Annotated in this window: 49 protein-coding genes (2 of these 49 cut by a window edge); 34 read left to right on the forward strand and 15 right to left on the reverse strand. The window is 45.0% G+C overall.

Annotated features, from left to right (window positions below):
- From metF to ACFI6G_RS15750, 3 genes are all read right to left on the reverse strand, one after another.
- On the reverse strand, positions 1 to 694 hold the 5' portion of the coding sequence (metF, locus tag ACFI6G_RS15740; RefSeq protein ID WP_010435323.1) for a methylenetetrahydrofolate reductase. The gene continues 191 nt to the left of window position 1, outside the view; only the first 694 of its 885 coding nucleotides appear in the window; its start codon is at positions 692 to 694; its stop codon lies beyond the left edge, outside the window.
- Positions 695 to 948: 254 nt separating this feature from the next.
- Positions 949 to 3,360: a bifunctional aspartate kinase/homoserine dehydrogenase II gene (locus ACFI6G_RS15745; RefSeq protein ID WP_010435325.1), complete on the reverse strand. Its 2,412-nt coding sequence runs from the start codon at positions 3,358 to 3,360 to the stop codon at positions 949 to 951.
- Positions 3,361 to 3,362: 2 nt separating this feature from the next.
- The gene (locus ACFI6G_RS15750) at positions 3,363 to 4,544 is read right to left on the reverse strand and encodes an O-succinylhomoserine (thiol)-lyase (protein ID WP_010435327.1); all 1,182 of its coding nucleotides are present in this window, start codon (positions 4,542 to 4,544) and stop codon (positions 3,363 to 3,365) included.
- 208 nt (positions 4,545 to 4,752) lie between these two features.
- Between ACFI6G_RS15750 and metJ the strand changes: the two genes are divergently transcribed.
- Positions 4,753 to 5,073 (forward strand): met regulon transcriptional regulator MetJ, encoded by a 321-nt coding sequence (gene metJ, locus ACFI6G_RS15755; protein WP_010435330.1) that lies wholly within the window; start codon positions 4,753 to 4,755, stop codon positions 5,071 to 5,073.
- Positions 5,074 to 5,282: 209 nt separating this feature from the next.
- Here metJ and ACFI6G_RS15760 read toward each other — a convergent pair whose 3' ends face one another.
- Positions 5,283 to 6,572 (reverse strand): malic enzyme-like NAD(P)-binding protein, encoded by a 1,290-nt coding sequence (locus tag ACFI6G_RS15760; RefSeq protein ID WP_016783694.1) that lies wholly within the window; start codon positions 6,570 to 6,572, stop codon positions 5,283 to 5,285.
- Positions 6,573 to 6,903: 331 nt separating this feature from the next.
- Positions 6,904 to 7,122: a 50S ribosomal protein L31 gene (gene rpmE / locus ACFI6G_RS15765; protein ID WP_004737142.1), complete on the reverse strand. Its 219-nt coding sequence runs from the start codon at positions 7,120 to 7,122 to the stop codon at positions 6,904 to 6,906.
- 331 nt (positions 7,123 to 7,453) lie between these two features.
- Here rpmE and priA point away from each other — a divergent pair, with 331 nt between their 5' ends.
- The 7 genes from priA (at position 7,454) to rraA (ending at position 15,381) form a co-directional block, all read left to right on the forward strand.
- A complete protein-coding gene (gene priA / locus ACFI6G_RS15770; RefSeq protein WP_016767977.1) occupies positions 7,454 to 9,655 on the forward strand; it encodes a primosomal protein N' in 2,202 nt (733 codons plus the stop codon).
- A gap of 240 nt (positions 9,656 to 9,895) precedes the next feature.
- A complete protein-coding gene (cytR, locus tag ACFI6G_RS15775) occupies positions 9,896 to 10,900 on the forward strand; it encodes a DNA-binding transcriptional regulator CytR (RefSeq protein WP_010435348.1) in 1,005 nt (334 codons plus the stop codon).
- Positions 10,901 to 11,022: 122 nt separating this feature from the next.
- On the forward strand, positions 11,023 to 11,562 hold the full coding sequence (locus ACFI6G_RS15780; RefSeq protein WP_010435351.1) for an SPOR domain-containing protein: 540 nt from the start codon (positions 11,023 to 11,025) through the stop codon (positions 11,560 to 11,562).
- Positions 11,563 to 11,768: 206 nt separating this feature from the next.
- Positions 11,769 to 12,317 carry an ATP-dependent protease subunit HslV gene (gene hslV, locus ACFI6G_RS15785; RefSeq protein ID WP_004729692.1) on the forward strand — a complete coding sequence of 183 codons (549 nt, stop codon included), beginning with the start codon at positions 11,769 to 11,771 and terminating at the stop codon, positions 12,315 to 12,317.
- Positions 12,318 to 12,375: 58 nt separating this feature from the next.
- A complete protein-coding gene (gene hslU, locus ACFI6G_RS15790; RefSeq protein WP_016767976.1) occupies positions 12,376 to 13,716 on the forward strand; it encodes an HslU--HslV peptidase ATPase subunit in 1,341 nt (446 codons plus the stop codon).
- 155 nt (positions 13,717 to 13,871) lie between these two features.
- Entirely contained in the window at positions 13,872 to 14,789 is a 918-nt protein-coding gene (locus ACFI6G_RS15795) for a 1,4-dihydroxy-2-naphthoate polyprenyltransferase (RefSeq protein ID WP_010435357.1), read from the forward strand.
- A gap of 73 nt (positions 14,790 to 14,862) precedes the next feature.
- Positions 14,863 to 15,381, forward strand: coding sequence for a ribonuclease E activity regulator RraA (gene rraA / locus ACFI6G_RS15800; RefSeq protein ID WP_010435359.1), 519 nt, complete (start codon positions 14,863 to 14,865; stop codon positions 15,379 to 15,381).
- A gap of 106 nt (positions 15,382 to 15,487) precedes the next feature.
- Here rraA and zapB read toward each other — a convergent pair whose 3' ends face one another.
- Positions 15,488 to 15,730 (reverse strand): cell division protein ZapB, encoded by a 243-nt coding sequence (zapB, locus tag ACFI6G_RS15805; protein WP_010435362.1) that lies wholly within the window; start codon positions 15,728 to 15,730, stop codon positions 15,488 to 15,490.
- A 324-nt stretch (positions 15,731 to 16,054) separates the two neighbouring features.
- Between zapB and glpX the strand changes: the two genes are divergently transcribed.
- The 3 genes from glpX (at position 16,055) to ACFI6G_RS15820 (ending at position 18,382) form a co-directional block, all read left to right on the forward strand.
- Positions 16,055 to 17,062 carry a class II fructose-bisphosphatase gene (glpX, locus tag ACFI6G_RS15810; protein ID WP_010435365.1) on the forward strand — a complete coding sequence of 336 codons (1,008 nt, stop codon included), beginning with the start codon at positions 16,055 to 16,057 and terminating at the stop codon, positions 17,060 to 17,062.
- A 179-nt stretch (positions 17,063 to 17,241) separates the two neighbouring features.
- The gene (locus ACFI6G_RS15815) at positions 17,242 to 17,868 is read left to right on the forward strand and encodes a helix-turn-helix transcriptional regulator (RefSeq protein WP_010435367.1); all 627 of its coding nucleotides are present in this window, start codon (positions 17,242 to 17,244) and stop codon (positions 17,866 to 17,868) included.
- 166 nt (positions 17,869 to 18,034) lie between these two features.
- Positions 18,035 to 18,382 (forward strand): DUF3135 domain-containing protein, encoded by a 348-nt coding sequence (locus tag ACFI6G_RS15820; RefSeq protein ID WP_010435369.1) that lies wholly within the window; start codon positions 18,035 to 18,037, stop codon positions 18,380 to 18,382.
- A gap of 104 nt (positions 18,383 to 18,486) precedes the next feature.
- Here the strand turns inward: ACFI6G_RS15820 and ACFI6G_RS15825 are convergent, their stop codons facing one another.
- Positions 18,487 to 18,909, reverse strand: coding sequence for a DUF805 domain-containing protein (locus ACFI6G_RS15825; protein ID WP_010435371.1), 423 nt, complete (start codon positions 18,907 to 18,909; stop codon positions 18,487 to 18,489).
- Positions 18,910 to 18,994: 85 nt separating this feature from the next.
- Complete coding sequence (locus ACFI6G_RS15830; RefSeq protein ID WP_016793866.1) at positions 18,995 to 19,342, reverse strand: 5-carboxymethyl-2-hydroxymuconate Delta-isomerase; 348 nt, start codon at positions 19,340 to 19,342, stop codon at positions 18,995 to 18,997.
- Between the two features lie 250 nt (positions 19,343 to 19,592).
- Here ACFI6G_RS15830 and tpiA point away from each other — a divergent pair, with 250 nt between their 5' ends.
- Complete coding sequence (gene tpiA, locus ACFI6G_RS15835) at positions 19,593 to 20,363, forward strand: triose-phosphate isomerase (RefSeq protein WP_010435373.1); 771 nt, start codon at positions 19,593 to 19,595, stop codon at positions 20,361 to 20,363.
- A 150-nt stretch (positions 20,364 to 20,513) separates the two neighbouring features.
- Here tpiA and pfkA read toward each other — a convergent pair whose 3' ends face one another.
- The 3 genes from pfkA to ACFI6G_RS15850 all read right to left on the reverse strand — a co-directional run bounded on the left by pfkA (position 20,514) and on the right by ACFI6G_RS15850 (position 23,373).
- Positions 20,514 to 21,476: a 6-phosphofructokinase gene (pfkA, locus tag ACFI6G_RS15840; RefSeq protein ID WP_004729705.1), complete on the reverse strand. Its 963-nt coding sequence runs from the start codon at positions 21,474 to 21,476 to the stop codon at positions 20,514 to 20,516.
- A gap of 315 nt (positions 21,477 to 21,791) precedes the next feature.
- Positions 21,792 to 22,700: a CDF family cation-efflux transporter FieF gene (gene fieF / locus ACFI6G_RS15845; protein ID WP_016767974.1), complete on the reverse strand. Its 909-nt coding sequence runs from the start codon at positions 22,698 to 22,700 to the stop codon at positions 21,792 to 21,794.
- Between the two features lie 163 nt (positions 22,701 to 22,863).
- Positions 22,864 to 23,373, reverse strand: coding sequence for a CpxP family protein (locus tag ACFI6G_RS15850; protein ID WP_010435378.1), 510 nt, complete (start codon positions 23,371 to 23,373; stop codon positions 22,864 to 22,866).
- Between the two features lie 178 nt (positions 23,374 to 23,551).
- On the opposite strand from ACFI6G_RS15850, the gene ACFI6G_RS15855 reads away from it, so the two are divergent.
- From ACFI6G_RS15855 to ACFI6G_RS15870, 4 genes are all read left to right on the forward strand, one after another.
- The gene (locus ACFI6G_RS15855; protein ID WP_010435380.1) at positions 23,552 to 24,241 is read left to right on the forward strand and encodes a response regulator; all 690 of its coding nucleotides are present in this window, start codon (positions 23,552 to 23,554) and stop codon (positions 24,239 to 24,241) included.
- The gene (cpxA, locus tag ACFI6G_RS15860; protein ID WP_010435382.1) at positions 24,241 to 25,623 is read left to right on the forward strand and encodes an envelope stress sensor histidine kinase CpxA; all 1,383 of its coding nucleotides are present in this window, start codon (positions 24,241 to 24,243) and stop codon (positions 25,621 to 25,623) included. The genes ACFI6G_RS15855 and cpxA overlap by 1 nt, the downstream gene beginning before the upstream one ends.
- A 76-nt stretch (positions 25,624 to 25,699) precedes the next feature.
- A complete protein-coding gene (locus tag ACFI6G_RS15865) occupies positions 25,700 to 26,317 on the forward strand; it encodes a superoxide dismutase (RefSeq protein WP_016767973.1) in 618 nt (205 codons plus the stop codon).
- Positions 26,318 to 26,400: 83 nt separating this feature from the next.
- Entirely contained in the window at positions 26,401 to 26,880 is a 480-nt protein-coding gene (locus ACFI6G_RS15870; RefSeq protein WP_010435387.1) for a tRNA (cytidine(34)-2'-O)-methyltransferase, read from the forward strand.
- Between the two features lie 198 nt (positions 26,881 to 27,078).
- Here ACFI6G_RS15870 and ACFI6G_RS15875 read toward each other — a convergent pair whose 3' ends face one another.
- A complete protein-coding gene (locus ACFI6G_RS15875; protein ID WP_010435390.1) occupies positions 27,079 to 27,603 on the reverse strand; it encodes an FxsA family protein in 525 nt (174 codons plus the stop codon).
- A 284-nt stretch (positions 27,604 to 27,887) separates the two neighbouring features.
- On the opposite strand from ACFI6G_RS15875, the gene aspA reads away from it, so the two are divergent.
- From aspA to ACFI6G_RS15930, 11 genes are all read left to right on the forward strand, one after another.
- Complete coding sequence (gene aspA / locus ACFI6G_RS15880; RefSeq protein ID WP_010435392.1) at positions 27,888 to 29,339, forward strand: aspartate ammonia-lyase; 1,452 nt, start codon at positions 27,888 to 27,890, stop codon at positions 29,337 to 29,339.
- A 180-nt stretch (positions 29,340 to 29,519) separates the two neighbouring features.
- Positions 29,520 to 30,827 carry an anaerobic C4-dicarboxylate transporter gene (locus ACFI6G_RS15885; protein ID WP_016767972.1) on the forward strand — a complete coding sequence of 436 codons (1,308 nt, stop codon included), beginning with the start codon at positions 29,520 to 29,522 and terminating at the stop codon, positions 30,825 to 30,827.
- A 544-nt stretch (positions 30,828 to 31,371) separates the two neighbouring features.
- Positions 31,372 to 32,820, forward strand: coding sequence for a YfcC family protein (locus ACFI6G_RS15890; protein ID WP_016767971.1), 1,449 nt, complete (start codon positions 31,372 to 31,374; stop codon positions 32,818 to 32,820).
- A gap of 807 nt (positions 32,821 to 33,627) precedes the next feature.
- Positions 33,628 to 34,851 (forward strand): arginine deiminase, encoded by a 1,224-nt coding sequence (arcA, locus tag ACFI6G_RS15895; protein ID WP_010435401.1) that lies wholly within the window; start codon positions 33,628 to 33,630, stop codon positions 34,849 to 34,851.
- Positions 34,852 to 34,924: 73 nt separating this feature from the next.
- Complete coding sequence (gene arcC, locus ACFI6G_RS15900) at positions 34,925 to 35,836, forward strand: carbamate kinase (RefSeq protein ID WP_017108588.1); 912 nt, start codon at positions 34,925 to 34,927, stop codon at positions 35,834 to 35,836.
- 194 nt (positions 35,837 to 36,030) lie between these two features.
- Entirely contained in the window at positions 36,031 to 37,041 is a 1,011-nt protein-coding gene (locus ACFI6G_RS15905) for an ornithine carbamoyltransferase (RefSeq protein ID WP_462710353.1), read from the forward strand.
- A gap of 497 nt (positions 37,042 to 37,538) precedes the next feature.
- Positions 37,539 to 38,468: an aspartate carbamoyltransferase gene (gene pyrB / locus ACFI6G_RS15910; RefSeq protein ID WP_010435407.1), complete on the forward strand. Its 930-nt coding sequence runs from the start codon at positions 37,539 to 37,541 to the stop codon at positions 38,466 to 38,468.
- Positions 38,469 to 38,483: 15 nt separating this feature from the next.
- Positions 38,484 to 38,948, forward strand: coding sequence for an aspartate carbamoyltransferase regulatory subunit (pyrI, locus tag ACFI6G_RS15915; RefSeq protein ID WP_004729721.1), 465 nt, complete (start codon positions 38,484 to 38,486; stop codon positions 38,946 to 38,948).
- Positions 38,949 to 39,275: 327 nt separating this feature from the next.
- On the forward strand, positions 39,276 to 39,764 hold the full coding sequence (locus tag ACFI6G_RS15920) for an arginine repressor (RefSeq protein WP_010435410.1): 489 nt from the start codon (positions 39,276 to 39,278) through the stop codon (positions 39,762 to 39,764).
- Positions 39,765 to 39,938: 174 nt separating this feature from the next.
- Positions 39,939 to 41,789, forward strand: a complete 1,851-nt coding sequence (locus tag ACFI6G_RS15925; protein WP_016787683.1) for a protein-disulfide reductase DsbD — start codon at positions 39,939 to 39,941, stop codon at positions 41,787 to 41,789.
- Between the two features lie 252 nt (positions 41,790 to 42,041).
- Entirely contained in the window at positions 42,042 to 42,671 is a 630-nt protein-coding gene (locus ACFI6G_RS15930; protein WP_016767965.1) for a response regulator, read from the forward strand.
- On the opposite strand, the gene ACFI6G_RS15935 is transcribed toward ACFI6G_RS15930, so the two are convergent.
- A complete protein-coding gene (locus ACFI6G_RS15935; RefSeq protein WP_016787682.1) occupies positions 42,668 to 44,419 on the reverse strand; it encodes a potassium/proton antiporter in 1,752 nt (583 codons plus the stop codon). The genes ACFI6G_RS15930 and ACFI6G_RS15935 overlap by 4 nt on opposite strands.
- Before the next feature lie 413 nt (positions 44,420 to 44,832).
- Between ACFI6G_RS15935 and ACFI6G_RS15940 the strand changes: the two genes are divergently transcribed.
- The 4 genes from ACFI6G_RS15940 (at position 44,833) to ACFI6G_RS15955 (ending at position 48,803) form a co-directional block, all read left to right on the forward strand.
- Entirely contained in the window at positions 44,833 to 45,099 is a 267-nt protein-coding gene (locus ACFI6G_RS15940) for a DUF4212 domain-containing protein (protein ID WP_010435433.1), read from the forward strand.
- 10 nt (positions 45,100 to 45,109) lie between these two features.
- A complete protein-coding gene (locus ACFI6G_RS15945; protein ID WP_016783690.1) occupies positions 45,110 to 46,813 on the forward strand; it encodes a sodium:solute symporter family protein in 1,704 nt (567 codons plus the stop codon).
- Positions 46,814 to 47,021: 208 nt separating this feature from the next.
- Positions 47,022 to 47,405, forward strand: coding sequence for a hypothetical protein (locus ACFI6G_RS15950; protein WP_016787680.1), 384 nt, complete (start codon positions 47,022 to 47,024; stop codon positions 47,403 to 47,405).
- A 12-nt stretch (positions 47,406 to 47,417) separates the two neighbouring features.
- Positions 47,418 to 48,803 (forward strand): class II fumarate hydratase, encoded by a 1,386-nt coding sequence (locus ACFI6G_RS15955; RefSeq protein ID WP_010435457.1) that lies wholly within the window; start codon positions 47,418 to 47,420, stop codon positions 48,801 to 48,803.
- A gap of 127 nt (positions 48,804 to 48,930) precedes the next feature.
- Here ACFI6G_RS15955 and ACFI6G_RS15960 read toward each other — a convergent pair whose 3' ends face one another.
- Both ACFI6G_RS15960 and ACFI6G_RS15965 read right to left on the reverse strand, forming a co-directional pair.
- Positions 48,931 to 52,362 carry a hybrid sensor histidine kinase/response regulator gene (locus tag ACFI6G_RS15960; RefSeq protein WP_167493229.1) on the reverse strand — a complete coding sequence of 1,144 codons (3,432 nt, stop codon included), beginning with the start codon at positions 52,360 to 52,362 and terminating at the stop codon, positions 48,931 to 48,933.
- A gap of 117 nt (positions 52,363 to 52,479) precedes the next feature.
- A complete protein-coding gene (locus tag ACFI6G_RS15965; protein WP_010435462.1) occupies positions 52,480 to 53,676 on the reverse strand; it encodes a 3-phenylpropionate MFS transporter in 1,197 nt (398 codons plus the stop codon).
- Positions 53,677 to 53,906: 230 nt separating this feature from the next.
- Here ACFI6G_RS15965 and ACFI6G_RS15970 point away from each other — a divergent pair, with 230 nt between their 5' ends.
- The 3 genes from ACFI6G_RS15970 to acs all read left to right on the forward strand — a co-directional run.
- Positions 53,907 to 55,739, forward strand: coding sequence for a DUF294 nucleotidyltransferase-like domain-containing protein (locus ACFI6G_RS15970; protein ID WP_016787678.1), 1,833 nt, complete (start codon positions 53,907 to 53,909; stop codon positions 55,737 to 55,739).
- Between the two features lie 12 nt (positions 55,740 to 55,751).
- On the forward strand, positions 55,752 to 56,384 hold the full coding sequence (locus tag ACFI6G_RS15975; protein ID WP_016787677.1) for a 3'-5' exonuclease: 633 nt from the start codon (positions 55,752 to 55,754) through the stop codon (positions 56,382 to 56,384).
- 218 nt (positions 56,385 to 56,602) lie between these two features.
- On the forward strand, positions 56,603 to 57,671 hold the 5' portion of the coding sequence (gene acs, locus ACFI6G_RS15980) for an acetate--CoA ligase (RefSeq protein ID WP_010435471.1). Its footprint extends 881 nt past the window's final position; 1,069 of the gene's 1,950 nt are visible here — the first part of the coding sequence; the start codon lies at positions 56,603 to 56,605; the stop codon falls past the right edge of the window.

Genomic DNA, 57,671 nt, shown 5'->3' on the forward strand with positions numbered 1-57,671 from the left:
GAACTTTCACGTTATTCATCGCAGCAAAGCGAGACGCCTGCTTGAAGTTAGAAACAGGTAAGATGCCCGGTACGATTTCAACATCGATACCTGCCGCCACACAGCGATCACGGAAACGTAAGTAACTTTCTACATCAAAAAAGAATTGCGTGATGGCACGGTTAGCGCCAGCATCCACTTTACGCTTCAGGTTAATAAGGTCTGATTGAGCACTTTTTGCTTCAGGGTGAACCTCAGGGAAAGCTGCAACAGAGATATCAAAGTCGTGGCGAGATTTAAGCAGCTCAACCAAGTCAGATGCATACATATCTGGAGCGCCACCGCCTGCTGGGATATCACCACGCAACGCAACAATGCTCTCAATGCCATTTGCCCAGTAATCATCAGCAATTTGAATCAGCTCTTCACGGCTAGCATCAATACACGTTAAGTGTGGTGCAGCAATTAGGCCTGTTTGGTTCTTAATTTCTTTAATAATTGAGTGGGTACGATCACGCTCACCCGAGTTTGCACCGTAGGTTACTGATACAAATTTTGGTTGGAGTGTTTTAAGACGGTGAACAGAATTCCACAAGGTCTCTTCCATCTTCTCACTGCTTGGTGGAAAAAACTCAAATGACACATTGATGTTGTCAGAAAGCTCAGCGATATTCTGATTTAAAGCGTCGATATGGCCTGCGTGTGTGTATCCCATCTTACTCTCCCTGTGGCAAAAACAACCACTAAAACTCAAATCCTTAAATGACGTTTAGACGTCTATATGTCTGTAGAATGTATTGAATACGATTTAATGTCAACAGATCCATTATGAATTTTTCTCAAGTAGATAGTGAGAAAAACTCAAGTCGATAGGTGAGTTGCCAAGAAGAAATAATGTAAAAAAAAGGCTGAAAAACACATCGTGCTTCCAGCCTTATTTATCTTAGTGAATAGTATGCTATTTAGAATTTAAAACAGGCTAGACATTCTGTTTAGATCAGATTGAATTGCACCTGCCGTCACTTCACGCCCCGCTCCTGGGCCACGAATAACCAATGGATTATCTTTGTACCATTTGCTCTCAATCGCAAAGATGTTATCGCAAGGCAGTAAGTTAGCCAGCGCATGCTCTTTCGACAACGCCTCCACACCGACCGTTGCCTTGCCGTTCTTCTCTAAACGCGCTACGTAACGTAAAACCTTCTGCTGAGAGTGCGCTTTTTCTAAACGCTCGGCCAGTTCTTCACTCAACACAGAAGCCTTATCAAAGAAATCATCCACTGATAAATCTTGCAGCGCTTCAGGTACTAGCGATTCGACTTTTACGTTTTCAGGCTCGATCTCTAAACCAGATTCACGCGCTAGAATCACCAACTTACGCATTACGTCTGAACCATCTAAGTCAGCACGTGGGTCTGGTTCAGTAAGGCCTTGTTGCCATGCTAAGTCGACCAACTCACTGAACGGTACTGTGCCATCAAACTGTTGGAACAACCAAGACAACGTGCCTGAGAAAATGCCAGACAACGCAATGATGTCATCGCCACTCTCACGCAGGTCGCGTACCGTGTGGTTAATCGGCAAACCTGCACCAACGGTCGCGTTGTATAACCAGTGACGGCTGATCTTAGCAAACGCATCTTGCACCTGATGGTAATACTCACTTGATGCAGAGCCTGCAACCTTGTTGGCCGAGATCAAATGAATGCCTTGTTGTGCGATTTGCAGATATTTTGCTGCAAGCACTGGGCTCGCTGTAACATCAAGAACCACCGCTTCATCGTAACCCTGAATCGAACCTAAGCGCTCTAACCAATCGTTACCATTATTAGCAATCGCTTCATCATCAAAACGCTTACTAACAGACGTCGCATCAATGCCTTGATCGTCAAACCAATAGGTTTGGCTATCAACCACCGCAACCAACTCAAAGTTCATTCCACGACGCTTTTCAAGTTCAGCCTTTTGCTCAGCAAACAGGCTTAACCAACTTGAACCAATGTTGCCCTTACCACATAAGGCAATCGCCACACGCTTCTGTGCTTGAAACAATTGAGAATGAATGCCTTTCACTAAGCTTGAGGTTTCACTCTTACGAATCACTGCGACCAAGCTTAAGCCTGAATTCGCTTCTGAGATAAATTCAACCGGTGAGCTCTTTAGTTGCTGGTAGAAGCCGTAGCAATGGTTCGGGTTTTTAGTCACACCCGCACCCACTGCAGCAATCAGAGAGAAACCTTCCTTTAGTTTGATTTCAGCTTCAATCGCATGGTCTTGTAGGTATTCCAGAGCACCACCAGCGATCTCTTCTGTGTAAGCAAGACGCAAGCAATGTTGATCCGGTTCAAGTTCATAAGCAAGTGGCTCTAGTTGAGCACGCTTAAGACCTTCCAACACTTCACTTTCTAGACGGTCGAAATCATGTCCGTGACCAAACGTCAGTTGCACGATAAGAACTTCATCTAAAGAGGTAATAATTTTTGCACCGCGACCTGAAGCCAGTACTCGCTCTATCTGTGTAGAGCCCGCCTCTGGCTGGTAACTGCAGCGTAAGCTCAGATCCATAGCACTTTGAGCCACAGGTTGTAGCGTTCGGCTATGAAGCACAGGAGCCGCTAGACGAGCCAGTTCACTCGCTTCATCAAGGCGAAGTAAAGGTAACAAACACGCATCTGAAACTAAACGAGGATCAGCACTGTATACACCAGCCACGTCACTCCAAATCGTTACGCGTTCAACTTCTGCCAAAGCACCAATCACTGTCGCCGAGTAATCCGAACCGTTGCGGCCGAGCAGCACTGTTTCGCCCTCGCAGTTCTGAGCCATAAAGCCAGTAATCACTACACGGCAATGCGTATGCTGAGCCAAAACTTCTTTAATCAGAGGGTAAGAACGTGCGCGATCAACTTCAGGTTGAGCGCCCACTTCTGCTCGTAAAAAAGCACGCGCATCTTGAGCGACGGCTTGTAAATCATTTTGGCACAACAAAGCCGCCAACAAGCGTGAAGACCAAACTTCGCCATGACCAAGCACTTGCGCTTTTTGCACTTCACTTAGAGGAGCAGTTAACTCTCCTAAAGCGGTGAATTCTTGTTGGATGGTTGCCGTTAGTTGCACTGCGAGCTCACCTTCAAGAAGCACTTCAATCAGCTCTAGTTGGAACTGACGAAGAGTTTGTAGGCACTCATGGGCAATACGACCATCTTTATCGAGAGCTTCAACAAACTCTATCAAGCGGTTGGTTGTTTTACCTGCGGCAGATACCACAACCAAATCGGTTGCTGATGAATATTCTCTAAGAATGTTCACAACGCGTTGGTAACATTCAGGGTTCGCTAAGCTGCTACCACCAAATTTATGTAGCTGGCGAAAGGTTGTCATTATTAACCCTCCCCTTCAGCGATAAAGCGTTTTGTCTTTTCAAAGGCTTGCTTGAGATCGTCAATCAAATCTTCAGCGTCTTCTAAACCAACCGAAAGGCGTAATAGTTGCTGAGAGATCCCCGCTTCTGCCAAGGCTTCTTCACCCATTGCACGGTGAGTCATCGACGCAGGGTGACAAATCAAGCTTTCAACACCGCCCAAAGACTCAGCTAAAGAGAACAGCGCTAACTCGCCAACAAAGTATTTAAGCGCCTCAAATGAGCCTGAAAATTCAAAGCTCAGCATTGAACCAAAGCCAGACTGCTGTTTCTTCGCAATATCATGACCTGGGTGGTCAGATAAACTTGGGTGATAAATAGTGCCAACAAGATCTTGCTGCTGTAGCGAAGTTAAGATTTCACGCGAGCTCTCTTCATGAACACGCATACGAGCCCCAAGCGTACGAATACCACGTAGCGTCATGTAGCTATCAAACGGTGTGCCGGTCGCACCGATGCAGTTGCCCCACCAAGCTAACTCTTCAGCGTGCTCTTCCGTCTTGGTAACGACCACACCACCAATCACGTCTGAGTGACCATTAATGAATTTCGTTGTTGAGTGGATAACAAAATCGGCACCTAGCTCTAACGGCTTTTGGAACACAGGCGTCAAAAACGTATTATCAACAGCAACCAATGCACCCACTTCTTTTGCTTTACGGCAAGTTTCAGCAATATCAACCACGCGAACCAGTGGGTTCGATGGAGTCTCTAATAAGATCAGCTTAGGCTTAAGTGCGATCGCCGCATCTAGCGCAGCTTGATCCGATTGATCAACAAACAGCACTTTAAAATCGCCTTTAAGCGAACGCGTGTTAAATAGACGGTAAGTACCACCATAACAATCGTGTGGTGCGACAATAAGATCATCACCACCTAAGAAAGTAGACACCCATAAGTTAAGCGCCGACGTGCCACAGTTAGTCACAACGGCACCTTTACCAGACTCCAGTTCAAACAGAGCAGTTTCTAATAAACCACGGTTTGGGTTACCAGAACGGGTGTAATCGTACTTTGGCACTTCACCAAAAGCGGGAAAACCGTAGTTAGTCGACAGATAAATAGGTGGAACTACGGCATGATGTTGAGTGTCTGACTCGATGCCAGTACGTACGGCGATGGTTGCTGGCTTCCGGCTGCTCATAGGTGCTTCCTTACAAGTTTGGCGTCTGGGTATCACAGCAGCTTGTGGGGTTTTTGCGGCTGTGTTAGATATATGTTATTCACTTTACTTTCATAAACGCGAGACGTCAACACTTCTAGACGTCTATATGTCTTTGCTTATGGCAGTAAATCCCGCTAAAATCACCACTATTAATTTATTCTAACAACTAAAGTGATGAAGGTACGCAATGGCCGACTGGAATGGTGAATACATAAGCCCATATGCTGAGCATGGAAAGAAAAGCGAACAAGTAAAGAAAATTACAGTTTCTATCCCTCTAAAAGTGTTAAAGGTTCTCACTGACGAGCGTACTCGCCGCCAGATTAACAACCTACGCCATGCAACAAACAGTGAGCTACTGTGCGAAGCCTTTCTACATGCGTACACAGGCCAGCCACTGCCAACGGATGAAGACCTTCGTAAAGATCGCCCAGATGATATTCCTGCTGAAGTGAAAGAACTGATGACAGCAATGGGTATCGAGTTCGAAGCATTTGACGAAGAATAACAATAACTCAGTCGCTGCCTTCAGTATTGATCCGCTATAGCTGAACCCTATTTGTCACATCAGCCACTATCTTATCTAGGCGTGTGCTGTAAATGATAGACATAAAAAAACCGACTCCTGATGAGTCGGTTTTTTATTATTCTTTTTTGCTCAATCGAGCAACCGCTATAACAAGCGATTACGCCATCCAGTATCTATGCCATATGCTTTTATGCCATATAGTTAGCAGGCATCTCAATACGAGCTACGCCAGATTCAACGGCCGCTTCTGCTACCGCTTTTGCTACACGAGGAAGTAGACGTGGGTCCATTGGCTTAGGAATGATGTAACCCTTACCGAACTCCAGTGCAGTTTCACCTGCAGCTGCTAGTACTTCAGCTGGAACTTCTTCTTTCGCTAGTTCACGAATAGCTTTAACCGCCGCTAGCTTCATTTCGTCATTGATTTCGCTCGCACGTACGTCTAGTGCACCACGGAAAATGAATGGGAAACAAAGTACGTTGTTTACCTGGTTAGGGTAATCACTGCGGCCTGTACCCATAATTAGATCAGAACGAACTTCGTGAGCAAGCTGTGGCTTGATCTCTGGATCAGGGTTTGAACATGCAAACACAACTGGCTTATCAGCCATTAGCGTTAGTGCTTCTGCTGGTAGCAAATTAGGGCCAGATACGCCCAAGAAAAGATCAGCACCTTCAATAACATCTTCAAGCGTACGCTTGTCGGTGTTGTTTGCGAACAGTGCTTTGTACTCATTCAGGTCATCACGACGAGTGTGGATCACACCTTTACGATCAAGCATGTAGATCTTCTCACGCTGAGCGCCACACTTAATCAGTAGTTCCATACAAGCAACTGCGGCTGCTCCGGCGCCTAAGCAAACGATCTTACACTCTTCGAGTTTTTTACCTTGAAGCTCGATTGCATTCAGCATACCCGCGGCAGTTACAATCGCAGTACCATGTTGGTCATCGTGGAATACAGGTACATCACAACGCTCAATCAGGCGACGTTCAATTTCAAAACAGTCTGGTGCTTTGATGTCTTCTAGGTTAATACCGCCGAATGTATCTGCGATATTCGCAACCGTATCAACGAACTCATCGATTGTGCGGTGTTTTACTTCAATATCGATAGAATCTAAACCAGCAAAACGCTTAAACAGTAACGCTTTACCTTCCATAACAGGTTTAGAAGCAATAGGGCCAAGGTTACCTAAGCCAAGAATCGCGGTACCGTTAGAGATAACTGCAACCATGTTGCCTTTACCTGTGTACTTGTAAACGTTATCGACGTTCTGTGCGATCTCTCGGACTGGCTCAGCCACACCAGGACTGTATGCAAGTGCTAGGTCTTCTGCAGAGTTTGCAGGCTTCGTCAGTTCTACGGCAATTTTGCCAGGAATTGGGAACTCATGGTAATCAAGAGCTTGCTGACGGAATTGTTCTTGAGGCGATAATTCTTGAGAGGATTGAGCTTGGCTGCTGTCTTCAGACATAGGTGTAGGTTCCTAGGATATTATTATTTGGGGGATCTTGTTCATGTTAATGGATGTACTTCAAAGTTCCTAGATGGTTGAAGCCTCTGTCTCATTAAAAAACGAGATTTCACTACTAATAAGACCAGTGAGCAGTTGAACTTACTGTCGCTTGTTGCACTTTCGAGTAGATTTCAATCATGCATGATTCAGGCGGAACGATGAGAGTTAAGCTTAGTTGGCGAAAGAGTATAAGAATAGGTTAAGAACGGAATAATATTGATCTGTTTATCAAACGCCAGAAAACAAAAAAGGACACCGAAGTGTCCTTTTTGTTTCTAAATAGCGAGAATTACTTCTTGCTAGAAAGAGCACCGAAACGCTTGTTGAAGCGATCAACACGGCCGCCCGTATCTACGATACGTTGCTTACCAGTGTAGAATGGGTGACATTTGTCACATACGTCTAGGTGGATAGATTCTTTTGCAAGCGTTGAGTTGAACTCAAATGTGTTGCCGCAAGAACAAGTTGCAGTAACTGCTTTGTATTCTGGGTGGATTCCAGCTTTCATGGGATAACCTCAAGTAGGCCGTGTCGCTATACGATTCTAAGCCGCACACCACACGTAGTTAAAAAAATAAATAAAGACACCGCTGTATCACTAAATAGAGATAAAGCCATACCTTTAAGGCGCAGTATAGTAATGAATCTGTGAGATAGGATCAACTAATTTGATACATTTTTCACCAATCGTATCTTTATTTTCTACATCGAGTGGGATTTAGACGTGCTAGTTGGCTTCATACGCTAACTCAGCCTTCTCATCCAAACTGCTTCTCGAATTTAACTGGCTTATCCTTTAGACTGTTCGCTCTCGTCAACTCAGATAAAGCCGTCCCTTTATGCGTCCAATGATTGCCCGTGTGGCACTGCCTGTTCCACTCGACAAGCAGTTCGATTACAAGATTCCCAACCACCTATTTCCTATCATTGGCGGTCGAGTATCTGTGCCATTCGGACGACAAACCTTAACTGGCATCGTCACGGCTCTGGTTAACGAATCAGAATTCGAGCTAGACAAGCTCAAGCCAATCAAAGCTTTATTAGATAACCAACCCGTTTGGCCAGAATCAGTCTACTCACTCTTAATGTGGTGTAGCCAGTTTTATCAGTATCCATTGGGTGAAACTTTGGCTAACGCTCTGCCAAGCGCTTTACGAAAAGGAAAAGCGGCCGACTTCGCAACACTTGTCGAGTGGCAACTGACCCCATCAGGTAGAGATCAGCTGATGCAAGGCTTTGGTCGTGCGGTCAAGCAAGCCAAAGTGATGCACATGCTTGAGCACGGTCCCGTTCCTCATCAAGAGTTCATCGATGAAGAAGTCGGTAGTGCTGTACTCAAGACACTCGAAGAAAAAGGTTGGATTGAATCTGCTGAGAAAAAACCGAAACGCCAACCGTGGCCAACTGACCTCGAAAACGACCAAGACAAACCTAAGCTCAACGAAGAGCAAGCTATCGCGATAGCAACGGTAAATAGCCAAACCGACTTTGGTTGCTTCTTATTAGAAGGTGTCACGGGCTCAGGTAAAACTGAAGTCTACCTTAATATGATCAAGCCGATTCTAGACCAAGGTAAACAAGCGTTAGTCTTGGTTCCTGAAATAGGCCTGACACCTCAAACGATTAACCGCTTTAAACGACGCTTTAATGTACCCGTTGAGGTAATCCATTCAGGGTTAAACGATTCTGAGCGATTGAATGCTTGGTTATCGGCGCGTGATAAAATTGCGGGTATCGTGATTGGTACACGCTCGGCTCTATTCACGCCTTTTGCCGATCTGGGCATCATTATTGTCGATGAAGAACATGATGCTTCATATAAACAGCAAGACAGCCTCCGCTACCACGCTCGTGATGTGGCGATCATGCGTGCTCACAAAGCACAGATTCCGGTTGTTCTTGGTTCAGCTACTCCGGCCTTTGAGACACTGCACAATGCTCAGATCGGTAAATACAGCTACCTCACTCTCACCTCACGCGCGGGGGTCGCTCTGCCGACCACCAATAAAGTATTGGATGTTAAGGGGGAATACCTAGAAAGCGGCTTATCTGCGTCGTTGATTGCAGAAATGCAAAGGCATCTCAAGGCGGGTAACCAAGTGATGTTGTTCCTCAACCGCCGTGGGTTTTCTCCAGCACTGATGTGTCACGATTGTGGTTGGACTGCAGAATGTAAACGCTGTGACGCTTACTACACCTATCACCAATACAGTAATGAGATGCGCTGCCACCATTGTGGTTCACAACAGCATATCGTACATAATTGCCAAGGCTGTGGTTCAGCGAACTTAGTAACCGTGGGTGTCGGTACCGAGCAACTAGAAGCTCAACTTGGCCAACTATTCCCTGAATACAAAACCATTCGCATTGATCGCGATAGTACTCGCCGTAAAGGCAGCCTAGAAAATGCATTAGAGTCGATTCGCAAAGGTGAATACCAAATCCTGATTGGTACACAGATGCTTGCTAAAGGGCATCACTTCCCAGATGTCACACTTGTTGCGTTATTGGATGTTGATGGCTCTTTATATAGTAGTGACTTTAGAGCTTCAGAACGCCTTGCTCAGTTATTCATTCAAGTAGCGGGACGCGCCGGTCGTGCAAGTAAACCGGGTGAAGTCATCTTACAAACTCACCACCCTGAACACGGATTACTGCAAGCACTATTACATAAAGACTATAACCACTTCGCTCAGACTGCCTTAGCCGAACGCAAACAGGCGATGTTACCGCCATATACCTTTATGACGTTATTCCGAGCGGAAGCTAATGACACGCGCTTAGTGGAAGAGTTTCTACGTCAAGTGCGTCATACATTGGAATCGCACCCGCTGTTTGACCAATATTGTATGGTGTTAGGGCCAACCCCTGCCCCGTTAGCAAAACGAGCGGGCAAGTCACGCTGGCAGTTAATCTTACAAACTCAGACGCGTTCATTAATGCAGAAGCTATTAATGAGCGCGAAACCGGCAATCAATATGTTACCCGCTGCAAAAAAAGTCCGCTGGTCACTCGATATAGAGCCTCAAGATTTGAGCTAAATCCCATCGGGTTAAAACTAATGATAAGTTTGTTCACAAATCTTTCATATTTCTCGTGAGCAACTTCACACTAGTCATGTGATTTTTGTTAATCTAGCCGTAACTTTACACAGATTAAACGAATAAAATATTGCAATAAAAAAAGTGTTAGCAACACTTTCACAATATCTATTCGATTAAATTTATTATTCATGCCTTAGATACTTAGGCAGCAAAGGAACTTACAAGAGGGTTTAATTTATGGCGACAATGAAGGATGTTGCCCAGCTAGCAGGCGTCTCAACAGCAACGGTATCACGTGCATTGATGAACCCTGAAAAAGTCTCTGTTTCTACTCGTAAGCGAGTCGAAGCGGCAGTGCTAGAAGCTGGATACTCACCCAACACATTAGCTAGAAACTTACGTCGCAACGAATCAAAAACCATCATCACTATCGTTCCTGATATCTGTGACCCTTATTTTGCTGAAATCATTCGTGGTATCGAAGACGCCGCAGTAGAAAATGATTACCTTGTTCTACTGGGTGATAGCGGCCAGCAAAAGAAGCGCGAGTCTTCTTTTGTTAACTTGGTTTTCACCAAGCAAGCTGACGGTATGCTGCTGCTTGGCACTGACCATCCGTTTGATGTCAGCAAGCCTGAACAAAAGAATTTACCGCCGATGGTGATGGCATGTGAATTCGCCCCTGAGCTTGAATTACCGACAGTACACATCGATAACTTAACCTCTGCATTTGAAGCGGTTAACTACCTAGCCCAATTAGGTCATAAGCGTATCGCTCAAATATCTGGCCCAATATCAGCGACACTGTGTAAATTCCGCCAACAAGGCTACCAACAAGCATTGCGCCGTGCGGGTGTATCAATGAACCCAGCTTATAGCACGGTCGGTGACTTTACCTTTGAAGCTGGTGCTCAAGCGGTTCGTCAACTTCTAGCTCTGCCCGAGCAACCTACTGCTATTTTCTGTCATAACGATGCAATGGCGATTGGTGCGATTCAAGAAGCGAAGAAGCTAGGTTTACGCGTCCCTCAAGATTTATCAATTGTTGGCTTTGATGACATCCAATTCGCTCAATACTGCGATCCACCACTGACAACAATTTCTCAGCCTCGTTACGAGATTGGACGTCAAGCCATGCTAATGATGCTTGATCTCCTTAAAGGTAACGATGTTCAAGCTGGTTCACGTCTGCTTGAAGCTAAACTCGTGGTTCGAGGCAGTACTGCACCACCGCGAATTTAATAGCACAAAATACCTATACAAAGTGGCGGTACATTTTGACGTGCCGCTTCCATTTCTGCACTATTATCCTCGCGCAATCTGGATTACCATGAGAGCAGAATCATCAACTATTGAATTGTCTTGTGGCTAATAGAGATTATGTAAAGCGCGGTCGTGGCACAAAAAAAACGACTAAAAAACAAGCCCCTCGCCGTAAGCCTTGGCGCAGTGGTCTTTTGGCGATCCTCCTTGCCGGTGGTTTTGGTTATGGACTTTACTTACTGAGTAATGATCCTGAGCCGCCAACTCCCGCTCCTGTGGTAACCAAACCAAAACCTAAGCCAAAACCTGCGAAAATGATTCCACCACCTCCTGAAGAGAAATGGGATTATGTCGAAACGCTGCCAAGCCGCGAAATTGAAGTCAAAGCAAAAGAGCAACAGATCTCAAAAATCCCTTACGTGATGCAGTGTGGTGCTTACAAAACCTCGTCACAAGCTGAAGCTCGTAAGTTAGATATTGCCTTCCAAGGTATCTCAAGCGAAATCCGCAAGAAAGATGGCAGCAGTTGGTATCGTGTGGTTCTTGGACCATACAAGTTGAAGCGCGACGCTGAGCGAGATCGCCATAAGCTGCAACGAGCGAAAATAGAACCTTGTGCTATTTGGAAAGATACCGAGTAGTTACAGATTTAGCAGAAGCAGAAAAAACCAAACACTGAAGGCCTCCCATTGTGGAGGTTTTCTTTTATTCGCTCCCTTTCTCCAACTTTCCTTACAACTTCCGTCGATAAGTTGCACGACATCACTCGTGGTTCCTTGAATTATCCGAGTGCCATCCTCATATACTTTTTATACCCAAAGATAAGAAATATTAAGAGGCCCTACTCGTGACTACCATTGTATCTGTACGTCGTAATAATAAAGTCGTCATCGCGGGTGATGGACAAGTATCTCTAGGCAATACTGTAATGAAGGGCAATGCCCGTAAAGTACGTCGCCTATACAACAACAAAGTACTGGCAGGTTTTGCTGGCGGTACCGCTGATGCTTTCACGCTATTCGAAAAATTTGAAAGCAAGCTACAAATGCACCAAGGCCACCTGACCAAAGCTGCCGTTGAGCTAGCGAAGGATTGGCGTAGCGACCGTGCTCTACGTAAGTTAGAAGCATTGCTTGCAGTAGCGGATGAGACCGCTTCACTGATCATCACTGGTAACGGTGACGTAGTTCAACCTGAGAATGATCTGATTGCGATCGGTTCGGGCGGTAACTTCGCTCAAGCAGCAGCTACTGCACTATTAGAAAATACTGATTTAGATGCGCGTGAAATCGCAGAAAAGTCGCTGAACATTGCCGGCGATATCTGTGTCTTCACCAACCATCACCACACTATTGAAGAACTAGAAAGCACCGTTGAGCTGCCAAAGCCAGAGTAACGACCGCTTCCATCAATAACGTTGTATTCAACAGTGATTAAAGAATTAAGGAAAAACCATGTCTGAGATGACTCCTCGCGAAATTGTCCACGAACTCAATCGCCACATTATCGGCCAAGACAACGCTAAGCGTTCAGTTGCTATTGCCCTGCGTAACCGCTGGCGTCGTATGCAGCTTGAAGAAAGCCTGCGTGTTGAAGTATCACCAAAGAACATCCTAATGATTGGCCCAACGGGTGTAGGTAAAACTGAAATTGCTCGCCGCCTAGCGAAATTAGCAAACGCGCCTTTCATCAAGGTAGAAGCGACTAAGTTCACCGAAGTGGGTTACGTTGGTAAAGAAGTTGAAACCATCATCCGTGATCTAACGGACGTTGCGATCAAGATGACGCACCAACAAGCGATGGAAAAAGTACAATACCGCGCTGAAGAACAAGCTGAAGAACGCATTCTTGATGCCCTTCTACCACCAGCTCGTGATGCTTGGGGTCAGAACGAGCAATCAACTGAAGACACAACCTCTTCAAACACTCGTCAGATTTTCCGTAAAAAACTGCGCGAAGGTAAGCTAGACGACAAAGAGATCGAAGTTGATGTAGCGGCACCGCAAATGGGTGTTGAAATCATGTCACCTCCAGGTATGGAAGAGATGACTAACCAGCTACAAGGCATGTTCCAAAATCTCGCTGGCGACACCAAGAAAAAGCGTAAGATGAAAATCAAAGACGCATTCAAAGCACTGACAGAAGAAGAAGCTGCGAAGCTTGTGAACCAGGAAGAGCTAAAAGAGAACGCGATCTTCAACGCTGAAAACAACGGTATCGTGTTCATCGATGAGATCGACAAAATCTGTAAACGTGGTGACAGCTCAGGCCCAGACGTATCTCGCGAAGGTGTTCAACGTGACCTACTGCCTCTTATCGAAGGCAGCACAGTATCAACGAAACACGGCATGGTTAAAACTGATCACATCTTGTTTATCACATCAGGCGCATTCCAAGTGGCTAAGCCATCTGACCTGATCCCTGAGCTGCAAGGTCGTCTACCAATCCGTGTAGAACTTGAAGCGCTTTCTGCACATGACTTCAAACGAATTCTTACTGAGCCAAAAGCATCTTTAACAGAGCAATACATTGCCCTGATGAAAACAGAAGATGTGAGCATTGAGTTCACTGAAGATGGCATTAATCAGATTGCTGACGCGGCATGGCGTGTTAACGAAACCACGGAGAATATCGGTGCGCGTCGCCTACATACTGTTATGGAACGCCTAATGGATGAGATTTCATTCGACGCAACAGAAAAAGCCGGCAGCAAACTCGTCATTGATGAAGCTTACGTAACGTCGAAGCTCGGTGAATTCGTTGAAGACGAAGACCTAAGCCGCTTCATCCTGTAGCACACGAAACTCCAACTTATTGCTCTATCTCAAAGAAATAGCAGCTAATAAGCGAATTCAAGGCCCACTTTCGAGTGGGCTTTTTATTACTTGAAGAATGGGCGTATACTCAAATCACAGTTTGAAACGAAGACTTACAAAGAAATAGACCTACGATGAAACAATCTCTACTGATTTGGCTTGATGCCGCACGACCGAAAACTCTGCCTCTCGCACTCGTCTCTATTCTTACAGGAAGTAGTTTAGCGTTCTCCAGCGATCACTTTTCTTTATCGATAGCACTACTGGCTTTTTTAACCGCCACACTCTTACAAATTTTATCGAACCTAGCGAATGACTATGGCGATGCGGCTAAAGGCACCGACAACGAAAATCGTCTAGGACCAACACGCGCAATGCAATCTGGCGCGGTGACGGCAACAACCATGAAGCAAGCGATCATCCTCAATATCGTGTTTACCGTTATCGCAGGGCTCATTCTGATTTTCCATGCGCTGACATCAATTGAAAGCATTCTGTCTTTCATCGCACTCGGCGTATTAGCGATTGTCGCGGCTATCGCATATACCGTAGGCAACAAACCCTATGGATATATTGGCCTAGGGGACTTATCTGTCTTTATCTTCTTTGGTTTGTTAGGTGTTTCTGGTACTTACTTCTTACACACTGGTCATGTTGAACCAAGTCTATTTCTTCCAGCGTTAGGCTGCGGACTGATGGCGGTTGCGGTACTCAATATCAATAACATGCGTGATATCGAAAACGACAGTGAATGCGGGAAACGCACCATGGCCGTTCGTCTAGGACAACGCAAAGCTAAGCAATACCACTTTGCACTTCTTGGATTGGCTCTCGCGTCTTTCGCTCTGTACCTACTCATTCAAGAAAAACCAGTCTGGATCAGTCTACCGTTTTTACTCAGCATTATTATTGTCTATAAGCATGGCAAGGCCGTGTGGGAAACAGAGAAGCCAGCACAAATAGCGCCGATGATGCCTGTCATTGTGAAATGCTCACTGGTCACTAACCTATTGTTTGCAGGGGTTGTCGTAGCTCAAACTCTACTGAGTTAATTGAGACTAATCATTGCAAAGGGATCAAGCACCGATATACTCAAACTAAGCTCATTGTTCAAAAGGTACGCAAATGGAATACAACACTTCAGCACTGTGCGACATATATCTGGATCAAGTGGATGTCGTGGAACCAATGTTCAGCAACTTCGGTGGACGAGCATCCTTCGCCGGACAGATCACGACATTAAAGTGTTTTGAAGACAACGCTTTGATTCGCTCCGTATTAGAGCAAGATGGCTTGGGACGAGTGTTGTTAATCGATGGTGGCGGCTCACTACGTAAAGCGCTGATCGATGCGGAGATAGCCCTACTTGCCGAAGACAATGAGTGGGAAGGTATTGTGGTTTACGGCTGTGTGCGTGAAGTCGATGAGCTTGAAGATATGAACCTAGGTATTCAAGCCCTAGCCTCTATACCTGTCGGCGCAAGCCAAGGTGGAGTAGGTGAGATTGATGTACCGGTTAACTTTGGTAGCGTGACCTTCTTACCGGAAGATTACCTCTACGCAGACAACACCGGCATCATCCTTTCTGCAGAGCCTCTGGATGTAGAACTTGATCTGGATGTTGAAGAAGAAGAGGTCGAGTAACTCAGCTTTGAATAATAAAACAAAGCATAAGAGTACGAAGCATTAGAACACAAACAAAAACGCCCGCTAATCAGTAGCGGGCGTTTTTTTAAATCCGAAGAGTCAATTACTCTACGTCATCCATTTTACCAAGAAGGTTACGGATACGATCTTGCCATGCAGAATGCTCTTCCTGCATTTGCTGAGTTTTTTGCTCTAGCTCATGACGACTTGCTTTAAGCTCACTAGCTTCAGTTGCTAGTGCTTGTTTCTCTTCTTTAAGCTCTTCCACTTCCATTTGAAGAAGTGCAATTGTATCTACTGCTGTTTGAATTTTTGCTTCTAGCTGCTCTAGTACTTCAAAAGACATTCTGGCCTACCTTTAAGTTATTCGTTTGATGGTGAAGGTTCACTCCACTTATTTCCCCATTCTACTCAGCAGAGCAAGGATAAACACTCAATATATTCGATATTTTGCGTCATTCGATGAAAAAAACAGCGCTTTTTACCGAATATTGACGTGAACTATTACCAACGCAACAACAGACTGATTATTTTGATGAATATTACCGGTTTTCGACCGCAAATTGATCAAGAGCAATCCCCAAAAAACAAAAAGGCAAACGTTTCCTTTTGGATATGGTAAAATTCGCCGCGAAATTTCTATTCCCCCTTTGAAAATTTTGGAGTCCGCATGAAACGCGATTTAGCAATGTCATTCTCTCGTGTCACAGAAGGTGCAGCACTAGCTGGTTACAAGTGGCTTGGCCGTGGCGATAAAAACGCTGCAGATGGCGCTGCTGTAGAAGTAATGCGTAGCCTATTAAACAAAACCGAAATTAGCGGTGAGATTGTTATCGGCGAAGGTGAAATCGATGATGCACCCATGCTATACATCGGCGAAAACGTAGGTGTAGGCGGCGACGCTGTCGACATCGCAGTTGACCCAATTGAAGGGACACGCATGACAGCAATGGGTCAATCAAATGCATTGGCAGTACTTGCTGCAGGCGAAAAAGGCAGCTTCCTTAAAGCGCCTGATATGTACATGGAAAAATTGGTAGTAGGCCCTGGCGCTAAAGGCGTGATTGACCTAGAGCTTCCATTGACCGAGAACCTCGAAAACATCGCTAAAGCATTAGGTAAAACACTCGATACTCTAGTAGTAACCACGCTTGCTAAACCTCGTCACGATCAAATCATCGCTGACATGCAAGCAATGGGCGTCCGTGTATTTGCAGTGCCTGATGGTGATGTTGCTGCTTCAATCCTAACGTGTATGCCAGATAGCGAAGTAGACGTCATGTACTGCATCGGCGGTGCACCTGAAGGTGTGGTTTCTGCTGCGGTTATTCGCGCACTAGACGGCGACATGCACGGCCGTCTTCTCCCTCGTCATGAAGTCAAAGGCGACACAGAAGAAAACCGTAAACACGGCGAAATTGAACTAGAACGTTGTGCTGAAATGGGCGTAACAGCGGGCATCGTGTTAAAAATGGAAGACATGGCGCGCAGCGACAACGTTGTATTCTCAGCAACAGGTATCACTAAGGGTGACTTACTAGAAGGTATTTCTCGCAAAGGTAATATCGCAACCACAGAAACACTGCTTATCCGTGGTCGCTGCCGTACGATCCGTCGTATCAAGTCTATCCACTATCTAGAGCGTAAAGACCCAGAAGTAGTGGGTCATATCCTGTAAACCTAAGCTCGGTTAAACAAAACATTCGAAGGCTGATACCAAGTATCAGCCTTTTGTTTTATGTCCTACGAGAATGGCACCATTTACAATCAATATAGTAAATGGTTATCAATATAGTAAATGGTTTGCTTTATAAACACCTTGCCCCATAATAGTAAGGTTCATGAGGTAGGGATAGTATGAAAACGAGCGACAAAATCTTACAAACCATTAAGCGTCAAGGCGCGGTAACCGCGAAACAATTGTCAGAAGAATTTGGCATGACGACAATGGGTGCAAGACAGCACCTGCAAAGTTTGGAAGATGACGGTATTCTTGCGTTTCATGACGTAAAAGTAAAAGTGGGACGCCCTACCCGCCACTGGTCTCTGACTCAGCAAGGGCATAGTCAATTCTCAGACCGACACGGTGAACTCACCATTCAGGTGATTGACGCTGTCGAAAACCTATTTGGCAAAGAAGGCTTAGCTAAAGTTGCAGCTGAACGTGAACAGCACACTCTTAAGCAATATCAAGCCGCTCTATCCGACTGTAATAATCTGATCAGTAAACTTGAAAAACTCACCCAACTTCGCGAAGAAGAAGGCTACATGGCAGAACTTCAAGAACAAGGTGATAACTATATCTTGATCGAAAATCACTGTCCTATCTGTAAAGCAGCGACTCGCTGTCCAAGCCTCTGTCAATCTGAGCTCAATGTATTTACTGAGTTACTCAAAGGTGAGTGTCATGTAAGCCGCACTGAACACATTATCGCTGGTGAGCGACGCTGTACTTATACTTTAACACCAGCACTTTTAACGTAGCCTCTGTATCAATACCAAGTCCAAGTCCAAGTCCAAGTCCAGCAGGCTGACGCCAAGTCATTGATCTTGTCTCAAGATTGAGAAAATACAAATTGATTAAAATTTGTACTAATTTATTTCTTAAGCTTAAAGCATATGAAACATGCTTAACGCTAAGGAAAGAAACATGGCATATCCACAGTCGGATCAAAAACTGCCCCCCTTTGACGAACTCGTCCAACTAGCGAAAAGTGATCCTGAAGCATTTAATCAATTCAAACATGATATGTGTGAACAAATGATTTGTTCTGCCTCTGAGGTGATGCAAGATCGACTTCGAGCCCAACAAAGTCACCTCGACTTAGTGGTCAGCCGTTGCAAGAATCCACACCATGCTAATGTTGTACTGATGCAAGAGCTACGCTGTCAGGTCTGTAAATTTCAAGATGCGCTTCAAGGCCGCTGTAGTTTTGAAGAGCCTGAATCTGAAAATGTGGTTCCTTTTAGGCCGAACACAGAACCGAAAATGTATTAAAAAATCGTTACTCAAACGCCCAAGCATCAGTAGCAAGATATTAGAGACCAAAAACAAAAAAAGGGAGCACAATGCTCCCTTCTTATTTCTCAATCATTCAATCTTTACACTGGGTCGTCACCGTAATCATTACGGCCTTCAGTTCCCTTGAGCAATCCACATTCAATCAAAATCCATAAACCACATACTAATGCTGCAACCGTTGCTGCCATGTGAACTGGCGATACCGACTCTGTTGTCGTTGCGACCATTGGCGAAGCCAAACGCCCAAGCACCAGTGGCACGTTCAACAGCAACCAGTAGTTCGACTTATTGCGGTCGTGCCAGCGTTTAGCGGTAATTGCAAGATCTGGGATAACCAGCAACAGTAGAAAGATTGGTAGCAGGATATAGGAATATGCAGGGAACAGAACAGAAATACCGGAAGCAAAACCAGTAATCGCTACATAGTAGAAAACATTCCAAATCCAGTAAGTCTTACGACCAATTCTCCCTTTGAAAGAGAGCAGTAAATCTTTCATCGACATCTTAAAATACTCAAAAATTAATACGCTACCAAAAGTTAGCAGCAAATAGTTGGTTAATCACTTTTAGATCGTTGATTATTTTTAGCTAATTAATCACTTTCTGAAAGCAACTTTTATCCATATCTCGTATGTTGACCGTTAGGCTTCTTACATGACTCGCTTGTTCTTGCAGGATCTGCATTAACGATCGTGACAATTCTCGCTTTTGCTCTTCCGTTCGTCCCGAAAGTAACTCAAAGCTGATATGAATAAAGTCTACACTATCTTCCTCCTCACCGACCAACCAATTATGGCAACGCAGTGAACGAGACTTCACTGACGGCACATCAAACAAGCCACATGTGAGAGCGACTTGATGGAGATCTTCCAGTAAGCCTTGGATATTCACACGCTCATCCACTGAATTTGAGTACTCTAGAACTAGGTTCGGCATTGTTACTTCCTTATTGTTAACGCAATCGTTTGTCCCTTAATAGCAACTAACGATGAAAAATCCGAGAAGTTAGCTATTATTCTGTCTGCCGGATCACTGATATTTGCTCAGAATCTACTCTGACCATTGAGTAAGATCCAAGAAAGTCATGACCACAGTCATGATCTGTTGATATTAATCTGTTATATTATTTCGTAATAAAGTTTACTTTTTTACATTCGATTTATTTAAATACTTTGGAGATATTCCTATGCGTCATCCTGTAGTTATGGGTAACTGGAAACTAAACGGCAGCAAAGAAATGGTTGTTGATCTACTAAACGGTCTTAACGCTGAACTTGAAGGCGTAACAGGCGTAGACGTAGCAGTTGCTCCACCAGCACTTTTCGTTGATCTTGCAGAACGTACGCTTACTGAAGCGGGCAGCGCAATCATCCTAGGTGCTCAAAACTCTGACCTAAACAACAGCGGTGCATTCACTGGCGACATGTCTCCAGCAATGCTTAAAGAGTTCGGCGCATCTCACATCATCATCGGTCACTCTGAGCGTCGTGAATACCACAACGAATCAGATGAATTCGTTGCTAAGAAATTCGCATTCCTAAAAGAGAACGGCCTAACTCCAGTTCTTTGTATCGGTGAATCTGAAGCACAAAACGAAGCAGGCGAAACTGTTGCAGTATGTGCTCGTCAACTTGACGCTGTTATCAACACTCAAGGTGTTGAAGCTCTTGAAGGCGCTATCATCGCTTACGAACCAATCTGGGCTATCGGTACTGGTAAAGCAGCGACAGCTGAAGATGCACAACGCATCCACGCTCAAATCCGTGCACACATCGCAGAGAAATCTGAAGACGTTGCTAAGAAAGTTGTTATCCAATACGGCGGTTCTGTTAAACCAGAAAACGCAGCAGCTTACTTCGCACAACCAGACATCGACGGTGCTCTAGTTGGCGGCGCAGCGCTAGACGCGAAAAGCTTCGCAGCTATCGCTAAAGCAGCAGCTGAAGCAAAAGCTTAATTTAAACGTCACCGTTTAGATTGAATGAAAGGTCAACTTAGGTTGGCCTTTTTTATTACCTGTCAGTTCTAAAGCCTCAAACAACAGGCACAAAAAAAACCGCTGATAAATCAGCGGTTTTTAATATTTTAAGCGAACGCTAAGCGTTGCTTAGAACAACTCTTCTGCAACGCGGAATAGCTCAGAACGGTCTGGGTTCTGCATGTTCTCGATACAGTCGATGATGTCGTGGTGAACAAGCGCTTCTTTCTCAATACCAACACAACGACCACCGTGGCCTTCTTGAAGAAGGTGAACTGCGTAGTTACCCATGCGAGAAGCCAGTACACGGTCAAATGCAGTCGGGCGACCACCACGTTGGATGTGACCAAGAACCGTTGCACGAGTTTCACGACCTGTTGAAGCTTCGATCTCTTTCGCAAGTTCGTTCGCGTCCATCATAAGCTCTGTTAGAGCGATGATTGCGTGCTTCTTACCTTTCGCAATACCATCTTGGATATTGCTGATCAGCTGATCTTTATCTAAGCCAGTCTCAGGAGTGATGATGTATTCACAACCACCTGCAATTGCTGACATAAGCGTAAGGTCACCACAGTGACGGCCCATGATTTCAACAATAGAAATACGTTGGTGAGAAGAAGACGTGTCACGTAGACGGTCAATTGAGTCGATAACAGTGTTAAGCGCTGTTAGGTAACCGATTGTGTAATCAGTACCTGCGATATCGTTGTCGATAGTACCTGGAAGACCGATACATGGGTAACCCATCTCAGTCAGTTTCTTAGCGCCCATGTAAGAGCCGTCACCACCGATAACAACAAGTGCTTCGATACCGTGCTTTTTAAGGTTCTCAATGCCTTTCTCACGAACAGCAACATCTTTAAACTCAGGGAAACGTGCAGAACCTAAGAAAGTACCACCACGGTTGATCACGTCAGATACGCTTGAACGGTCAAGCTTTTCGATACGGTCTTCAACAAGGCCTTGGTAGCCATCGTAAATACCGTAAACTTCAATGCCAACTGATAGCGCTGTACGAACTACACCGCGAACTGCTGCGTTCATGCCTGGAGCGTCACCACCACTGGTCAAAACACCGATCTTCTTAATCATGCTCACCCTCGATTTTTGGGAATCTATTATTCAATTCTTATTCTTGCTGATTGTATATCAACAAGATTTTAAATCTATATTTGTGCGTTATGTTACATTTCCTCAACAGGAATAGCACTCAAATCGCGTAAAATTATGTAACATTTCTACTTCTGTAAGAGTATTACAGTTTTACTCAGTAACTTTGTTGATTCACATCAGAATCAACATTAATTGTTACTAAGGTGATTTTTGAATCACCTTTGAGTTAGTAATTTTTACTCACTCTAGTTCAAAAGCCGGCCACTTACCATTTGCTCTCAGCTTTATCACTCATTACCAAGAATGAAACTTCTGCTGTTTCTCTGGGCCAAATACCACCGAATACGGATCTTGATGAATTAATACATCAGCATCAGGAAAAACAGAGATAAGCTTGTCTTCTACTTCGTCAGAAATGCGATGCGCTTCAATAAGTGGGATATTATCTTCAAGCTCCAAATGCAATTGAATAAAGCGAATTGGGCCCGAACGACGCGTTCGTAATTGATGCACACCCAATACACCTTCGATACTCAACGACGTCTCTTTAATCTGTTTAAGCTCTTCATCCGGTAGCTTTCTATCAAGCAATGACTGAATCGCTTCATTTGCCATTTGATAAGCGCTGTAAAGAATGTAGATACCGATACCAATCGCGAATACCGAGTCCGCTTGCCCAATACCAAACCAGCTCAACGCCAATGCCAGCATAATGGCCGCATTCATATAGAGATCCGATTGATAATGCAGTGAGTCCGCCGCAATAGCCTGGCTACCGGTTTTTTTCACGACATGTTTTTGGAATCGAACCAAACCAAAAGTCATCACCATCGCGAATAAGCTGACGTAGATACCAATTTCAGGAGAGTTCAGTTCGTGAGGCCTAAAGAAGCGTTCAATACCATTAAGTATAAGGAAACAAGCGGAGCCGGAAATAAACATCGCTTGTGCTAGTGCTGCAAGAGATTCAGCTTTGCCATGACCAAAAGTATGTTCTTTATCGGCAGGCTGGAGAGAGTATCGAACGACGATTAGGTTCACGACTGACGCCGCAATATCTAACAAGGAATCAACCACGGAAGCCAACAGACTCACAGAGCCGGTCACCCACCATGCTGCGACCTTCACGATCAATAAAATTGTGGCGATGGTAGTGGCTGCCCAAGCGGCGAGCGTAACTAAACGTGCGTATTCTTGTTTCATAATTTGGCTATAAAATGACTGATAGCACAAAGTATAACCTGCAAACAATCAATTGAATATGACAGACATGATGTAAGAGATTCATTTTAAGGGATCAAAAAAAGCGGCACACGGCCGCTTTTTCACATTATTCTGGGGATTAAACACCAGATTAGATGAAAGACTATTTGTCTTTGTTCATGCGTTTTTCCATTTTGTCAGCGCACTTACTCATACGCTCTTGTTGGATCTCTTTCAATTGAGTTTTTTGCTCTGCTGTCAGAACGCTCATCATGTCGTGTTGTTTCTTCAGCATTGCGACACGACGTTCAGTTTGCTTAGCAACCATTTGGCTTGCTAGATCGTTTGCAGCGGCTTCATCGAAGTTGTCGGCCAATACTAGAGCTTGAACCTTTTCGTGATGCGCTTTCATTTGCGCCATTTTTGCCGTTTTGTTTGCACCGCGCTTTGCTTTCATCTCAGCACGGTCTGCTTCACGCATCTCTTTTAACTGTTCTTTTTGAGCGTCGGTTAGGTCTAGTTGGCGCATTACTTTTTTATCGAAACCGCCACACTTGTCGTGCATACCTTTGTGGTCACCTTTATCACCACCACCGTAAGCATACGCGCTTGCTGTACCAAAAATAAGTGGAAGTGCCGCAGCTGCTAGTACAAGTTTCTTAGTCATTTTCATAATTGTTGCCTCAATTCGGTATAATAAGTCATGTGTTGCGTCTGTTTCTCAGCGCTTGAATATAGATTAGTCTTTCCCTCGTAAAGTGACGTTTAGAAAGCGTAAAGAATCGTAAAGAGTGAAAGTTGACGAATAATTAGCAGTATTATTAACCTAACTAAATGATTAAGGCTTCCCAATGGCGAACATTCTTCTTATTGATGACGACACAGAGTTAACCAGCTTACTTAAAGACATTTTGAGCTTTGAGGGCTTCACTATCTCAGAAGCCAATGATGGCTATGCCGGGCTTGAAGCGATCAATGATGAGATTGATCTGGTCCTTTTGGATGTGATGATGCCGCGCCTTAATGGCATGGAAACGCTAAAAAAGCTGAGAGAAAATTGGGAAACGCCGGTACTAATGCTGACAGCGAAAGGCGAAGAAATAGATCGTGTTATTGGCCTTGAACTTGGTGCGGATGATTACTTGCCAAAGCCCTTCAGTGATCGAGAGCTGCTCGCTCGTATTCGTGCCATCTTGCGTCGTACGCAAACCAACACAGTGCCTAAAGCGGCCAGTGATAGGATTCAATACCAAGACATTGAAGTATTCCCTGGCAAACAAGAAGCTTATTGCAATGGTCAGATTATCGATCTCACCACTACCGAGTTCGCTCTCTTGAGTCACCTAATCCAGAACCCTGGACAAGTGATCACCAAAGAAGCATTGAGTTTAGACGTGTTAGGTAAAAGGCTAGCGGCGTTTGACCGTGCGATTGATATGCACATATCTAACCTGCGCAAGAAGATTCCAGAACGCAGCGACGGGAAATCTCGCATTAAAACCTTACGAGGTCGTGGCTACTTGTTAGTAGAGGAGGATTAATGCGTATACCTAAAATCACCAGCTTATATGGACGTATCTTTGCTATCTTTTGGTTCACCATGTTACTGGTGCTTTTGTCGGTGCTATCACTGCCACACTTAGATCCTCGAGTTGCTCGCGATGTACCGGTCGAGCACCTCAAGAAATTAGAACGCATTGCGAAAAGTACAGAGAAGCGATTCGCCAAAGAAGACAACTTAGGCAAGATTGTCTTCCAACTGGAAGGCCCAACCCGCAGCAGAAAAGACACACGCCCTCGGATGTATTTGACTGACCTTGAAGGCTCAGTACTAACGACTAAAAAGCATTCAGATTACAAAGTGAAAGCAATTCGCAATTTCGTGACTACGATTGATAACCCTGAAGTGCCAAAACAAAAGCTGTATGGGCATTACATGGTGGCAGGCCCAATCCCAGTTTCACTCGCCGGTGAAGACCTGATGATGTACATCGGAGTTAAATGGGATCAGCCACCACCATTTTTACTGCGACTGTTTGATAAACCATTACAGTTATTACTTGCCGTGATGCTGGCGAGTACCCCGCTGCTGCTTTGGTTAGCTTGGGCGCTAAGTCAACCAGCACGAAGGCTAGAACTTGCTGCACAACGCGTTGCTAAAGGTCAATTTGAGGTTGACCCTCAACTGGAAAAAGGCACATCAGAATTCAGACAAGCCGGTGAGAGCTTTAACCAGATGGTCGAAGCAGTAAACCAGATGATTTCAGGGCAGCAACGTTTATTGTCTGATATATCTCATGAATTACGTTCTCCACTCACTCGATTACGCATGGCGAATGCACTCGCCATTCGTAAGCAAGGCGACAGCCAAGAGCTAGAGCGTATCGATACTGAAGCGCAGCGTTTAGAACAGATGATCAGTGAACTTTTAACTTTGTCTCGTATGCAGGTCGATAGTCACATCACACGTGAAGTGCAACCCTTATCGAGCCTGTGGGAAGAGATCCTAAAAGACGCAGAGTTTGAAGCAGAGCAAATGGGCAAGCAGATGAGGTTTTCAAAAATTCCTAATCGTTCTATCTCGGGTAATCCGAAGTTATTGATGAGCGCGCTCGACAATATTACTCGCAATGCCATTTACTATGGTAGAGACCAAGTTGATGTTCAATTTAGTGTTCAACAAGACCAACTGACGATTTGCGTGAATGACAACGGTGAAGGCGTTCCTGATGACGAATTAGATTCAATTTTCCGACCTTTCTATCGTGTTTCAACGGCAAGAGATCGAAACTCAGGCGGAACAGGATTGGGGTTAACCATTACAGAAAGTGCGATTCGTCAACACAGTGGTTCGATCACAGCAAGCCGCAGTAAACTAGGTGGATTACAACTAGAGATCACTCTGCCAATCCTACCAGCGTAATACCCCTACAAAGATCACAGTTGATAATGATAGTTATTATCATTATGGTAAATCCTCTAATTAAGGAGGATTTACCATGTCACACTCTTTCCCAGATCTACCCTACGCTTACGATGCCCTAGAACCTTACATTGATGCAAAAACAATGGAAGTGCATTACAGCAAACACCATCGAACCTATTACGATAAGTTTATTACTGCGGTTTCTGGTAGCGAGCTTGAGCACCAGTCTCTCACCGAGATTTTCGCTAACATCTCTCAGCACAGTCCAGCCGTTCGTAACAATGGTGGCGGTTACTACAATCACATCTTGTATTGGAACTGCATGTCGCAAGACGGTGGGGGTGAACCTACGGGCGAACTAGGTGAAGCGATCAAAAGTACATTCGGAGATTTCAAAACCTTCCAAGACCAGTTTGCTCAAGCGGCAATCAATACCTTTGGTTCAGGCTTTGCTTGGTTGGTGGTGGAAAAAGGACAGCTGAACATCGTCTCGACCTCGAATCAAGACAACCCATGGATGGATACCATTGCCAGTAACGGAGAACCGGTTCTTGCGCTCGACGTTTGGGAGCACGCCTACTACATCAGCTACCAAAACCGTCGCCCTGATTACATCAATGCATGGTGGAACGTGGTGAATTGGAATGCGGTATCTGAAAACTACGCACAAGCACTAGCGAACCAAGCTTAAGCAAATGGTGACGGTGGCGAACTGTACTCACTCTGCTTGCCACCGTATACTCTGGCTATCTTTGATTATTCTTGTGAACCAACATGTTTGATATCGCTCTATACGAACCAGAAATTGCACCCAATACGGGTAACATCATCCGCCTATCTGCTAACTGTGGCGCGAACCTACACCTAATTGAACCGCTTGGTTTTGACTTTGAAGAGAAGAAAGTACGCCGTGCCGGTTTGGACTACCACGACCTAGCGCGAGTAAAACGCCACAAGAATCTAGAAGCCTTTCTTGAGTACTTAGAGAATGAACGTGAAGGTGACTTCCGTATCTTCGCATGTACCACAAAAACCACAGGCCACCACGTTGATGCTAAATTCCAACAAGGTGATGTATTGATGTTTGGCCCTGAGACACGCGGCCTACCTGCTGAGCTCATCGAAAGCATGCCAATGGAACAACGCATTCGTATTCCAATGATGCCAGATGCGCGCAGCCTAAACCTATCTAATGCTGTGGCAATCATTGCTTTTGAAGCATGGCGTCAAATGGGTTTCGAAGGCGCGGTATAACTGAGCGCTCAAACTTATTTGTTATCTGTTATCTGTTATCTGTTATCTGTTATCTGTTATCTGTTATCAATAATAAACAGTAAGTAACAACAAGCGACACGCAATAAAAAAGGCTCTTACCATTATCGCTTTCATGTGAAAGATAAAGGTAAGAGCCTTTTCTGTTTTTCCCTCTATATAAAGAAGAGAGAAAACGGATTAGTTTAGTCGGTTACGATCGTTGTCGTCGTCTTTCTTTTCAAACTCACCCTCAAAGGTGTTGCCGTCTTTTGATTGATCAGATGGATCTCGATTGAATGGGTCTTGTCCAAATGGGCTCTGCCCAAAACCACCTTGTCCACCTGCTTGGAAACCACCAGACATATTGGTAACCACCATTTTTTCCATCATTTTCTTAGCAATCATCGCTCTTGGTGCAGGCAGCAATACCAACATACCAAGTGCATCCGTCATAAAGCCCGGAGTCAGCAGCAATACGCCTGCAACCGCAAGCATCACGCCTTCAAGAATCTGTTGAGCTGGCATTTCGCCTTGTTGTAATCGGCCTTGAACAGACATTAATGTTTGAATGCCTTGGCTACGAACAAGTGATGCACCGACAAATGCAGTGATCAGAACCAACGCAATCGTTGGCCACAACCCTAAGAAGCCACCAACTTGAATAAATAGTCCAATCTCAATGATCGGTACGAAGATAAATAGTAATAATAAGATAGGAAACACACGCACTCCTTTGTTACATCCAGTTTACGCTGAAAGCCCTACCAATCTCAAATTTATCCTGTAAATAAGCGTGTTTATTGACCCGGAATAAGTTTGCTAAATATTGACGAAACAAAAACGAAAAAGGTGATCAACTTACTATTTTTATGCGCTAAGTACAGTATCATGTGCCACATAAGTCAGGACGGATTTATCAGCCCAATATTCTAGCGAACGGAGTATTTGCACACAGAATAGGCTAATAACTAACTATATAATCAGAATAATTCTCTAAGGATCCTGTTATGGCTACTCTATCAGAAGCTCAAGTTGATGCTCCTCAAGCTACTCGTCTCGAAGAAGATCTTTTAGGTCAACGTCATGTTCCAGCTGATGCTTACTACGGCATCCACACCCTACGCGCAGTTGAAAACTTCAACATCTCAAATGTAACGATCTCAGATGTACCTGAATTCGTTCGCGGTATGGTGATGACTAAAAAAGCTGCGGCTTTAGCAAACAAAGAGTTAGGTGTAATTCCAAGCGAAGTGGCTAAATACATCATTCAAGCTTGTGACCTAATTCTAGATACTGGCAAGTGTATGGATCAATTCCCATCGGATGTATTCCAAGGTGGTGCAGGTACTTCTGTAAACATGAACGCAAACGAAGTGGTTGCGAACGTGGCACTTGAACTTATGGGCAAAGAAAAAGGTCAATACGAGTTCATCAACCCAAATGACCATGTAAACCGCAGCCAATCGACAAACTGCGCCTACCCAACGGGCTTCCGTATCTCTGTTTACAACAGCGTACTGAAACTGATCGATGCGATTGAATACCTAAAAGGTGCATTCGAACTTAAGAGCCAAGAATTCAACACCATCCTGAAAATGGGTCGTACTCAACTTCAGGATGCAGTTCCAATGACGGTTGGCCAAGAGTTCCACGCTTGGGCGGTAACCATCAATGAAGAAATCAAAAACCTAGAATACACTTCAAAACTACTGCTTGAAGTTAACCTAGGCGCAACAGCTATCGGTACTGGTCTGAACGCAGCACCGGGTTACCAAGGTCTAGCAGTTAAACACCTAGCTGAAGTAACTGGCCTAGAATGTGTTCCTGCGGAAGACCTAATCGAAGCAACATCTGACTGTGGTGCCTACGTAATGACGCACGGCGCACTTAAACGCTTAGCGGTTAAGCTGTCTAAAATTTGTAACGATTTGCGTCTGCTTTCTTCAGGTCCACGCACTGGTTTCAACGAGCTAAACCTACCGGAACTGCAAGCGGGTTCTTCAATCATGCCTGCTAAAGTAAACCCAGTTGTACCTGAAGTAGTAAACCAAGTTTGCTTTAAAGTTCTAGGTAACGACAACACGGTTTCTTTCGCAGCAGAAGGCGGCCAGCTTCAACTGAACGTAATGGAACCCGTTATTGCACAAAGCATGTTTGAGTCTCTAGACATTCTAACTAATGCATGTGTGAACCTACGCGACAAGTGTGTAGACGGCATTACGGTCAACAAAGAAGTGTGTGAATCTCACGTATTTAACTCTATCGGTATCGTGACTTACCTAAACCCATACATTGGCCACCACGAAGGTGACATCGTTGGTAAGATCTGTGCTGAGACAGGTAAGAGCGTTCGTGACGTGGTTCTAGAGCGTGGTTTATTAACCGAAGAAGAACTTGATGACATTTTCTCTGTTGAAAATTTGATGCATCCTCAGTATAAAGCAAAACGCTACGAGTAAATCTAGCAAATAGGGCTCCAAACGGAGCCCTTTTTTAGGCTCCAATACGGTTAACCACGTTTATTTTGTGGGCTTATGTTGGTTGCACTTTTGCTCAATAGAATCTAAACAATAGAACTATTATGTGAACATTCCATCGGTGAATGTTCACATAATAAAATCTAAAATGAGGTGTTACTTATGATTGCAGTAGAACTATTTGTCGTCCTACTCTTTATCTTTTTGGGGGCTAGAATTGGCGGTATCGGTATCGGTTTTGCCGGTGGTGCTGGTGTTATTGCCCTTTCACTTATTCTTGGTGTTCCAACAAGCCAATCTTTCATTCCGATCGATGTCATCTTGATCATCATGTCGGTAATCACTGCAATTGCTGCAATGCAAGTTGCCGGTGGTATGGATTGGTTAGTACAAATTGCAGAAAACTTTTTACGTAAACATCCTGAACGCATTACCTTCTATGCGCCTATCGTTACTTTTGTAATGACATTAATGGCAGGTACAGGTCACACAGCATTCTCTACACTGCCTGTTATCGCTGAAGTAGCGAAGGGCCAAGGTGTTCGTCCTTCTCGTCCTCTTTCTATTGCAGTTGTGGCATCTCAAATTGCTATCACAGCTTCGCCAATTTCGGCAGCAGTTGTGGCTTTCGCTGCGATGCTTGCACCATTTGGTGTTGATTACCTAACGCTACTCATGGTTTGTATCCCAACAACCTTCATCGCTTGTATGGTTGGTGCGGTTGTTGCTAACTACATGGGTAGCGAACTGAAAGACGATCCAGTTTACCAAGAGCGTCTTGAGAAAGGTCTAATCAAGCTAGCAACTGAAGAGAAACGCGAAATTCTACCAACGGCAAAGAGAGCGACTTACATCTTTCTAGCAGCGATTGGTTTTGTGGTTTGCTACGCAGCGGCTATCTCTAGCTCTGTCGGCCTAATTGAAAACCCAGCTCTAGGCCGTAACGAAGCGATCATGTCTGTGATGCTGGCAGCAGCAGCGGCAATTGTTATGTTCACTAAAATTGATGCTGCGAAGATTTCTTCTGCACCAACATTCCGCTCAGGTATGACAGCATGTGTATGTGTACTGGGTGTGGCCTGGTTAGGTTCAACGTTTGTAAACGCACACGTTGCTGAGATCAAAGACGTAGCAGGCGCTCTATTGGCTGACTACCCGTGGATGCTAGCGCTTGTTCTGTTCTTCGCTTCTATGCTGCTTTATTCTCAAGGTGCAACAACGGTTGCACTGATGCCTGCCGCTCTGGCGATTGGCGTGGCACCATTAACAGCTGTCGCTTCTTTTGCTGCAGTAAGTGCGTTGTTCGTACTTCCAACTTACCCAACGCTACTGGCAGCAGTTGAGATGGATGACACAGGTTCAACGCGTATTGGTAAGTATGTATTTAACCACCCATTCTTCATTCCTGGTGTGGCAACAATCAGTACTGCGGTAGCACTCGGCTTCGCATTCGGCGGTCTGTTTATCTAACATTCGCTGATGATTAAAACTTTAAAAGGAAGCTTCGGCTTCCTTTTTTGTTTTCTACTCAATGTGTTATTTGATACACATCAAATAACTATTATAAACTTTAAAATCCGCCCAAAAATAAAATTTGAATAAAATTCCAAGATTATTCAACCCAACTAATAACAACACTTACCAAATCAATCCCCCCTCGCTTCCACCTAATCCACATCGAATATTAATCCAAGCTAACTAACCAAAAAACCTTGCTGCTTTTATGCCATTTTCAAGCCATCTTATTGGCCACTATTTTTGTGAACAGCACCAAACTTAAATGCTTACTTAAAGCATAAAATAACCGTAGTTAAATTGGATCTATATTCATTCGGACATGTAAATATATAAACATTTTTAGTTTAAATTCGGAAGTTTTATATAGTTAACTGCTTAATAATGGCAATAGTTTTATATCTTTGAATACTTTATAAATGTCACTGTGTTTACAATCTATAAATCATTAGTCGCTAATTCACATCAATTCTATTTAAGATGGTGTAAGGAGATAGCTATGACGACTCAGACGATACCAAGCGAAACAAAAAAGGGTGGCTTCTTTGCCAACTTTAAATTCCCTTCTGCCTACACCATTCTATTTATTCTAATTGCATTCGTAGCCCTGCTTACCTGGGTTGTTCCAGCAGGCCAATACGACCGAGCAATGAATGAAGAGTTAGGTCGAGAAGTACCGGTAACCGGCACCTATCAAGCAGTAGAAGGTAATCCTCAAGGTGTGATTGACGTACTACTCGCGCCTATTGACGGTTTCTACGACCACAATAGCTATGAAGCTGCAGCAATCGACGTTTCACTGTTCATCTTAATCATTGGTGGCTTCTTAGGGCTAGTAACCAAAACTGGCGCCATTGATGCCGGTATCGAACGCGTCACCGCCCGCCTAGAAGGGCGAGAAGAGTTGATGATACCGATACTGATGGCATTGTTTGCTGCTGGCGGTACCGTTTACGGCATGGCGGAAGAATCACTGCCATTCTATACATTGCTAGTGCCTGTAATGATGGCGGCGCGTTTTGATCCGCTTGTCGCCGCTGCGACCGTACTGCTTGGCGCAGGGATTGGGGTGCTAGGTTCCACCATTAACCCATTCGCAACCGTGATCGCTGCCAACGCCTCTGGTATCCCATTTACTGACGGTATCGTGCTGCGTATTGCCATGTTGATTATTGGTTGGGTTATTTGTGTCGCTTACGTCATGCGCTACGCCAGAATGGTTCAAGCAGATCCTTCGAAATCCATTGTGTTCGACAAATACGAAGAGAACAAAGCGCACTTCTTAGGTAATGCGAGCGGCGAAAAACTTGAATTCACCATGACTCGTAAACTGATTCTGACTATTTTTGGTGGCTCGTTCGCTGTGATGATTTACGGCGTATCCGTTGCTGGATGGTGGATGGCTGAAATCTCAGCGATGTTCCTAGCTGCAACTATTATCGTTGGTATTGTGGCTCGCATGAGCGAAGAAGAGTTTACCACGAGCTTCATTGACGGTGCCCGTGATCTACTGGGTGTTGCGCTTATCATAGGTATTGCACGTGGTATCGTGGTCGTAATGGACCGCGGTATGATCACCGATACAATTCTATTCTCTGCAGAACAAATGGTTACCGGGCTTTCTTCAGTTATCTTTATTAACGTGATGTTCTTCTTAGAAATTCTATTGTCATTCTTAGTGCCATCGACCTCTGGCTTAGCGGTACTCACCATGCCAATCATGGCACCACTGGCTGACTTTGCAGGTGTAGGTCGAGACCTAGTGATTACCGCTTACCAATCCGCATCAGGCTTGGTAAACCTAATCACCCCAACCTCTGCGGTTGTGATGGGTGGCTTAGCGATTGCTCGCGTTCCATATGTACGCTGGGTTAAATGGGTGATGCCATTAGTCGGCATCTTAATGGTATTTTGTATTGTGGTACTGAGTATTGGTGCTCTGATCTAACTCAAAACGCTTCACTCTGTTCTCATCCAAAGCCGCTTCCCATAGCGGCTTTTTTATTAATCCCTCTCCCAATGTGACCCTCTGCTGCTAAAATAGGTCCTCAAAGCCATACACGCGACATTCAAGACACCTCCTGCTCCTACTAAGGCTCAGCGTAACCAAAAGTACTCATCACTAAAGAAACACCCTACTTATAGACATCAAATTAGCTTGATGAAATAACACTCAATTAGCAGCCATGATATTTATCCAGATAGTTAGTCACTTATTAGAGCTAATTATATTTAAAGTAATTTACAGTCTAATAAACAGACGAGGATTAACGCTCTTTTTTATCAAAAAACACACTTAAACAGACGATTTTAAAATGTGACCACAACAGCTTTATTCTAATTTATTTTGTTAAAATTTAATTAATTTCACATCCAAAATTAAATATATAAATAGAAACACTGCATACTTCCAATCTAAGTACATTCTTATCAATAAAACTATTCTGCATATAATCCCTCATAAATTAGATTCTAGTAAGTTGAGTTAAAAAAGCATGCATAATATTCCCAAGGAGTTAACTATTTAGAAAAGGTTGGCAATAGTTGAAAGTGCATAAAGTTTGTTAAAACCCTTGATTTTAAAGGGCTGCGGGATAAAAAACGATTTGTGATAGATCTCTAAGAATACCTGACTAGCAGGCGTAATATTAATTCCAGACAAGAGACATGAATAAATAATTCATTCTTCTCAACTGAAAATAAATAATTACTCTTAGCGATAAAAGTAATTCAAATATATAAGAGAGAGACGATCATGAGTAAGTTCTATGTAGGTTCTGAAATAGGTCAATTACGCCGCGTTCTAGTTCACCGCCCAAGACGCGCACTGACTCACCTAACACCCTCTAACTGTCACGATTTGCTGTTTGATGACGTATTGGCTGTTGAGCGTGCGGGTAAAGAGCATGACGCATTTACTCAAACGCTACGTGATCAAGGTGTAGAGGTTCTTCTTCTTACAGACCTACTAGCAGACACGCTAGCCGTGCCAGAAGCGAAAGATTGGCTACTAAACTGCCAAGTATCTGATTACCGTTTGGGTAAAACATTCGCCAATGATGTGCGCTGCTACTTGGGCGATTTACCAACCCTAGAGTTAGCAAAAATCTTAACGGGCGGTTTGTCTTACGCTGAGATGCCAATGAAATCATCTTCAATGATGCAAGGCATGCACGCACCAACCGACTTCATAATCGAGCCTTTACCAAACCACCTATTTACTCGCGACACATCTTGCTGGGTATACGGTGGCGTATCTATCAACCCAATGGCGAAACCCGCTCGTCAACGTGAAACCAACCACGTTCGTGCTATTTATCGCTGGCATCCAACATTCGCAGGTCAAGACTTCATTAAATACTTTGGCGATGAAGAAAACATCAACTACGACAACTCAACAATTGAAGGTGGTGACGTTCTTGTTATCGGTCGTGGCACGGTGCTTATCGGTATGTCTGAGCGTACAACAGCACAAGGTGTTGAGCACTTAGCATCGAACCTATTCAAACACGGTCAAGCGAAACAAGTTATCGCAATGCAGCTACCAAAACACCGCTCTTGCATGCACTTAGACACCGTTATGACGCACATGAACGAAGATACGTTCTCTGTTTACCCTGAAGTGGTGAGTAAGGATGTGCAGTGCTGGAACCTAACTGGTGATGAGTCAGGCGCTGTGAAAGTGAAAGAAGAAGGCTACTTCGTAACGGCTATCGAAAAAGCACTTGGCGTAGACAAGCTAAACCTAATCACAACGGGTGGCGACAACTTCCATGCAGAACGTGAACAGTGGAACGATGCAAACAACGTTCTAACGGTTAAACCTGGCGTCGTTATTGGCTACGAAGGCAACACATACACCAACGAAAAATACGACAAAGCAGGCATCACGGTTCTTCCGATTCCAGGAGACGAACTTGGTCGCGGTCGCGGTGGCGCACGCTGCATGAGCTGCCCAATTGAGCGTGATGGTATTTAATCACTAAGACGAAACGGCCAGGTTGAATGAATCTTAAATCACCTCAGCTTGGCCAAAATGAGAGAACACAATTATGACTAAGCAAACTGTTGTTGTTGCACTCGGCGGTAATGCCTTACTTCGTCGCGGTGAGCCGTTAGAAGCCGATGTTCAACGCCGTAATATTGAAACAGCTGTTAAAACCATCTCTGAAATCGCGAAAGTGTACAACGTGGTTCTAGTTCACGGTAATGGCCCACAAGTTGGTTTACTTGCCTTGCAAGGTTTGGAATACAAAAAAGTAAATCCGTACCCGCTAGATGTTTTGGGCAGTGAGACTCAAGGCATGATCGGCTACATGCTGATGCAAGAGTTCAAGAACTATCTTCCTAACCGCAACATCTCATGCATGTTGACCCAAATGACAGTCGATCCAAACGATCCTGCATTCGCGGATCCAACCAAACCGATTGGTCCGATCTACGAAGAAGCAGAAGCGCGTGAATTGGCAGAGAAGTTCCACTGGATCGTAAAACCAGATGGCCAACATTTCCGTCGCGTAGTACCAAGTCCACGCCCTACTGGGATTGTTGAACACGACGCGATCACCCAACTTATCGATGCAGGTCATCTCGTGATTTGTACTGGTGGTGGTGGCATCCCAGTGAAAAAAGAAAATGGCAAATTAGTGGGTGTTGAAGCGGTTATCGACAAAGACATGTCAGCGGCTTTCTTGGCGAAACAATTGGATGCAGATGCACTGCTTATTCTGACCGATGCTGACGCTGTATACCTTGACTGGGGCAAACCAACTCAACACGCACTGCGCAGCACCACACCAAGCGAATTGGCGAAGTTCACATTTGATGCCGGCTCAATGGGGCCAAAAATTGAAGCATCGTGCGAATTCATTCAGCAAGGCGGCAAAGTAGTGGGTATCGGTGCACTCGAAGATGGTTTGCAAATTCTGCAAGGCCAAGCGGGCACCAATATCACCAAAGGTTAACGTACTAGCGAGCTTTACCATCTTGAAAAACTTAAAGCTTGAGAACCTTAAACCTTGAGAGCTTTTAAAGCTTGCGAAAACAGATTAAACGAAACAAACCGAACCGAACAAATTTAACTAAAAATTGAATCGCGCTTTCTTGAATTTTCTTTCCCTGTAACAGGAAAGCGCCTAAATCTAAGAAGGAATACATCATGGCTTTTAACCTACGCAATCGTAACTTCCTAAAACTACTAGATTTCACTCCACGCGAAATTCAACACTTGTTAGATCTTTCTATGGAGCTAAAAAAAGCGAAGTACAACGGTTACGAACAGCCAACACTGACTGGCAAAAACATTGCGCTTATCTTTGAGAAAACCTCAACTCGTACTCGCTGTGCATTTGAAGTTGCTGCATTCGACCAAGGTGCTCGAGTTTCTTACTTAGGCCCATCTGGCTCTCAAATTGGCCACAAAGAATCAATGAAAGACACCGCTCGCGTTCTAGGTCGTATGTACGATGGCATCGAATACCGCGGCTTCGGTCAAGAAATCGTTGAAGAACTAGGCGCTTACGCTGGCGTTCCTGTATGGAATGGTCTGACTGACGAATTCCACCCAACACAAATCCTGGCTGACTTCCTAACCATGACGGAATACGGCCGTGGTAAACAACTGCATGAAATCAGCTTTGCTTACCTAGGTGATGCTCGCAACAACATGGGCAACTCTCTGATGGTTGGCGCGGCGAAAATGGGCATGGACATTCGCCTTGTTGCTCCAAAACAATTCTGGCCACAAGAAGAGCTATTGGCTCAATGTAGTGAAATTGCAGAGCACACTGGCGGCAAAATCACACTGACTGAAGATGTTCAAGAAGGCGTGCAAGGTTGTGACTTCCTATACACCGACGTTTGGGTATCCATGGGTGAAGCAAAAGAAGCATGGGCTGAGCGTATTAACCTAATGATGCCTTACCAAGTCAACATGGACATGATCAAAGCGACCGGCAACCCACATGTAAAATTCATGCACTGCCTACCCGCTTTCCACGGCGAAGACACAACAGTAGGCAAACAGCTTGCTGCTGAATACCCACAACTAAAAGACGGCGTTGAAGTAACAGATGAAGTGGTTGAGTCTGAATACTCTATCGTGTTCGATGAAGCTGAAAACCGCATGCACACCATCAAAGCAGTAATGGTTGCGACATTAGGCAGTTAATAAGCTGAACAACTAAGAATCTAGATAACTAATAATCTAAATAGTTAAGCACTCACTTGTTCGCAAGACATTAACAAGTTAAGTGTAATAGCAGGGAAATGCGGGTGGCATACTTGGGATTTAACCCTTGGATAAAGCCCGCATTTTTTTTCATTCGACTGAAGAAGTTATCACCCCAAAAAACACAAGTTTTTCTGTTTCAACAAAGGCTTAAATAGAAGTTAAAAACGGACATCATTTCGCATAAAAATCCATTAAATGAATACTTTACAGAAAGTATTGCATGGCGTTTTTATCTGAGTATAATCCTCCGCAATTTGTCTTAAGAGAGCAAAAAATGAACCGCAATTCTGTCGCACATTATTGTCAAACTACACGCCAAAGAGTGGCGGTGGTGTCATTTTTATTTTGCTCTATTGATCGTTTCGAAGCCTCCTATTTTTAGGGGGCTTTTTTTTGTCCGCTATTTGACTGTATGCATAGAAGGAAGACCCGTTATGGCGCATTCGTTATTTAACAAGCACATCATCTCCATACCTGAGCTCACTCGTAATGAACTGGAGCTTATCGTCGACACCGCAGCAAGGCTCAAGGCAGAGCCAAACCCTGAGTTGCTGAAAAATAAAGTCGTTGCGAGCTGCTTCTTTGAGCCTTCAACTCGAACTCGCCTCTCATTCGAAACCGCGGTTCAGCGCCTTGGCGGCACCGTCATCGGTTTTGATAATGGCGGCAACACCTCACTAGCGAAGAAAGGTGAAACGCTTGCCGATTCGGTGCAGGTTATTTCATCTTATGTCGATGCCTTTGTGATGCGTCACCCACAAGAAGGCGCAGCACGTTTGGCCTCAGAATTTTCAAACGGTGTTCCGGTGGTGAATGGCGGCGACGGTGCCAACCAGCACCCAACTCAAACCTTGTTGGATCTGTTCTCGATTTACGAAACACAAGGTACGCTTGATAACCTCAATGTGGCGTTCGTCGGCGACCTAAAATATGGCCGAACTGTGCACTCATTGACGCAAGCACTATCAAAATTCAATAACGTGCGTTTCTTCTTTATCGCGCCAGAAGTGTTAGCGATGCCAGATTATATCTGTGAAGAATTAGAAGAGATGGGTATCCAATACAGCACCCACAGCAGCATTGAAGAGGTGGTGCCTGAACTGGATGTCCTGTACATGACTCGCGTACAGAAAGAGCGCTTTGATGCATCGGAATACGCACACATGAAGTCAGCTTACATCCTAACCGCCGATACATTGAAAGACGCTCGTCAAAACATGAAGGTACTTCACCCACTGCCACGCGTCGACGAAATCACCACTGACGTTGATAAAACGCCACACGCTTACTACTTCGAACAAGCTGAAAACGGTGTGTATGCACGTGAAGCTTTATTAGCCCTAGTTCTAAACGACACTTTATAAGCAGGAGATACAGTCATGGTTAAACAAACTCAGCTACAAGTAGAAGCGATCCGTAACGGCAGCGTGATTGACCACATCCCTGCTCATCTTGGGATTAAAATTCTCAAACTGTTCAAGCTGCATAAAACAGAGCAACGCATCACCATGGGGTTAAACCTGCCATCATCAGCGCTCGGCAACAAAGACCTAATCAAGATTGAGAACATCTTTCTGACCAAGGAACAAGCCAATCAATTGGCTCTGTACGCTCCACAAGCGACTGTGAATCAGATTGAAGAGTACAAAGTGGTCAACAAGCTCACACTTGTTCTGCCAGAACAAATCAACAGTGTGTTCGCCTGCCCAAATAGCAACTGTATTTCACACGGTGAACCTGTCGAAAGTAGCTTTAAAGTGCAGCTAAAACACGAAAACGTACAGCTAAAATGTCACTATTGTGAAAAAGTATTCTCTCGCGAGATCATGAGTGAAATTCGCTAACCCTTAGCGCTACTACCTCCGCAACAAAAACCATTTAAAGTTTATGGATATTTATTCCCAACACGGAATAAATATCCATTTAGTCAAAGAATAAAACCCCACAAAAAAAGCAATTAACCAGAATTTTGTTTGGTGATCACCTTCAAAAAGATAACTATTCTTTAGTGGTAGACTCAATGTATAGATGATCATACATCTCGCATACCCTTCCTTCTCTACTTCGGGATTCATCGGTAAGCCTAATTAATCATCGTACTCTACGGCTTTGGGAGTGCGCTCAGCGCTATGGACAAGCGATATCCACAGTTTGACCTTAAGGAGTTGTTCATGAACGAAATCACTGAGCACGGTTGCTTGTATTCAGCTGAAGATAAAACACTGACTGCCGCGTGCAAACGCTTACTACAACAACAAAGCTTCTCGACCCAGAACCAACTGCGCGAGAAACTGGTCGACATTGGCTATACAGGTATCAGCCAATCGACCGTCTCTCGCATTTTGTCACAGCTTGGCGTTGTCAAAATTCAGAATGCCTGTGGTAAAAAGGTTTACTGCATCACGGTTGAAAGCGCGCCTGTGCGTGTCGATGCCTCAATCTCATCACAAATCGAATTAATTACTCACAACCAAGCGATGGTGATCGTAAAAACAAACCCTGGCTGCGCACAGTTGGTCGCAAGATTAGTCGATATCGACCCACATACCGAGATTATCGGTACGGTTGGCGGCAATGACACCGTGCTAATTATCCCGAAAGACACGATGAACATTGATGCTTGTGAACAAGTAGTAAGAGCACGCTTAGGTGTTGCCTAAATGTCTTATTGGCAAGGGCTGTTACTGCAGTTGCGCAGCTAACCCTCTCTCGACAGCCTAAAAAAGTGGCTCACCCGCCCTAGCGGATATTTGCTGGTCGATGAAACTAATCACAAACTATTACGGTCTGATTGAGTTAAGATACCTTCAACTCCATTTTGATGACTAAATAGTATGCGACGACTTGCCACATTACTTTTTGTTTGTGTTTCCCTGTACACCCAGCCTGCGTGGGCGCTTTTTGGAAACAACAACGCCGAGCCAAGCTTCGGAGGCAATAACAACGGTTTTGTCCCTGTAGACCAGGCTTTCCCTTTCAATTACTACCAGCAAGACGGTAAGGTCCTTCTAGACTGGCAAGTAAAAGAGGGCTACTACCTCTATCAACACAGCCTATCGTTCACTGGCCAGAATCTCGCTATCGGCAATGTTGAAATGGAAGATGGCCAACCACACCAAGATGAATTCTTCGGTGAGGTGAGCATTTATACTCAGCCGTTATTCGTGCAAGTTCCTCTACAGAGTTACCAAGATGGCTCAAAGCTGGTCGTTAAGTATCAAGGCTGTGCGGATGCGGGTTTCTGCTATCCACCCGAAACTCGAATCATCGACATTGAGCCATTTACGGCTTCAGGTTCAAGCGACTCTCAAGCCAATGCCGTGTCGCAAGAGTCATCGGCTGTTAACAATGAGGCCGATGCTTCAATGCAACAGGCTTCTCCAAAAGCAGACGTTGCCAATAACACCACTCCACAATCAAGCGCACCCGTTTCAAAAGAAGCGAGCCTAGCCGATAAGCTCGGTGACAGTTGGTGGACGCCATTATTATTCTTAGCACTTGGTGTTGGCTTAGCCTTTACACCGTGTGTTCTGCCGATGTACCCAATTCTAACGGGTATCGTATTAGGTGGTGGCAAGCTCAGCCAAGGCCGTGCGCTGATGCTGTCCTTCATCTATGTGCAAGGTATGGCGTTAACCTACACCTTATTAGGTCTAGTGGTTGCCTCTGCGGGTATGCAGTTCCAAGCTGCCATGCAACACCCCTATGTGCTAATCGCGCTAAGCGTTCTGTTCGTGGCTTTAGCGATGTCGATGTTTGGCGTTTATAACCTGCAACTGCCAAGCAGCATCCAAACCTGGCTCAACAACCAAAGTAACAAGCAACAAGGTGGTAATACCTTGGGCGTGTTCGCGATGGGTGCTATCTCTGGCTTGGTGTGTTCACCTTGTACCACGGCTCCATTGTCAGGTGCGCTGCTGTATGTCGCTCAAAGTGGTGACCTATTAACGGGTGCGATTGCTCTGTATGCCTTAGCGATGGGTATGGGTATCCCACTGATCTTGGTTGCGGTGTTTGGTAATAAGCTGCTGCCGAAAGCGGGTAGCTGGATGGACAAGGTGAAGGTAGTATTTGGCTTTATCTTGCTGGCTGCACCTATCTTCCTACTAGAGCGTATTATCCCTGAGTTGTGGGCAACCGTGCTTTGGTCTGGCCTTGGCTTCATCGCCTTTGGTTGGCTTTACCACAGCAAGAATGCACTGCCATTCGGCGACTGGAAACAGAGCGCAGTGGGCATCATCGCGATGCTCGGCCTGTTCGCTTCAGCGCAACCAGCATTGAATTACTGGTTCGCAGAAAAGAGCGTTGTGGTTGAACAACAAATCCAATTTGCACGCATCAACACGGCTGAAGAGTTAGAAATCCAGCTCATCGAAGCCAAGAAACTCGGAAAGCCAGTGATGCTCGATTTCTACGCCGATTGGTGTGTGGCATGTAAAGAGTTTGAGAAGTACACCTTCCACCAAGCTGATGTTGAGAACAAGCTTTCTGATTTCGTCCTGCTTCAGGCTGACGTGACGAGAAACATGCCTCAAGACATTGAACTGCTTAAACAATTACAAGTGCTCGGTTTGCCAACTATAGAGTTCTGGGATGGCGAGGGTAACCATGTTCCAAATGCTCGTGTCACTGGCTTTATGCCTGCAGATGTATTCTTAAAACACATGCAAGACCACCAGCTATAACCTTGCTAAAGCAGTAACGAAAGCAATAACTGACCACTTCTAAGCTATTCAGTTATATAAAGTAAACCTGAAAGCCGAGTAAACTTCTCCCTAAGTGGGATGGTTGCTCGGCTTTTTTGTTAATGAAAGCAACGGATTCCTGTTCTGGCAATAAAAGTCGATATGGTTCAGACTTTTAATGCATAAATATTGTCCACATACTCAATCAGGATGATAATAAATATTAACTAAATTGTTAAAAGTATGAACGTCATGGACTCGACCTATACCATCATCATTGCTGATGACCACCCTCTTTTTCGCAACGCCCTATTTCAGTCAGTTCATATGGCGATCAGTGGTGCGAACCTGCTTGAGGCTGATTCTCTCGATGCCTTACTGACTCTACTAAAAAAAGAAGATGAACCCGATCTGTTGCTTCTCGACCTTAAAATGCCCGGTGCGAATGGGATGTCAGGCTTGATTCAACTGCGCGCAGAATACCCCGACTTACCTATAGTCGTGATTTCAGCCAGTGAAGAAGCGAGCGTCGTCAGCCAAGTGAAGAGTCATGGTGCTTTTGGCTTTATTCCAAAATCGAGTGATATGCGCGAATTAGTGAGTGCACTCAATCAAGTGCTCAATGGCGACCCGTTCTTCCCTGAAGGACTGATCACCAATAATGCTGCCTGCACCGACCTTGCAGAAAAGATTTCCACACTGACACCTCAGCAATACAAAGTATTGGGGATGCTTTCTGACGGCTTACTTAACAAGCAAATCGCGTATGAACTAAATGTTTCGGAAGCGACCATCAAAGCACATATGACAGCCATCTTCCGTAAATTGGATGTGAAAAACCGAACTCAAGCAGTTATCTTGCTACAAGAAGTCCACAATTAAACTTCGTCAATATCCTTTCCTAAAGTCGTCTTGGGCAAACATAAACCCAACTTGACGACTTTATAATCATTTATCTCTGCCACCACCCAATTAATGCCATTCCACTTGAAGTTATCGCCCAATACAGGGTGTGCACCAAGCTCTTGAGCAACCAATTGTTTTAGCGTCATTTCTCGCTCCTGCTCGGAACCCAACTCTATACCATAACAATCACTGACGGCAGCGACCGATAGCCCAACATCTAAGAAGAAGTCGCCAAAGAATCGAGCGGTATCTTCAGCCAAAGGAGCCTCACTGAACAGTTCGCTTAAGCTATCTAGGTCTTTATCTTGCCCAAGTACACATAAGATATCATTCGCCTCTAACACGGTACTGCCCGATGGGTGGAGCAAAGCATCTTTTCTAAATAACGCGGTAATTCGCGTCCCTTCAGGCATAGACAAGCGTTTAAGCGGTTCGCCAATACACCACTTGTCCTCTTTCAACTTATAGACAAACATCTCCCACTCACTGGTAGGGTAGATCTCAATGCCGGTACGAGAAATCGGTGTCGGCGTTGGCGGTAAGGTCACTTTCGCGAGTCTAGCGACTTTCATTAAGCTGCCGCCCTGAACAATCAGCGAAACCATAACCACGAAGAAGGCAATATTGAAATACAACTGAGCATTTTGCAGGCCTGCCATCATCGGGAAAACCGCCAAGATGATCGGCACTGCACCGCGTAAACCCACCCAAGAAACAAACCAGCGCTCTTTGGTGGTAAAACGTCGAAACGGCAATAAACCGAGCCAAACAGAGATTGGACGAGCAAACAAAATCATACCGAAAGCAAGCGCAAGCGCCGGTATAGCAATGTCCATTAGTGTCGATGGTGTCACCAACAAACCTAACACTAAGAACATCACGATTTGGCTAAGCCACGTCATGCCATCAAGAACATTGAGAATAGAGTGTCGAGAGCGAGTCGGACGATTTCCGATGAACAAGCCCACTAAGTAAATAGATAAAATACCGCTGCCGCCAAGCATGTTGGAGAACGCAAACAGCGCTACGCCACCACTCAGCACCAAAATAGAGTAGAGACCATCAGCCAACTTAACTCGATTGATTAGGCTCCATAAAACCCAGCCGCCACCGATACCTACAAGGGTGCCGATACCAAACTGCATTGCGAAACTTTTCAGTAGGAAATTCATTCCCATTTCAGCTTCGGGGTTACCTAACAGCGCGATTAGGGTTACCGTAAGGAAGACGGCCATTGGATCGTTGGTACCCGATTCAATCTCTAGGGTTGAGCCTACACGCTCATTGAGACTTTGCCCTTTAAGCAAAGAGAATACCGCCGCAGCATCGGTTGAGCCTACAATGGCCCCAACCAAAATCCCCTGCATCAGTGACAGCTCAAACAGCCATGCGGCCATTAAGCCCGTTAAGGTTGCAGTACATGCCACGCCTATCGTTGCTAGGGAGAGCGATGGCCAAAAAGCAACCTTGAAACTCGCCACCTTAGTTCGCATACCGCCATCTAGCAAGATCACGGCAAGAGCCAAGTTACTCACTAAGTATGTCAGAGAGTAATCATCAAAATTGATGCCACCGGGACCATCTTCACCGGCTAACATGCCAACGAAAAGGAAGATCAAAAGAATAGGTACGCCCAATCGAGAGGACACTTGCGAGAAGAGTACACTGATGGCGATGAGTACAGCACCAGTTAAGAATAAGTGGTTGATAGTTATTGCGTCCAATTCGTTCCCCCAAATAATAAACCCGAGCTTTAAGCCTGTTGATCTTCTGCCGTTTAGCAGAGCACGGTCGGTGAAAGTGCCTTAGATACTATAACAAACTTATGTTTCGCTTCGTGTCATATGCAGGACTAAATACCATTTATCGGTGATTTAGTTGTTAAATTTTATGACTCGCACTCTAATTCGCTCTATTTTGTTAGACCTTTGGCTAATTTAACAACATTGCAACATCACACTTTTCTATGGTTATGCCCTCTAGCCCCCATATTTCAGCACTTTAGTCTCAATACCGTCCAGACTAAAGTTGCACAGATCCCTTGACTTATCCTTGCTACATTCTAAATCGTAACATTACGTTAACACGGCTATTTTACAAAAACGGTTTCTACGAAAACGGAATAAAGGAGAAGGCAATGGCGTTCGAATCTACGGAACATGCTCAAGCCTACTGGAAGGAAAACTTGGGAATTATGGGAACACTGCTCGCGGTTTGGTTTGCAGTGTCTTACGGCGCTGGCATCTTATTTGTGGATGCCCTCAATACCGTTCAGTTTGGCGGGTTCAAGCTAGGCTTTTGGTTCGCTCAGCAAGGTTCGATATACACCTTCGTGGCGCTGATATTTATTTACGTTGTTCGCATGAATGCGCTCGACAAAAAATACAACGTACAGGAAGACTAGAGGCTAGAACATGGATATTCAAACTTGGACGTTTATTCTCGTCGGTATTACTTTTGCAGTATATATCGGCATCGCAATCTGGGCTCGTGCAGGGTCAACCAGTGAGTTCTACGTAGCCGGCGGCGGTGTACACCCAGTAGCCAATGGTATGGCGACAGCGGCTGACTGGATGTCGGCAGCATCATTCATCTCAATGGCAGGTATCATCTCATTTGTTGGTTACGACGGTGCAGTTTACCTAATGGGTTGGACAGGTGGTTACGTACTGCTTGCACTATGTTTAGCACCTTATCTACGTAAATTCGGTCAGTTTACGGTTCCTGATTTCATCGGCGAACGTTACTACTCGAAAACGGCACGTATGGTAGCGGTATTCTGTGCAATCTTCGTATCATTCACATACGTTGCTGGTCAAATGCGTGGGGTTGGTGTTGTATTCTCACGTTTCCTAGAAGTCGACATTAACCTCGGCATCATCATCGGTATGGGTATTGTGTTCTTCTACGCAGTACTTGGTGGCATGAAAGGCATCACTTATACGCAGGTAGCTCAATTCTGTGTCCTCATTTTCGCCTTCCTTGTTCCAGCTATTTTTACTTCGATCATGATGACAGGTAACCCGCTTCCACAGGTTGGTATGGGTTCAACTCTCTCTGGCACCGACGTTTACCTACTTGATAAACTGGATGGTCTAACCGAAGAGCTCGGGTTTACCGCCTATACCGAAGGTAACAAGAGCATGGTAGATGTATTCTTCATCTGTGCGGCTCTAATGGTAGGTACAGCAGGTCTTCCACACGTAATCATTCGTTTCTTCACTGTGCCAAGAGTACGTGATGCTCGTATTTCAGCGGGTTGGGCACTACTGTTCATCTCATTGCTATACACAACAGCACCTGGCGTTGCAGCATTCGCTCGTGTAAACATGATCGAAACCATTAACGGCCCAGACATGCAAGGTGTCGCAGCAGCAGACGCACCAAGCTGGTACAAAAACTGGGAAAGCACTGGCCTTGTAGGTTGGGAAGATAAGAACGGCGATGGCAAAATGTTCTACTCGGGCGATGAACGTAACGAAATGAAGATTAACCGTGACATCATCGTACTGGCTTCTCCAGAGCTAGCAAAACTACCAAACTGGGTTGTCGCACTACTTGCAGCTGGTGGCCTAGCAGCCGCACTATCAACAGCCGCGGGTCTACTATTGGTCATCTCAACGTCGATTTCACATGACTTATTGAAGAAAGGCTTCAGACCAAACATGACCGACAAGCAGGAGCTATTAGCCGCTCGTTTAGCCGCTATGGTCGCCATTGTCGGCGCGGGTTACTTAGGTATTAATCCACCAGGCTTCGTAGCACAGGTAGTCGCGTTTGCCTTCGGCCTAGCCGCAGCATCCTTCTTCCCTGCCATCATCCTAGGTATCTTCTACAAGAAGATGAACAAGGAAGGCGCTATTGCAGGTATGTTGTCAGGTATTGCCTTCACAGCAAGCTACATCATCTACTTCAAGTTCATTAACCCAGCAGCAAGCACACCGGAAAACTGGTGGTTTGGTATCAGCCCAGAAGGCATCGGTACGCTAGGTATGTGTCTAAACTTTGTAGTATCAATTGCAGTGAACAAAGTGACCGCTGAAGTTCCTGAAGATGTACAAGAGATGGTTGAGTCTATCCGTTATCCTAAAGGTGCTGGTGAAGCTCACGACCACTAAGAAGCTCGCGACTTAGTGACTAGGATAAGAAGTACTTAGAAAATGAATCAGTGCTTACATTGTAGGGATTAGGTACTGACTCCAAGAAAGCCGATGCATTCATGTATCGGCTTTTTCTTTTCATTTTATAGAAAGATAAAGAAAGGGTTGTTTTTAAAATCTCATTTGATAATAATTATCATTAACATCCAATAAAGAGATGCAGATTATGATGAAAGAACAGCAAAGTCTCTATTCGAGATTTTACAAAGCACAGGATCGCTTTGCTTCATTAGAACAAGTACAAGGCCATGAGCCTTTTGTGATTAGAGAGTATATAGAGTGTGCACTCACGCTTTCTGCTTACTATGAAAAACACGCCGCCCAAGAAAACATCTTGTTGTGCGAGCTTTACCTGCGCCAAGTTTTCTTCCATTTAATTGAAGCGATTGAGTCTCCTGAGCGCAGTTTCGCCTTTCGTCATATCTGCCTAGACTCTATTCACTCACCGCTATTTTATCTGAAACGCCACTACTGCCAGCTACCTCAAGGCCAAGCGCGTTTTTTGAATCTCAGCCAAACACTACAACAAGTCCAAGCCCCACTTTGCTAACAAGGATAGAAGATGACCCTACAATATCGAATTGAGAAAGACAGCATGGGAGAAGTGAAAGTCCCTGCCGATGCGCTATACCAAGCACAAACTCAGCGTGCAGCAGATAACTTTGCTTTTAGTTCACACAAAATGCCAACTAGCTTCATTCAAGCACTAGCATTCATTAAGCAGGCCGCCGCTGACACCAACGCTCAGTTAGGTTTATTGGAAGGTGATATTGCCAACGCGATTTCCGAAGCAAGCCAAGAGATCATTGATGGTAAATACCTCGATCAATTCCCAATCGATGTCTACCAAACCGGCTCTGGCACTAGCTCCAATATGAATGCCAATGAAGTGATTGCAACGCTCGCTTCAAGAAGTTTACAAGGTGACGTGAACCCGAATGACCACGTCAACATGGGCCAAAGCAGCAACGATGTGGTACCAACCGCCATTCAAGTGAGCGTTGCTTTGATGGCAGAAAACAAGTTGTTGCCAGCACTAACTCACCTTGCTGAAGCTCTCACTATCAAGCAACAGGAGCTTGCTGAGGTAGTGAAGACAGGCCGCACTCACCTAATGGATGCGATGCCAATTACCTTTGCTCAAGAGCTAGGTGGTTGGAAGTTTCAGATTGAGCATGCCAAGCAAGCCATTGAAAGCAGTTTGCCAGCAACCAAGGCACTTGCTCAAGGTGGCACAGCGGTAGGAACAGGGATCAATGCTGACCCGCGCTTTGCCGATAAATTTGCGAGTAACCTTTCTCAATCGACAAAGATCAGTTTTACCTCGAGTGAAAACTTCTTTTTTAACCTCAGCAGCCAAGATGCGATCGTCGCATTGTCTGGCCAGCTTAAAACTGCAGCAGTTGCGATCATGAAGATCTCAAACGATCTTCGCTGGATGAACTCCGGGCCGTTGGCGGGCTTAGGTGAGATTGAATTACAGGCGCTACAGCCAGGGTCGTCTATCATGCCTGGAAAAGTAAACCCAGTGATTCCAGAAGCCGCAGCAATGGCTGCAGCGCAAGTGATAGGAAATGACACCACCATTACGCTGGCTGGGCAATCTGGTAACTTCCAACTGAATGTGATGTTGCCGGTGATTGCTCATAACGTGTTAGAAAGTATTGAATTGTTAGCAAATAGTTCTGTCGCCTTGGCAGACAAAGCCATCGTTTCCTTCGCTGTACGCCAAGACAATCTCGATTTGGCACTGTCAAAGAATCCGATTTTAGTCACAGCGCTAAACCCTGTGATTGGTTACCTAAAAGCGGCAGATATTGCCAAGAAGGCCTATAAAGAAGGTTTACCGATCCTCGATGTTGCAGAGCGAGAAACAGACCTAAGCCGAGAAGAACTCAGCAAGCTGCTTGATCCAAGCACACTGACGCAGGGCGGCATTGCGGGCTAGCTCGTTAGCAAATTATTAAATTAGCAAATAAATAGGTATTAACGAGCCTTACTGAAACAAAAAAGGCCTCATCCGAGGCCTTTTTACATCCGTTCATTAATTAGGAATTAGAGCTTATTATTCCTAATTAACTCACCCGATTTAAGACTGCTCTGAGTTTTAGCGGTTTCACTGGCTTAGCAATAAAGCTGAAGCTGTTAGCCTTTATCGCAGCCAACATGTCATCGGTTCTATCAGCACTGATGATGACACCTTCAAAAGAGTCGCCAAGACGTAAACGACACTGTTGCAAAACTTCCAGCCCCGTTCGGCCATTATCGAGGCGATAATCAGAGAAAATTACATCCGGATGCCAATCATCATCGAGACACTTCAAGCTTTCGACTAAGTCGACGGCCGTCTTAACCTCACAGCCCCAGCGACCAATCAAGTTCTCCATCCCGACCAAAATCTCGCGCTCATTATCGACACACAATATTTTCAGGTGTTCGATGTCGCTGGTCGCCATTGGCGCTGAAACTTGTACAATTGGAGTAACCTGTTCGGCTCTAGCCAAGGTGATAGAAAAAACACTGCCTTGCCCTGGCCATGATCGCATTGATATTTGGTGACCTAAAACATGAGCGATGCCTTTAGAAATCGCGAGCCCCAACCCCAAGCCTTGATCGGCACGAACTTGGCTACCACGAGTAAACTCTTCAAAGATCTCTTGCTGCTTATCTTCGTCGATACCCGTTCCGTTATCCCACACATCAATTCGCACCTGGCCGTTAACTCGTCTCGCACCCAGTACTACTTTCCCTTCCGGGTTGTAACGAAAAGCATTGGTCAAAAAGTTCTGAATAACACGCCTTAACAATTTGGGGTCAGAATGAATAAACAGAGATGAAGGGATCATCTTGAACTGGATTTTTTGTTGTGTCGCCAAAGCACTAAATTCAGCATTCAAATGGATAAGAACATCATGCACGGCAATCGCATGAACATTGGTTTCTAACTTTCCCGACTCCAATCGAGAGATATCTAATAAATCACCAATCAAGTCCTCAGCAGCACCAAGTGCACTTTCGATATGGGATGAAAGCTGCTTCACCTCTTGTTCCTTTGCCACTTCAGAGAGTGAAGAAGCAAACAAACGAGCAGCATTCAGTGGTTGCATTAAATCATGGCTAACCGCTGCTAAAAAACGACTCTTAGATTGTGATTCTTGATCAGATATTTGCGTTGCTTTTACTAAGCGATGGTTAAGTTTTTCGAGCTCTTGGGTTCGTTCATGGACTCTTGATTCTAAACTTTCATTGGCATCTTTCAGCGCTTGCTCGGCTTGTCTAAATACCGTGATGTCAGTAAAACTCATGACGAAGCCACCACTTGGCATCGGGTTACCTTGAACTTCAATGACTCGACCATCAGGACGAATACGAGAAGATGTATGTCGAGTGCCTTGCTCAAGGTGATAAACACGACGTCGAACGTGATCCTCTGGGTCGCCTGGACCACACAAACCTTGTTCAGCATTATGACGAATGACATCAGCGATTGGTCGACCGACTTGAATCAACCCCGCAGGAAATTCAAACAATTCTAAATAGCGCTGATTCCATGCCACCAGCCTCATCTGTTTATCTACCACCGCAATACCTTGGCCAATATGCTCGATTGCACCTTGCAGTAAGCCACGACTAAAATCATATAGCTCAGAGGCTTCATCAACGATGGTCGCCACTTCTTCAAGCTGCATATTTCTGCCTTGTAAAGCAGAAGTAAGTACTAACTTAGCTGAAGATGCACCAAACACACCCGCAAGCACGCGTTCTGCATGTCGAATCAAACTTGCAGGCGCTTGTTGATTTGGAAGTAGCGGTTGACCATGTTGTTGCCAGTAACTGTGTAAGGCACTTTTTGCCCGTTTACGACCGACAAAACGAGACGCCAACATCTCCAATTCAGCTACCGTGACACGGCTCTGATAGAGGCTTATATTTTCATTTTCAGGCAGCGGAGTGCCAACAAATGCCGCTGATTGTAAGCGCTCACTTAGGCTTGGTCTGGTCGTCATTGACACCACGGTATAACACAAAGTATTGAGCGTAATACTCAATACAATACCCCAGTTTGAGCTACTGATATCCCAGCTACTGAGCAATTCGGGTGGCGTGATTATCCATAACAATAGGTTGCTTTCGCTATCACCTGCCAACATGCTGGTTTGGCTCATCAAGGTAATAAGCCAAACGACTGACCCGACTAACAAACCGACATAGACACCTTTGCGATTACCTGGACGCCAATACAAACCACCTAATAATGCCGGTGCAAATTGCGCGATAGCAGCAAAGGAGAGAAAACCGATCGCCGACAAAGAATGGATCGTATCTAGCGCCTGATAGAATACCCAAGCGCCAAGTAAAAGCAGTAGAATTAACCCACGACGAATCACCAATAACAGGCCAGAAAAATGCTTATGGGTTCTTTGAGTCAAACGCATCCGGCGCAGCAGCAATGGCATCACTAAGTCGTTCGACACCATAATCGCTAGTGCAATAGTCGAAACAATCACCATACCACTGGCCGCTGAAGTACCGCCAAGAAAGGCTAACAAGGCAATGTGATTCGCTCCTTCAGCCATTGGTACACTGATGACATAAGTATCGGCAGGCATGTTGGTGAGTAACCCCTGACCCGCCCAAGCAATGGGCAGAACAAACAGCCCCATCAAGATTAGGTAAACCGGGAATAACCAACGAGCGGTATGTAAATCCTGTGGGCGCTCGTTCTCAACAACCATGGTATGGAACTGACGAGGTAAGCAAACAATCGCCAGCATGGTTAAAACGGTATGAATGATTAAGGTCGGAATGTTAGGTGATTTATAGGTGGAGGCTGCAACATCAAGTAGGTCGATTTTATCGCTACTCATCGCCAGATAAATAATAAACAGACCGACAATTAAAAAAGCCGCGAGCTTAACGATGGATTCAAATGCCACCGCCATCATCATGCCACGGTGATGCTCTGTGTTATCGATGTGCCGAGTACCAAACAGCATCGTAAAAATAGCCAAAGCACCAACCACAAACCAAGACACGTGATAATCTTGATAGCCGAAATCAGCCGCCAGATTTGGGGCAACAATATCTAACCCCATGGTAATACCGCGAAGTTGTAATGCGATATAAGGAAGAATACCGACCACAGCAATGATGGTCACGGCAACCGCTAGCCCTTGAGATTTGCCATAACGAGCCGCAATAAAGTCAGCAATTGAGGTGATATGTTCACGCTTCGCAATGAGTATCAGCCGCGCTAAGATCCGCCACCCAAGTGTAAATACCAAAATAGGCGCGAGATAAATGGGTAAAAAGGACCAAGGGTTATTGCTGGCCTGCCCGACCGTTCCATAGAATGTCCACGAAGTACAATACACCGCAATTGAGAGGCTATAGATCCACGGGCGCCAACGCGATAGCCAACGAACCTGCCTGTCTCCATACCAAGCGATCAGAAATAACACACCCAAGTAGGCTAAAGAGACTGGAATTACTATCCATCCTTGCATTAAAAACCCTTTTTCATCCATAAAAAAACCTCTCCATAAGGGAGAGGTTTTATTTAACTAAGGATGGGTCATTAACTCAATCGCATCGCTTAAATTCTGTGCTTCAGACTCTAATTATCAGCATTTGCTTTGAGATTCTGACTGTTCCGAATCTAATTGATTAATCTCAACCACTGAACTTCTCTCATCCAACTTAATGAATAGAGCAAGTGCACCCATAGCAGCCATACCCCAGAAAATATTGGCGCCCCAAAGCTCGTAGCCCCAACCACTAAAGGTGGTCATTAGTGCGATAAAAGCACCTAATGGAATCGCGTTATACAGAGCCTGTAGTGCGACCATCTTATTCGGTTCTTCAGACTGGATGTATTGAATCGCTGCGATGTGTGCCATCGCAAACGTCACACCGTGCAGCAGTTGCACCATAACCAGTGCAAAAATCGCTGTCGTTGATGCTGTAATACCCCAACGAGCCATCACACCGAATGCAGCAATCACAAACAGAGTGCGAAGAGTAAGACCAGAGAAAAGTCGCTTACTTAAAGCAAACACCGCAACTTCTGCGACAACACCTAAACTCCACAAATAACCAATAACCGCTTCCGAATGCCCTGCTTCTTTCCAATAAATAGCACTAAAGCTGTAATAAGCGGCGTGGCTACCTTGTAGCAGTGCCATCAAAGCCAAAAACTTAACCACAGATGATTCACGCAACAGTTCAGCTAATTTAGGTCGTTCCGCTTGTTGTTCCGATAACGTCACTGGCATCACGTTAGGATTTCTCATCGCTAAAACTAATGACAGCAGCACACCCGCAAGAGCCGTATACAGAATCATATCAGTGCCAAATTTGGCCACTAGGAAACCAACCACGGTTGAACCTGCAATAAAAGCAATCGACCCCCACAAACGAGTACGGCCGTAGTCGAGCATTTTCAAGCGGCTGTAATGGTTCGCCATCGCATCAGAAAGAGGAATGATCGGCCCACAACATAGATTGAACAATACTGTGGCTAGCAACATCAATAAGAAGCTACCACCAGTAAAGAAATGGAAACCGACAAACAATAAGGCTGCAAAGCTCAAACAACGCAGAGCTGGCATTAGATGTTCCACTTTATGGATTCGTGGAGTAATCACTAGGTTGGCAACACAACGCGTCGCAAAACCGATACCAATTAATACGCCAATATCACCAGCAGACACGCCCTGGTCTTCAAACCACAATGCCCAAAATGGCAAGTACACGCCATACGCAAAAAAGAAACCAAGAAAATACTGAGAGATCCAGCCATAAGGGGAAGGGCTAAACATAAATAACCTATAAAAATGTGCGGAAAAAGGCAGCACTAATTATGCCTATCTCGCATACGATGAAAAAGGGAATTATTACTGGGATAGTATTCCCATATTCAATTAGTTTGAATATCGCATTTCAATGAAATATCTCACTCTCATCGATACCCATTCTCGCATTTAGACTAAAGTCGTCTGGAGCTTCGCTGGTAATTTGCCAGACTAAGTAAAGACTCCCAATTGTTTCGATGCTTATGCCTGATAAATTTAATATGCAGCACCCACCTTTCGATAGCCTGTCCGATACGGAGCAGTTAACACTGCGTTCGTCATTGGATGTGGTTTACTACCGAGCGCACGAGGTGATTTTGGAAGCTGACCAACCAAGTCGTCACCTGCATATTCTGATTAAAGGCGCAGTCGAAGAGCGGGCAAGCAGTGATGGTGAGATCTATGCTCACTATGCCAATGACGATATTTTTGATGTCCGCAGCCAATTCGACGCGCATACCAAACACCAATATATCGCGCTAGAAGATACTTTAAGCTACCTACTACCAACCGATGTCTTTCTCGAGCTGTACCACGCCAATGGCCAGTTTGCCGCATACTTTGATAACAACCTTTCGACAAGAAAAGCGCTAATTGAAGCCGCTCAACAGCAACAGAATCTTGCCGAGTTCATACTGACCAAAGTAGACGAGTCGATCTATCACCCTCCACTGATACTTGAACCAAACCAACCTATCAACCAAGTCACTCAAACCCTTAAAGAACAAGGGCTGGACTCGGCCTTGGTTCATTTAGAACATTATGATCAAAAAGCTTTTAGATCATCATGTACCTTACCGTATGGAATTGTCACAAGAACCAATTTATTACATGCTGTAATGTTAGATAACCGCCCTCTGGATACGCCTGTTGGTGACATAGCGACCTTTCCAGTGATGAATGTCAATCAAGGTGACTTCCTGTTTAATGCCATGATTACCATGACCAGAAATCGCGTAAAAAGGTTGATGGTTTGTGATGGTTTAAATGCAGTTGGTATGGTGGACATGACTCAGATTCTTAGTGCGTTTTCCACTCATTCACACGTTCTCACTTTACGTATTGCGCGAGCTACCAGCGTTGAAGAATTGGCAATGGCCTCCAACAAACAACGTCAATTGGTCGAAAGCCTGCTCGGTAATGGCATTCGCACGCGCTTTATCATGGAGCTCATTTCAGCGGTCAACGAGCAGATAATTGAGAAAGCCTTTGAACTCACGATTCCACCCGCGCTGCATAATCACTGCTGTCTAATTGTTCTGGGGTCAGAAGGCCGTGGAGAGCAGATTCTCAAAACCGATCAAGATAATGCGCTCATCATTCAAGATGGCTTGGAGTGGCATCAATGCCAAAGTGCCATGAACGAGCTCACCCACACTCTGCAACAATTAGGTTACCCACTGTGCCCAGGCAACGTAATGGTCAACAACCCTAAATGGGTGCACTCTCAGCAAGAATGGAAACAAACCCTCACGAGTTGGGTAAGAAAAGCCACGCCAGAAACCGTCATGGATATTGCTATCATGGCGGATGCACACGCCGTTGCGGGTAACAGAGAACTTTTAAAACCGGTCAAGCAGCACCTGAGTAATTTGATGTTGGGACAGGAGTTAATCCTCACTGAGTTTTGTCGCCCTGCCCTTAGCTTTTCGGTTCCCCTCACTTTGTTTGGCAATGTTAAACAGTCCAAGTCAGGGCTCGATATCAAACGAGGCGGTATTTTTCCTCTAGTCCATGGTATTCGGGCACTCAGCCTTGAGCATGGAGTCACCGTAAACAACACCTTTGAGCGTATTGAACAGCTCGTCAATAAAAATGTATTAGAACAAAGCACCGCTGACAACCTTAACGAGGCACTCAAGCAGTTCTTTAAGTGGCGGTTATCTCAGCGACTATCCCAACAGCACAGCAGCAATAAAATTAACGTTAAATTGATGGAGCGAGCAGATAGAGATCTGCTTCGCCATAGCCTGCATGTGGTCAAAAAGTTCAAGCAATGGCTCGGCTATCATTATCAGATAAGAGATTGAGGCAATTGAGCGATGAATAGATTGGTTCGTTATTTCTGGCACCACAAACTCAAAGGGTCCCCTTATCAGCCTCTGTTTGTTGCGCCTGCCCATAATGAATACGTATCTTTAGATTGTGAAACCACCAGCCTCGACCCCAATCAGGCCGAATTAGTCACCATTGCCGCCACAAAAATCATTGGCAATCGAATTATTACCAGTGAGCCTTTTGAAGTTAGGCTTCGAGCGCCACAATCGCTCGATTGCAATTCCATCAAGATTCACCGTATTCGTCACCAAGATTTAAAGCACGGTCTAGAAGAAAAACAAGCCCTGATTGAGCTACTAAACTTCATCGGAAATCGTCCTTTAGTCGGCTATCACATTCGTTATGATAAGAAAATCCTCGATCGTGCCTTTTTAAAACAGCTTGGATTTCCACTGCCTAACCGATTAGTCGAAGTGAGCCAACTCTATCAAGACAAACTCGAAAGACAGCTACCCAACGCTTATTTCGACCTCAGCATGGATGCGATTTGTCGCCAGCTCGATTTACCTATCCCGGTCAATAAACATGATGCATTACAAGACGCTATCTCCGCAGCACTGATCTTTGTCCGCCTTAAGCACGGCGACTTGCCCCGCTTCAACTCTTCTTATTCGTAATTCAACTGCAAGCTTTCCACATAGAGAGCAACATCTCAAAAATGAACTTAACTTGCTATTTTGTAAGTGAAAAGCGGCGTCTCATCCTAAAGTCTAATTGTGGAAATCGTCGTCCTAGCCGAGAGTGATAACACAACGACAGTCCTGTAATAGACTTAAAAACTGAACACAAAGGAAGTTGCCAGTTCATTTAGAATGTAGGCACAAGGAGAGATGCAATGAGTGAAGCCCACGTTTATCCGGTAAAAGAAAATATTAAATCAACCACACACGCGGATAATGACACTTACCTAGCCATGTACCAGCAATCTGTTTCTGACCCTGAAGGCTTTTGGGGTGAACACGGAAAAATCGTTGATTGGATCAAGCCTTTCACACAGGTAAAAAATACTTCTTTCGACCCTGGCCACATTGATATTCGATGGTTTGAAGATGGCACGCTTAACGTTTCGGCTAACTGTATCGACCGTCACCTTGCTGAACGAGGTGATGAGGTTGCTATCATCTGGGAAGGCGATGACCCTACTGATGATAAAACCCTAACCTTCAACGAACTGCACAAAGAAGTGTGCCTGTTTTCTAATGCTTTAAAAGAGCAAGGCGTACGCAAAGGGGATGTGGTTTGTTTATACATGCCAATGGTTCCAGAAGCTGCAGTTGCCATGCTGGCATGTACCCGTATCGGTGCGGTTCACACAGTGGTATTTGGCGGTTTCTCACCAGAAGCACTGTCCGGTCGTATTATCGATTCCAACTCTAAAGTCGTTATCACTGCCGATGAAGGCGTGCGTGGCGGCCGTGCGGTTCCACTGAAGAAGAATGTCGACGAAGCACTGACTAACCCTGAAGTGAAAAACATCGAGAAGGTTGTTGTATTCAAACGCACTGGCGGTGATGTTGCATGGCACGAACACCGCGATGTGTGGTGGCACGATGCTATTGCTAATGTATCTACAGATTGCCCACCAGAAGAGATGAACGCAGAAGATCCACTATTCATTCTTTATACGTCAGGCTCAACAGGTAAACCTAAAGGCGTTATGCACACTACAGGTGGCTACCTTGTTTATGCAGCAATGACCTTCAAATACGTATTCGACTATCAAGAAGGCGAGACTTTCTGGTGTACTGCCGATGTGGGTTGGATTACCGGTCACACATACCTTGTTTACGGACCACTAGCCAATGGTGCAAAAACAATCCTATTCGAAGGTGTGCCTAATTACCCTAATACCAGTCGTATGAGCGAAGTGGTTGATAAGCACCAAGTCAATATTCTTTATACTG

It is taken from the genome of Vibrio sp. PSi01 (assembly GCF_054960695.1).

Bases quoted from the DNA above. Each gene is read 5' to 3' on its own strand.
- ACFI6G_RS15745 (WP_010435325.1), bottom strand. From the start codon at position 3,360: ATGACAACCTTTCGCCAGCTACATAAATTTGGTGGTAGCAGCTTAGCG.
- ACFI6G_RS15750 (WP_010435327.1), bottom strand. From the start codon at position 4,544: ATGAGCAGCCGGAAGCCAGCAACCATCGCCGTACGTACTGGCATCGAG.
- metJ (WP_010435330.1), top strand. From the start codon at position 4,753: ATGGCCGACTGGAATGGTGAATACATAAGCCCATATGCTGAGCATGGA.
- ACFI6G_RS15760 (WP_016783694.1), bottom strand. From the start codon at position 6,572: ATGTCTGAAGACAGCAGCCAAGCTCAATCCTCTCAAGAATTATCGCCT.
- rpmE (WP_004737142.1), bottom strand. From the start codon at position 7,122: ATGAAAGCTGGAATCCACCCAGAATACAAAGCAGTTACTGCAACTTGT.
- priA (WP_016767977.1), top strand. From the start codon at position 7,454: ATGCGTCCAATGATTGCCCGTGTGGCACTGCCTGTTCCACTCGACAAG.
- cytR (WP_010435348.1), top strand. From the start codon at position 9,896: ATGGCGACAATGAAGGATGTTGCCCAGCTAGCAGGCGTCTCAACAGCA.
- hslU (WP_016767976.1), top strand. From the start codon at position 12,376: ATGTCTGAGATGACTCCTCGCGAAATTGTCCACGAACTCAATCGCCAC.
- ACFI6G_RS15795 (WP_010435357.1), top strand. From the start codon at position 13,872: ATGAAACAATCTCTACTGATTTGGCTTGATGCCGCACGACCGAAAACT.
- rraA (WP_010435359.1), top strand. From the start codon at position 14,863: ATGGAATACAACACTTCAGCACTGTGCGACATATATCTGGATCAAGTG.
- zapB (WP_010435362.1), bottom strand. From the start codon at position 15,730: ATGTCTTTTGAAGTACTAGAGCAGCTAGAAGCAAAAATTCAAACAGCA.
- glpX (WP_010435365.1), top strand. From the start codon at position 16,055: ATGAAACGCGATTTAGCAATGTCATTCTCTCGTGTCACAGAAGGTGCA.
- ACFI6G_RS15815 (WP_010435367.1), top strand. From the start codon at position 17,242: ATGAAAACGAGCGACAAAATCTTACAAACCATTAAGCGTCAAGGCGCG.
- ACFI6G_RS15820 (WP_010435369.1), top strand. From the start codon at position 18,035: ATGGCATATCCACAGTCGGATCAAAAACTGCCCCCCTTTGACGAACTC.
- ACFI6G_RS15825 (WP_010435371.1), bottom strand. From the start codon at position 18,909: ATGTCGATGAAAGATTTACTGCTCTCTTTCAAAGGGAGAATTGGTCGT.
- ACFI6G_RS15830 (WP_016793866.1), bottom strand. From the start codon at position 19,342: ATGCCGAACCTAGTTCTAGAGTACTCAAATTCAGTGGATGAGCGTGTG.
- tpiA (WP_010435373.1), top strand. From the start codon at position 19,593: ATGCGTCATCCTGTAGTTATGGGTAACTGGAAACTAAACGGCAGCAAA.
- pfkA (WP_004729705.1), bottom strand. From the start codon at position 21,476: ATGATTAAGAAGATCGGTGTTTTGACCAGTGGTGGTGACGCTCCAGGC.
- fieF (WP_016767974.1), bottom strand. From the start codon at position 22,700: ATGAAACAAGAATACGCACGTTTAGTTACGCTCGCCGCTTGGGCAGCC.
- ACFI6G_RS15850 (WP_010435378.1), bottom strand. From the start codon at position 23,373: ATGAAAATGACTAAGAAACTTGTACTAGCAGCTGCGGCACTTCCACTT.
- ACFI6G_RS15855 (WP_010435380.1), top strand. From the start codon at position 23,552: ATGGCGAACATTCTTCTTATTGATGACGACACAGAGTTAACCAGCTTA.
- cpxA (WP_010435382.1), top strand. From the start codon at position 24,241: ATGCGTATACCTAAAATCACCAGCTTATATGGACGTATCTTTGCTATC.
- ACFI6G_RS15865 (WP_016767973.1), top strand. From the start codon at position 25,700: ATGTCACACTCTTTCCCAGATCTACCCTACGCTTACGATGCCCTAGAA.
- ACFI6G_RS15870 (WP_010435387.1), top strand. From the start codon at position 26,401: ATGTTTGATATCGCTCTATACGAACCAGAAATTGCACCCAATACGGGT.
- aspA (WP_010435392.1), top strand. From the start codon at position 27,888: ATGGCTACTCTATCAGAAGCTCAAGTTGATGCTCCTCAAGCTACTCGT.
- ACFI6G_RS15885 (WP_016767972.1), top strand. From the start codon at position 29,520: ATGATTGCAGTAGAACTATTTGTCGTCCTACTCTTTATCTTTTTGGGG.
- ACFI6G_RS15890 (WP_016767971.1), top strand. From the start codon at position 31,372: ATGACGACTCAGACGATACCAAGCGAAACAAAAAAGGGTGGCTTCTTT.
- arcA (WP_010435401.1), top strand. From the start codon at position 33,628: ATGAGTAAGTTCTATGTAGGTTCTGAAATAGGTCAATTACGCCGCGTT.
- arcC (WP_017108588.1), top strand. From the start codon at position 34,925: ATGACTAAGCAAACTGTTGTTGTTGCACTCGGCGGTAATGCCTTACTT.
- ACFI6G_RS15905 (WP_462710353.1), top strand. From the start codon at position 36,031: ATGGCTTTTAACCTACGCAATCGTAACTTCCTAAAACTACTAGATTTC.
- pyrB (WP_010435407.1), top strand. From the start codon at position 37,539: ATGGCGCATTCGTTATTTAACAAGCACATCATCTCCATACCTGAGCTC.
- pyrI (WP_004729721.1), top strand. From the start codon at position 38,484: ATGGTTAAACAAACTCAGCTACAAGTAGAAGCGATCCGTAACGGCAGC.
- ACFI6G_RS15920 (WP_010435410.1), top strand. From the start codon at position 39,276: ATGAACGAAATCACTGAGCACGGTTGCTTGTATTCAGCTGAAGATAAA.
- ACFI6G_RS15925 (WP_016787683.1), top strand. From the start codon at position 39,939: ATGCGACGACTTGCCACATTACTTTTTGTTTGTGTTTCCCTGTACACC.
- ACFI6G_RS15930 (WP_016767965.1), top strand. From the start codon at position 42,042: ATGGACTCGACCTATACCATCATCATTGCTGATGACCACCCTCTTTTT.
- ACFI6G_RS15940 (WP_010435433.1), top strand. From the start codon at position 44,833: ATGGCGTTCGAATCTACGGAACATGCTCAAGCCTACTGGAAGGAAAAC.
- ACFI6G_RS15945 (WP_016783690.1), top strand. From the start codon at position 45,110: ATGGATATTCAAACTTGGACGTTTATTCTCGTCGGTATTACTTTTGCA.
- ACFI6G_RS15950 (WP_016787680.1), top strand. From the start codon at position 47,022: ATGATGAAAGAACAGCAAAGTCTCTATTCGAGATTTTACAAAGCACAG.
- ACFI6G_RS15955 (WP_010435457.1), top strand. From the start codon at position 47,418: ATGACCCTACAATATCGAATTGAGAAAGACAGCATGGGAGAAGTGAAA.
- ACFI6G_RS15960 (WP_167493229.1), bottom strand. From the start codon at position 52,362: ATGCAAGGATGGATAGTAATTCCAGTCTCTTTAGCCTACTTGGGTGTG.
- ACFI6G_RS15965 (WP_010435462.1), bottom strand. From the start codon at position 53,676: ATGTTTAGCCCTTCCCCTTATGGCTGGATCTCTCAGTATTTTCTTGGT.
- ACFI6G_RS15970 (WP_016787678.1), top strand. From the start codon at position 53,907: ATGCTTATGCCTGATAAATTTAATATGCAGCACCCACCTTTCGATAGC.
- ACFI6G_RS15975 (WP_016787677.1), top strand. From the start codon at position 55,752: ATGAATAGATTGGTTCGTTATTTCTGGCACCACAAACTCAAAGGGTCC.